Genomic DNA, 54473 nt, shown 5'->3' on the forward strand with positions numbered 1-54473 from the left:
TCGGCGTACGCCAGTTGAGCCTTGCCGGCGGCGGTGCTGTACTTGCCGCGCAGCTCTGCCTCGCGCATGGCCGTCTCGGTCTCGGCCAGCCGGTGGCCGGCGGCGCGCAGCGGTGGCGGGGCGAGCGACAGGGCCAGGTCGGCGAGGGTCGACTCGTCGCCGATCATGCCGATGAACTGGCGCATGACGCCCAGCCCGCCGGTACGCGCGATCGCGCCGGTGGTCACCGGCAGGTCACCGGCGACCATCCGCAGCAACGTCGTCTTGCCCGCGCCGTTCGGGCCGACCAGTGCCACCTTGGCGCCCTCACCAACCCGGAACGACACGTCGGCGAAGAGTTCCCGCCCGTCCGGCAGGACATGCCCGACCGCCGCCACGTCCACGTATCCCACGTCGGCATCCTGCCCGAGCCGAACCGACCAGCCAACCGATTACCCGGTCAGCCGGTGACGCGCAGCACCCGAAATCCCTTCTGACTGGCGTGCCGAGCGACCTGCCAACCCTGCTCGACCAGCCAACTCTGCAACGAGTCACCGCCCAGGTGGCGGGCCACCACGAGCCAGGCCACCCCATCCGGAGCGAGCCGGGGCAGCCAGCGCAGCAGCATCCGGTGCAGCTCCTCCTTGCCGACCCGGATCGGCGGGTTGGACCAGATCTGCGCGAAGCGGAGGTCGGCGGGCACCTCATCGGGTGCGGCCACCCGCAGCCGGCCGGACAGACCGAGCCGGGCGGCGTTCTCAGCCGTGACGTTCCGAGCCCGCTCGTTCACGTCCACCGCCCAGGTCGTCGCGGCGGGGGCGACGGTGGCCAGCACACAGGCGATCGGGCCGAACCCACAGCCGAGGTCGAGCAGGGCACCGGTGGTCGCGGGGTCCGGCGGTTCGGCCTTCCGCAACAGCACGGTGGTGCCGGGGTCGAGCCGATTGGCTGAGAAGACCCCGGACGCCGAGACCAGGGTGTAGTCGCGCCCAGCGACGGTGAACTGCACCTCGCGCGCACGAGCGGGCGCGTCCGGTTCGGCGGTGAAGTAGTGGTCCCCGGTCACGCGGGCCATTCTCGCACCCAGTCAGGATCCGGTCGAAGGTGCGGCGGCCGAAGTGGATCCGACACGTCCACCCACCGCATTTCCGCAAAATACCTGCTAAAGGGATAAACATCCCTACTCTGGACGACATGGTGTATCGGTACGACTCCGATGAGGACGCATACGGCCCGTACCGGGACGACGAGCCCGAGGGCATCTCGCCCCAGCCCGTCCCGCCGCCGGCAGGCCCGTCCCCGTCGCGCTTCCCCACCCCGTCGCTGGCCCGGCCGAACCAGATCATGCTGCCGTCGTCGACGCCGCCGCGCGGGACCTTCTCCACCACGCAGCAGGAGCCGCCACCACGGTACGACCCGGCACCGGCAACACCCGACGAACCGACGCCGGTCGGCGTGGCGGCGGAGGCTGGCACGAACACTGTCGTACCGCCGCCGCGGCGCAACAGCGGTCGCGCCTGGCAGCTGCTGATCGGCGGTGCCGCAGCGCTGGTGCTGGTCGCCCTCTGCGGTCTCACCGCCGCCACCCTGCTGGACGGTCGGACCCTGATCGGTCAGCAGGCCGCGCCCAGCGCGGCGACCGACACCACCGGCGAAACGGTGCCCGCCGAGGCGAGCGACCTCGATTCCCGGGACACCGACCAGGCACCGCTCACCGCCCGCGAGGTCTTTCCCGCCAGCACTCTCGCCGTCGGTGACGGTGAGAACGGCTATGAGGTGCTACGCACCCAGTCCAGCGCCAGTTGCGCGGTGGCCGCCACCGGGGAGGTCGGCGAGCTGTTGGTGCGACTCGGCTGCAACCAGGTCGTCCGCGCCACCCTCCGCACGCCGGACGGCGACCACCTGGTCACCACGGGCCTGTTCAACCTCACCGACCGGTCCAGCGCCGAACGAGCCCGGGACCGGATCCGCCAGCTGCTCGACGAGCGGCAGGGCCGTTTCCGCGGCCTGTCGGCGGGAGACGGCACCGAGGTCGTCGCCACCGCCCCGGCGCGGGTCGGCTGGCAGGTACGCGGCCACTACATCGCCTACGCGGTGGTCGCCCGCACTGACGGCGCGACCATCCGCTCCGGTGACACCACGGTCCGCGAGATCCTCTTCGACATGCTCGAACAACATCTCAACCAGGGCGTGCTGGAGCGGCGGGCCGAGGGCGGGACGGCGAGCCAGCCGACCGAGCCGCCCACCGACGACACCGGCAGCCAGGGCGAGTCCACCGAGGACTGACCGACCGCCGCTATCGCGGTACCCGCAGCCGCCGGGTCGCCTCGGCCCGGCGCGCGTACTCGACCGGATCGTCCGGGTAGCCGACCGCCACCAGGGTCAGCCCGTGCGCCGGCGCCACGGTCACCTCACTGGCCCGCTCTCGACGGGCCAGCAGGTCGGCCGGCCACTGCACCGGACGGCGACCATCGCCGGCGACCAGCATCGCGCCGACCAGGCTGCGGACCATCGCCTGGCAGAACGCGTCGGCCTGCACGGTGGCGACCAGTGTCCCGTCGCCGTCGCGCCGCCAGTCCAGCCTGGTCACCTCCCGCAGCGTGGTGGCGTTCTCCTTGCGCCGGCAGTACGCGGCGAAGTCGTGCTCCCCCACCAGCCCGGCCGCCGCCGTGGCCAGTCGGTCGAGGTCGAGTGGCCGGGGCCAGGCCAGGACCTCGTGCCGGCGCAGCGGGTCGCACCCCCACGGCGCATCGGTCACCCGGTACTCGTAGCGGCGGAAGGTCGCCGAGAATCGGGCGTCGAAGGTGGCCGGCACCTCACGCATCCCCCGTACCCGCACATCGGTCGGGAGTAGGCGGGCCAGCCGGCGCAGCAGCCGCCCCTCGTACGCCCGCCAGACGTCGGTGCGCAGGTCCAGGTGACAAACCTGCCCGCTGGCGTGCACCCCGGCGTCGGTGCGGCCGGCGACGGTCAGTCCCGTCGCGACGCCCTGACCGAGCACCAGGTCCAGCGTCTCGGCCAGGACTCCCGCGACAGTCCGCCGTTCCGGCTGCGCGGCCCAGCCGGAAAAGGCCGTGCCGTCGTACGCGACGTCCAGCCGCAGCCGGGTCCGCTCGTCCACGTCGTACCTCCCAGAAGAACGTCCACCCAGCCGCGACACTGCCAGCGGTCCTGGACACACCGCACCAGATGCTTCGGGCCCGGCACCCCAGGGGGTGCCGGGCCCGACGACGGCCTGGATCAGGCCTTGCCTTCCTCGGTGGCCAGGTCGCTGTCCTTGCGGGCAGCGGCGGTGTCACCAGAAGCCGACTGCGGCGGCTCGGCGTCCTGGTCGGCCTGCTCCGAAGCGGGAACCTCCTCGGCCGGCGCCAGCGCCTCGACCTTGTCCTGCTGGGCAGCCTTGCGGCCGGCGGTCTTCTTGTTCGCCTTCGGCTCGGCGACCTGAAGCTCCTCGACCAGCTCGATGATCGCCATCGGCGCGGCGTCACCCTTGCGCGGACCGGTCTTCACGATCCGGGTGTAGCCGCCGTTGCGGTTGGCGTACCGCGGCGCGATCTGGTCGAACAGGGCGTAGACCACGTCCTTGTCCTTGACCACGGTCAGCACCCGCCGACGCGACGCGAGGTCGCCCCGCTTGGCCTTGGTGATCAGCTGCTCGGCGAGCGGACGCAGCCGCCGGGCCTTGGTCTCGGTGGTCTTGATCTTGCCGTGCTGGAACAGCGAGGTGGCCAGGTTGGCCAGCATCAGCCGCTCGTGCGCGGGGCTGCCGCCGAGGCGGGGGCCCTTGGTGGGCGTGGGCATGCTTGGTGCTCCTCAGGTGTGGCGGCAGCGCGGACTAGAGCTGCTCGGTCTCGCGGTAGTCGTCGGTGTCGTAGTCGGCCTCGCCGAAGGCGTCCACGACGTGCGCCGGGTCGAAGTTCGGAGCCGAGTCCTTCAGCCCGAGACCCATCCCGGCGAGCTTCATCTTGACCTCGTCGATCGACTTCTGACCGAAGTTACGGATGTCGAGGAGGTCGGCCTCGGTACGCCCGATGAGCTCACCAACGGAGTTGATGCCCTCGCGCTTGAGGCAGTTGTAGGAGCGGACGGTCAGGTCCAGCTCCTCGATCGGCAGGGCGAGGTCCGCCGCCAGCTGGGCGTCCTGCGGCGACGGGCCGATGTCGATGCCCTCGGCGGTCTCGTCCAGCTCACGGGCCAGCCCGAACAGCTCCACCAGCGTCGAACCGGCCGAGGCCAGAGCGGTACGCGGCCCCATCGACGGCTTGGTCTCGACGTCGATGATCAACCGGTCGAAGTCCGTCCGCTGCTCGACGCGGGTCGCCTCGACGCGGTAGGTCACCTTGAGCACCGGGGAGTAGATCGAGTCGACCGGGATCCGGCCGATCTCCGCACCCGCCTGCTTGTTCTGCGCCGCCGTGACGTAACCGCGCCCCCGCTCGACGGTCAGCTCCATGTCGAGCCGGCCCTTGCCGTTGAGGGTGGCGAGCTTCAGGTCCGGGTTGTGCACCGAGACACCGGCCGGAGGCTGGATGTCGCCGGCGGTCACATCGCCCGGGCCCTGCTTACGCAGGTACATGCTGACCGGCTCGTCGTGCTCGGAGCTGACGCAGAGCTCCTTGATGTTCATGACGAGCTCGACCACGTCCTCCTTGACCCCGGGGATCGTGGTGAACTCGTGCAGCACACCGTCGATCTTGATCGAGGTGACCGCCGCACCCGGGATGGACGACAGCAGCGTACGCCGCAGCGAGTTGCCCAGGGTGTAGCCGAAGCCCGGCTCCAGCGGCTCGATGGTGAACCGGGACCGGGTCTCGTTGATCGACTCCTCGGAGAGAGTCGGTCGCTGGCTGATGAGCATGTCTTCTCTTCTCTTCCGGGACGCCCGCTATATGACGTCCACGACACAAACTGTTCCGGTGGCCCACCCCGCCGGGGGCGGGCCACCGCAACGAGCCCTTACTTGGAGTAGAGCTCGACGATCAGCTGCTCCTGGACCTGGGTGTCGATCACCTGTCGGGCCGGGAGCGAGTGCACCAGGATCTTCATCTGGCTGGGGATGGCCTCCAGCCACGCCGGAACGGACTTGGAGCCGGCCTCGGCCTGGGCCACGATGAACGGGGTCAACTCCTTGCTCTTGCCCCGGACCTCGATGATGTCGTGCTCCTTGACGCGGTACGACGGGATGTCGACCTTCCTGCCGTTCACCGTGAAGTGACCGTGCTTGACCAGCTGACGGGCCATGTCCCGGGACTTGGCGTAGCCGGCCCGGTAGACCACGTTGTCCAGCCGCGACTCGAGGATCTGCAGCAGCACCTCGCCGGTCTTGGCCGCCTTGGCCACGGCTTCCTCGTAGTAGCCACGGAACTGCTTCTCCAGCACGCCGTAGACGCGGCGGGCCTTCTGCTTCTCACGGAGCTGGAGCAGGTACTCCGTCTCCTTCGTGCGGCCGCGGCCGTGCTGCCCGGGCGGGAACGGCCGGGACTCGAACGGGCACTTCGGACCATCGCACTTGCTGCCCTTGAGGAACAGCTTCATCTTCTCCCGCCGGCAACGGCGGCAGTCGGCACCGGTGTAACGAGCCATCTCTCTCTACCTCTCAGACCCGACGACGCTTCGGCGGACGGCACCCGTTGTGCGGCTGCGGGGTGACGTCGGAGATCTGCCCGACCTCGAGGCCCACGGCCTGCAGCGAACGGATGGCGGTCTCCCGGCCGGAGCCGGGGCCCTTGACGAACACGTCGACCTTGCGCATCCCGTGCTCCATGGCCCGACGCGCGGCGGCCTCGGCGGCCAGCTGCGCGGCGAACGGAGTCGACTTGCGGGAGCCCTTGAAGCCCACCTGGCCGGACGAGGCCCAGGAGATGACGGCACCAGTCGGATCGGTGATCGAGACGATGGTGTTGTTGAAGGTGCTCTTGATGTGCGCCTGCCCGTGGGCGACGTTCTTACGTTCCTTGCGCCGGACCTTCTTGACAGCGGCTCCGGCACGAGCCTTCGGTGGCATAAGTCTGTGCGCTCCTATTTACTTCTTGCCGGGCTTCTTCTTGCCGGCGACGGTCCGCTTCGGGCCCTTGCGGGTCCGCGCGTTGGTCTTGGTCCGCTGGCCACGCACGGGCAGGCCCCGGCGGTGCCGGATGCCGGCGTAGCAGCCGATCTCGACCTTGCGGCGGATGTCAGCGGCGACCTCGCGGCGCAGGTCGCCTTCAACCTTGTAGTTGGCCTCGATGTGGTTGCGGAGCTGCACCAGCTCCTCGTCCGTGAGGTCCCGAACGCGCGTGTCCGGCGAGATGCCAGTAGCGCTGAGCGTCTCCAGGGCGCGGGTGCGCCCCACGCCGAAGATGTAGGTGAGCGCGATCTCCATCCGCTTTTCGCGGGGGAGGTCGACGCCGACTAGACGTGCCATGTGCGGGCGTACTCCTCGTGGTGTGCTGGCGAAGGTGTGGACCCGTCCCACCCCGCTACCGACCGCCCCTGTCCCTCCGACGTCGGCGACGCCGGCGACCGGGATCGATCGCTGCCCGAGCGGGCCCCGGCCTTCGACCGGGGGTCAACCACGATGGAGTACGCGCTGCGCACCGCTCGCGGCTGGGACGAGCATGTGTGATGTGTGGGCTGGTTCAGCCCTGGCGCTGCTTGTGGCGCGGGTCGACGCAGATGACGATGACCCGGCCGTGCCGGCGGATCACCTGGCACTTGTTGCAGATCCGCTTGACGCTCGGCTTGACCTTCACGGTTGCCTTACTTCCCATCTGGCCCGACGTCGCGTGCTGCGACAGCGGACATCGAAGACGGACACGGGACGTTCCCGGCCGTCGTCAGGCTTACTTGTAGCGGTAGACGATGCGTCCGCGGGTCAGGTCGTACGGCGAAAGCTCGACGACGACCCGATCCTCCGGCAGGATACGGATGTAGTGCTGCCGCATCTTGCCGCTGATGTGAGCCAGCACCTTGTGGCCGTTGGCGAGCTCCACCCGGAACATAGCGTTCGGCAGGGGCTCGATGACCCGACCCTCGATCTCGATGGCTCCGTCTTTTTTCGGCATGTCCTCCGCTGTCCTGACGTCGGTTGCTCCGGACGGCTCACAACGTCTTACACGGGGGCTTGACCAAGATCAGGCTTCCCGCGCCAGCCGCGGCTCCGCGTCCCACCGAAGCGCTGGTGGGCATGGCGGAGTGGACGCTGTGCGCCGATCAGAAAGTGTACGCCCGCCTGCACGTAGTCGCCAAACCGACCGGCCAGCCGGGCCCGAACCGGGTCAGGAAACGGGACGTTCAGCCCAGATCGCCCCGGTCGGGGCGGTGCGCCGGCTCACTCGCCGACGACCCAGCCCCCTCGCCCGTCCCGTGACCCGCCTCGTCACCGGACTGCTGCTGAGCGAGCGCCTTGCGCTCCCGCTTGAGCGCCCGCTTCTCCGCCCGTCGCTGCCGGCGGCGCTCCCGCTCCGCTGCCCACCGCTGGGGCTCGCCACTGGCCAGACCGGTGACGGTACGCACCAGCAGCACCGCACCCCACGGACCGGCAACCCAACCCGGCCAGAAGTAGAGCGCTTCACCGGACGCCAGCGAGCTGACGGCCCAGATCGCCAACACGATCCCAACCGCTCTCAGCCAGGGTTCCCAGACCTCGGCCAACCAGCGCGCGATCAGGCCACGACCGGCCTCGACCGGTACCGGGACAGCCGGCCCACGAGGCGTCGGCACCACCGCACCGGCGGGCGCCGGCAGATCACTGACGAGAGCACCCAGTTCGGCGTACGTGCGGGAGGCATAGGTCAGCTGCAACCGCTCGTCGTACTCGTGCAGGTCGAGTCGGCCCTCCTCGAGAGCCACCCGGAGACGTTCGGCAACCGCCTGTCGGTCAGAGTCCGCCGCCCGCATGGCGTCCTGCGCGTCCATGCCGGCAAGCATGCCACCGCGCTGCCAATGCCGCCGTGTCGGCCCTGTCGGGGCGCGGTATCGCAGTCCTCCCCCGGGACTGCGACCGTGGCGCGCTACACGGTCGGCGTGGCGCTCGGCTGGCGCGCGGTGACCAGGTCACCCAGGCGGGCACGACCACCGTCGTGGGCGGTCAGCACCCACACGCCGTCCGGCAGCAGGGCCATGGTGTGCTCGACGTGCGCGGCACGCGAGCCGTCGCGGGTGACGACCGTCCAGCCGTCGGCAAGTTCCGCCGTACGCGGCGACCCCATGGTGATCATCGGCTCGATGGCCAGCGCCAGCCCGGGCACCAACCGCGGCCCCTTGCCCGGCCGACCGTGATTGAGCACATGCGGGTCCTGATGCATCTCGGTGCCGATGCCGTGGCCGCCGTAGCCGTCGACGATGCCGTAACGCCCCGCCTTGCGTACCGCGCGCTCCACGGCGTGCGAGATGTCGGTCAGCCGGCCCTTGCCGTTGGCGGCGCCACGAGCGGCCGTGGCGATCCCGGCCCACATCGCGTCCTCGGCCACCTCGGCCATCCGCAGCAGCGCCGGATCGACCTCGCCCACGCCGACCGTGATCGCGGCGTCGCCGTGCCATCCGTCGAGCACCGCACCGCAGTCGATCGAGATCAGGTCACCCTCGGCGAGGACCTGCTCCGGTGACGGGATGGCGTGCACGATCTGCTCGTTGACCGAGGAACAGATCGACGCCGGAAACCCGTGGTAGCCCTTGAACGACGGGACCGCTCCCGCCTCACGGATCGTCGATTCGGCGATCGCGTCCAGATCGGCGGTGCTCACCCCGGGGACCACCGCCTCCCGCATCCGGCGAAGCGCCTCCGCGACCACGAGGCCGGCGGCACGCATCTTCTCGATCTGCTCAGGAGTCTTCAGCTGGATGTCCAGCTGGGGACGACGCATGGAGGCGCTACCTTTCGTTGCCGAAACAGCGGGGTACGACCCGCGTACCCCGCTGTTAGCACTGTATCCGGCGGTAAGCCGGGCGACTCAGCCCCCGTACGACCGCAGGGCATCGATGGCGCGGACCGTGACGTCCTCCACCGGGCCGGTGGCGTCGATGCCGACCAGCTTGCCCTGCGCGCCGTAGTAGTCGACCAACGGCGCGGTCTTCTCGGCGTACTCACGCAACCGGGCGGCGATGGTCTCCGGCTTGTCGTCGTCCCGCTGGAACAGCTCCGCGCCGCAACGGTCGCAGACACCTTCCCGGCTGGTCGCGTCGAACTCGACATGCCAAATCTTGCCGCAGCCCCGGCAGGTACGCCGGCCGGAGAGCCTCCGGATCACCTCGTCGTCGTCGACGACCAGTTCGAGCACGATGTCCAACGCGGTCCCGAGATCCGCGAGGAGCTTGTCCAGCGCGGCGGCCTGCGGGGTGGTACGCGGAAACCCGTCCAGGAGGAAACCTTCGGCGGCGTCCGGCTCAGCGAGCCGGTCCCGCACCATGTTGATGGTGACCTCGTCCGGCACGAGCTTGCCGGCATCCATGTAGCGCTTGGCTTCGACGCCGAGCGGCGTGCCCTGGGACACGTTGGCCCGGAAGATGTCGCCGGTCGAGATCTTCGGCACGGACAGATGCGCGGCGATGAACTCCGCCTGTGTGCCTTTGCCCGCCCCCGGCGGGCCAACCAGAACCAGTCTCATCTACCGCAGGAACCCTTCGTAGTTCCGCTGCATCAGTTGGCTCTCGATCTGCTTGCTCGTCTCCAGAGCCACACCAACCATGATCAGAACAGCCACCCCACCGAACGGGAAGTTGAGGTACTGCTGCCGATCCAGCCAGATGAAGAAGAAGTTCGGCAGGATTGAGATGGTCGCGAGGTAGAGAGAACCCGGCAGGGTGATCCGGCTGAGGATGAAGTCCAGGTAGTCGGCGGTCGGCTTGCCGGGGCGGATACCCGGCACGAAGCCGCCGTACTTCTTCATGTTGTCCGCGACCTCGGTCGGGTTGAACGTGATCGAGACGTAGAAGTACGTGAAGAAGACGATCAGCAGGAAGTAGACCGCGATGTAGATCGGGCTGGTCGGGTCGACCAGGTTGTTCTGGATCCACGCCTGGGTCTTGCCCGGGTCGTTCTGGTCGAAGAACTGCAGCGCCAGCTGCGGCAGGTAGAGCAGCGACGAGCCGAAGATGACCGGGATCACACCCGCCTGGTTGACCTTCAACGGGATGTAGGTCGACGTGCCGCCGTACATCCGCCGGCCGATCATGCGCTTGGCGTACTGCACCGGGATCCGGCGCTGCGCCTGCTCGATGAAGGTGACCGCGGTGATGACCACCAGGACCAACGCGATCACGAGCAGGAACTTCCACCAGCCCTGGCTCTCCTTGATCCGCCAGCCCTCGCTGGGCAGGCGGGCCGCGATGGAGGTGAAGATCAGCACCGACATGCCGTTACCGACACCCCGGTCGGTGATCAGCTCACCGAGCCACATGACCATGCCGGTACCGGCGGTCATCGTCATCACCAGGATGGACAGCGTCAGCCAGTCCGGGATGCCGGTGCCGGTCGGGATGATCTCCTCGTTGCACATGTTGTTGAACAGCTGCCCGGAGCGGGCCAGCGCCACGAACGCCGAGGCTTGCAGGACACCCAGCCCCAAGGTCAGGTAGCGGGTGTACTGAGTGATCTTCGCCTGGCCGGCCTGCCCCTCCTTACGGAGCTGCTCGAGCCGGGGAATGACCACCGTCAGCAGCTGCAGGATGATCGACGCGGTGATGTAGGGCATGATGCCCAGCGCGAAGATCGAGAGCTGGAGCAGCGCCCCACCGGAGAAGAGATCGAGCAGGTTCAGGACGCCGGTGGAGCCTTCAACGGCTTCCAGGCACTTCTGCACGTTGCCGTACGAGACGCCCGGGCTGGGCACCGTGGCGCCGAGCCGGTAGATCGCGATGATGCCGACTGTGAACAGCAGCTTCTTGCGCAGGTCAGGCGTACGGAACGCACTGAGAAAGGCGGACAGCAACTTCTTCCTCCTGCGCGAGGCGGGCCGCCGGTCGTCCCTGGCGGATCGGGGTGGGCTCCGGGCAAGTGCCCGATTCCATGGCTGGGAAGGGACTCTAACAGCCCAATCCCGGTACGGGCAGATCGCCCGGCTACATAAACCGAATCCGATGTTACCGGGCGCACAAGCCCGTTGTAGAGCACGGTGCCCGCCAGCTGGGATCAACTGGCGGGCGCCATGGCAAAACCCCTCTACAGCTCGGTTACCGAGCCGCCGGCGGCGGTGATCTTTTCCTTGGCCGACGCGCTGAACGCGTGCGCCGACACCTGAAGAGCCACCCCGCCGAGGTCCCCGGTGCCGAGGACCTTCACCGGCTGTCCCTTGCGGACCGCGCCAGCCTCGACCAGCTCGGTCGGGCCGATCTGGCCACCGTTGGGGAACAGCTCGGCCAGGCGGTCCAGGTTGACGACCTGGAAGACCACCTTGAACTTGTTCTTGAAGCCCTTCAGCTTCGGCAGGCGCATGTGGATGGGCATCTGCCCGCCCTCGAACGCCGCCGGGATGTTCTTCCGGGCCTTCGAACCCTTGGTACCCCGACCGGCGGTCTTGCCCTTGGAACCCTCACCGCGACCCACGCGGGTCTTCGCGGTCTTGGCCCCCGGCGCCGGGCGCAGGTGATGGACCTTGATCGTCATTACTCGACCTCCTCGACCTTCACGAGGTGGTTGACCGTGAAGATCATGCCGCGAATCTCGGGCCGGTCCTCCTTGACCACCACGTCATTGATCCGCTTGAGACCGAGCGAACGCAGCGACTCACGCTGGTTGCGCTTGGTCCCGATCTCGGAACGGACCTGGGTGACCTTGAGACGTGCCATCAGGACGCCACCTCCGCCCGCGAGGCCAGCATGGCCGCCGGAGCCACGTCCTCCACCGGCAGGCCCCGCCGCGCGGCCACGGCCTCCGGGGACTCCAGCCCCTTCAACGCGGCCACGGTGGCGTGCACGATGTTGATCGGGTTCGACGAGCCCAGGCTCTTGGAGAGCACGTCGTGGATGCCCGCGCACTCCAGCACGGCACGGACCGGACCACCGGCGATGACGCCCGTACCGGCGGAGGCCGGCTTGAGCAGCACCACCCCGGCGGCGTCCTCGCCCGTGACCGGGTGCGGGATCGAGGAACCGATCCGCGGCACCTTGAAGAAGTGCTTCTTGGCCTCCTCGACGCCCTTGGCGATCGCCGCAGGCACCTCCTTGGCCTTCCCGTAGCCCACGCCCACGCTGCCGTCGCCGTCGCCCACGATCACCAGGGCGGTGAAGCTGAAGCGACGACCACCCTTCACGACCTTGGCGACGCGGTTGATCGCGACGACCCGCTCGAGGTGCGGGGTCTTCTCGGCGGGCGCGTTTCCGCGGCCGCCCTCACGGCGGTTGTCGCGGCGACCACCCTCGTTGCCACCGGACCCGCCGCCACGGCGCTGTTGACCTGGCATCAGCAGCCTTCCTTCTCTCTCGTGACGGGGATTGTCAGAACTCGAGCCCGGCTTCGCGGGCGGCGTCGGCAAGCGCGGCGACCCGCCCCGCGTACCGGTTGCCACCGCGGTCGAAGACGACCTTGGCGATGCCAGCGGCCTTGGCCCGCTCGGCCAGCAGGGTGCCGACCTTGCCAGCGAGGGCGCTCTTGTCGCCCTCCGTGCCGCGCACCGAGGCGTCCAGGGTCGAGGCCGACGCCAGGGTGTGACCCTTGGTGTCGTCCACGATCTGGGCGACGATGTGCCGCAGCGAACGGGTGACCACCAGGCGCGGACGCGCAGCGGTACCACTGACGTTCTTGCGGACGCGGAAGTGCCGACGCGCACGCCCGACGGCACGCTTGGCGGCGACGCCGCGGCGGCGCTTGAGCAGCGTGGCGCTCACTTCTTACCTGCCTTTCCGGCCTTGCGGCGAATCACTTCGCCCTGGTACTTCACGCCCTTGCCCTTGTAGGGCTCTGGCGGGCGGATCTTCCGGATGTTGGCGGCGACCTCACCGACGAGTTGCTTGTCGATGCCAGCCACGTGGAACAGAGTCGGCCGCTCCACCGTGAAGGTGATGCCCTCGGGCGCCTGCACCTGCACCGGGTGCGAGAACCCGAGCGCGAACTCCAGGTCCTTGCCCTTGGCGGTGACCCGGTAACCGGTACCGGCGATCTCCAGGCTCTTGCGGTAGCCCTCGGTGACCCCGACGATCATGTTGGCGACCAGGGTACGGCTCAGGCCGTGCAGTTCCTTGGCCTTGCGCTCGTCGTTCGGGCGGTTGACGCTCAACTGCCCGTCCTCGGCCCGCTCGATCGTGATCGGCGCGGCCAGGGTGTGCGACAGCTCACCCTTGGGGCCCTTCACCTTGACGGTCTGGCCGTCGATCGTCACGTCGACGCCGGATGGCACCGGGATCGACTTACGTCCAATTCGCGACATTTCTACCTGTCTCCCGTTACCAGACGAAGGCGAGGACTTCCCCGCCAACGCTCCGCTTGCGGGCCTGCCGGTCGGTGAGCAGCCCCTGGGACGTCGAAATGATCGCCACGCCCAGCCCACCGAGCACCCGAGGGAGCCCGTCCGACTTGGCGTACACCCGCAGACCGGGCTTGGAGACGCGCTTGATACCGGCCAGGCTCCGCTCCCGGTTCTGGCCGTACTTCAGCTCGACGACCAGTCGCTTGCCGACGGCACCCTCTTCGGGCTCCTCGACCGCCCAGGTGGCGATGTAACCCTCGGACTTGAGGACCTCGGCGATGTTGGCCTTGATCTTCGAGTAGGGCATCGTCACCCGGTCGTGGTACGCCTGGTTGGCGTTACGCAGACGCGTGAGCATGTCTGCGATCGGGTCGGTCATCGTCATGAAAACTCGTCAACCTTTCTCGCCGGGGTTCCCGCGACTCGCAGGCCTACGGCGAAGAGACAGTCCAGCTGATGCGCCGAAGCGCGCCGGGCTATTACCAGGAAGCCTTGGACACGCCGGGCAGCTCACCGCGGTGGGCCATCTCCCGGATACACACCCGGCAGAGCCCGAACTTGCGGTAGACCGCCTTGGGACGCCCGCACCGCTGGCAGCGGGTGTACGCGCGAACCGAGAACTTCGGCTTCGCGGCCGCCTTGAGGATCAGCGCCTTCTTGGCCATCTCAGTTCTCCTTGAACGGGAAGCCCAGGAACTTCAGCAGCGCCCGGCCCTCGTCGTCGGTCGTGGCGGTCGTAACCACCGTGATGTCCATGCCCCGCTGGCGATCGATCTTGTCCTGGTCGATCTCGTGGAACACCGACTGCTCGGTCAGACCGAACGTGTAGTTGCCGTGCCCGTCGAGCTTGCGCCCGTCGAGGCCGCGGAAGTCACGGATACGCGGCAGCGCGATGGAGAGCAGCCGGTCCAGGAACTCCCACATCCGGTCGCCGCGCAGGGTCACCTTCGCGCCGATCGGCATGCCCTCGCGGAGCTTGAACTGCGCGATGGACTTCGTCGCCCGCCGGACCTGCGGCTTCTGACCGGTGATGGTGGCCAGGTCGCGGACCGCGCCGTCGATGAGCTTGGCGTCCCGAGCGGCCTCGCCGACGCCCATGTTCACGACGATCTTGACCAACCGCGGCACCTGCATCGGGTTGCCGTACTCGTACTGCTCACGCAGCTGGGCGATGATCTCGTTGCGGTACCGCTCCTTGAGGCGCGGCATCGTCTTGGTTTCGGTAGCCGTGGTCATCACAGGTCCTTACCGGTGCTACGCGCGATGCGAACCTTCTGGCCGTTCTCGTCGATCCGGTAACCGACGCGGGTCGGCTTGCCGTCGGAGTCCACGACCATCACGTTCGAGACGTGGATCGGAGCCTCCTGAGTGACGATGCCACCAGTCTTGGCGCCACGCTGGGTGGTGCTGATGCGAGTGTGCTTCTTGATCCGGTTCACGCCCTCGACCAGGACCTTGTCCTGCCGCGGGTAGGCCGCGATGACCTTGCCCTTGGCACCCTTGTCCTTGCCGGCGATGACGATGACCGTGTCACCCTTCTTGACCTTCACGGTCACAACACCTCCGGCGCGAGAGAGATGATCTTCATGAACCGCTTGTCCCGCAGCTCGCGACCGACCGGGCCGAAGATACGGGTACCGCGCGGGTCCCCACCGTCCTTGATGATGACGGCGGCGTTCTCGTCGAAGCGGATGTACGAACCGTCCGGCCGCCGCTTCTCCTTGGCGGTGCGGACGATGACGGCCTTGACCACGTCGCCCTTCTTCACACCGGCACCCGGGATCGCGTCCTTGACGGTGGCCACGATAACGTCGCCGATGCTCGCGTAGCGCCGACCGGAGCCACCGAGCACCCGGATGCACAGGATCTCCCGGGCACCCGTGTTGTCGGCGACGCGCAGTCGCGACTCCTGCTGAATCACGTCTATCTCCTATGTCTGCCGGTTCTCCGGCCGCCGGAGCGGCCGGAGCCTGGCGGAACCTGCGCCCGACCATCTCGGCCGAGCTCGAGCCTTCGCTACTTGGCCTTCTCGAGGATCTCCACGAGCCGCCACCGCTTGGTGGCGGAAAGCGGCCGGGTCTCCATGATCAGGACGCGGTCGCCGATGCCAGCGGAGTTCTGCTCGTCGTGGACCTTGAGCTTGCTGGTCCGGCGCATGATCTTGCCGTACAGCGCGTGCTTGACCCGGTCCTCGACCTCGACCACGACGGTCTTGTCCATCTTGTCGCTGACCACCAGGCCCTCACGGACCTTACGGCGTCCCCGCACGCGCTCCGCGCTCGCGGTCGTGTTCTCGCTCATGAAGCCACCTCAGTCGGCGCGGCCGAGAGCCCCAGCTCACGCTCACGCATGATCGTGTAGATCCGGGCGATCTCCCGACGGATGACCTGCAGCCGCCGGTTGTTGTCCAGCTGCCCGGTTGCGGCCTGCACGCGGAGGTTGAACAGCTCCGCCTTGGCCTCGCGCAGCTTCGTGACCAGCTCCTCCTCGGAGAGCTCACGCAGCTCGGAGGCCTTAACGCCCGCTGCCATCAGGATTCACCCACTTCGCGCGTAACAATGCGGCACTTCATCGGGAGCTTGTGGATCGCGCGACGCATCGCCTCTCGCGCGATCTGCTCGTTCGGGAAGGACATCTCGAAGAGAACCCGCCCGGGCTTGACGTTCGCGACCCACCACTCGGGCGAGCCCTTACCGGAACCCATCCGGGTTTCCGCCGGCTTCTTGGTGAGGGCCTGGTCCGGGAAAATGGTGATCCAGACCTTGCCGCCACGCTTGATGTGGCGGGTCATCGCGATACGCGCCGACTCGATCTGCCGGTTGGTCACGTACGCCGGCTCCAGAGCCTGGATCCCGAACTCGCCGAACATCACCCGGTTGCCGCCCTTGGACGCGCCGCTGCGGTCCGGGTGGTGCGGCTTGCGGAAGCCCTTCGGGGGCTTGCGCGGCATCAGCATCTGTCAGCCCTCCTGCTGCGTTTCTGCCGGAGCCGAAGCAGCAGCCGCGACAGCAGCGCTGTCGACCGGCTCGCCACTCGGCGTCTCGGCCTGCTGCGCGACGGTCGTCGCGGCAGCCCGGCCGGCCTCGGTGCCACCGGAGGTCGTGCCGGACGAACCCGACCGACCGCGGCGCGGCCGCTCGGGCCGGTCACCGCGCTCCCGGCGCGGGCGCGACGGCGCCTCGGTCGGAGTCTCCCGACCCGGCACCGCGTCGCCCTTGTAGATCCAGACCTTCACGCCGATCCGGCCGAAGGTGGTACGAGCCTCGAAGAAGCCGTACTCGATGTTGGCCCGCAGCGTGTGCAGCGGAACCCGACCCTCGCGGTAGAACTCCGTACGGCTCATCTCGGCGCCGCCGAGGCGACCCGAGACCTGCACCCGGATGCCCTTGCACATCGGGTTCTTCATCGCCGACTGCATCGCCTTGCGCATCGCCCGACGGAAGCTGACCCGGCTGGAGAGCTGCTCGGCCACGCCCTGGGCGACCAGCTGCGCGTCCGACTCGGGGTTCTTCACCTCGATGATGTTCAGCTGCACCTGCTTGCCGGTGAGCTTCTCCAGCTCGCCACGAATCCGGTCGGCCTCCGCACCCTTACGGCCGATGACGATGCCCGGCCGTGCGGTGTGGATGTCGACGCGGACCCGGTCGCGGGTGCGCTCGATGTCGACCTTGGAAATGCCGGCGCGCTCCAGGCCCTTGGACATCATTCGGCGGATCTTGACATCCTCGCCGATGTAGTCCTTGTAGAGCTTGTCCGCGAACCAGCGGGACTTCCAGTCGGTCGAGATGCCGAGCCGGAACCCGTGCGGGTGAACCTTCTGACCCATTACTCGGCACCCTCCGTGTTGCTCTGCGTCTCGGCCGGCGCGGTCTGCTTCGCCGGAGCCGCCTTGTTCGCCGACTTCCGTGGCGCGGCCGGCGCAACCGCCTCGACCGCCACGGTGATGTGGCAGGTGCGCTTGCGGATCCGGTACGCCCGACCCTGCGCCCGAGGCTGGAACCGCTTCATCGTCGGGCCCTCGTCCACGAACGCCTCGCTGACGAGCAGCGCGTCGGGGTCCAGCCGCTCGTTGTTCTCCGCGTTGGCGATCGCGCTGGCGAGCACCTTGTACACCTGCTCGCTCGCAGCCTGCGGCGCGAACTGCAGCACCGTGAGCGCCTCCTTCGCGGGCAGGCCGCGGACGAGGTTGACCACCCGGCGCGCCTTCATCGGCGAGATGCGCACATACCGCGCAACCGCCCGCGCGCCCGGAAGCACCGGAGCGTCGCCCTTTCCTGGCATCGCTGTAACCCCTTGATCCTCTATCCGTATGCCCGCGGCGTCAGCGCCGGCGGCTCTTCCGGTCGTCCTTTTCGTGACCCTTGAACGTGCGGGTCAGCGCGAACTCGCCGAGCTTGTGCCCGACCATCGCCTCGGTCACGAACACCGGGACGTGCTTACGTCCGTCGTGCACGGCGATCGTGTGCCCGAGCATCTCCGGGATGATCGTCGAGCGCCGCGACCAGGTCTTGATGACGTTCTTCGAGCCCTTCTCGTTCTGCGTCTCCACCTTCTTGAGCAGGTGGTCGTCGACGAACGGGCCCTTCTTCAGGCTGCGAGGCATGTCTTATCTCCCTCAGCCGCGCTTACGCGTGGCGTAGCGACGGCGGACGATCAGCCGGTCACTCGGCTGGCCCTTACGACGGGTACGGCCCTCGGGCTTACCCTGCGGGTTGACCGGGTGGCGACCACCGGAGGTCTTGCCCTCACCACCACCGTGCGGGTGGTCGACCGGGTTCATCGCGACACCACGGACGGTCGGGCGCTTGCCCTTCCAGCGCATCCGGCCGGCCTTACCCCAGTTGATGTTCGACTGGTCGGCGTTGCCGATCTCACCGATGCTGGCGCGGCAGCGCACGTCCACCCGCCGGATCTCGCCGGAGGGCATCCGCAGGGTCGCGTACGCGCCCTCACGGCCGAGCAGCTGGATACCGACGCCGGCCGAGCGGGCCAGCTTGGCACCGCCGCCCGGACGCAGCTCCACGTTGTGGATGGTGGTACCGACCGGGATGTTGCGCAGCGGCAGGTTGTTACCCGGCTTGATGTCGGCGCTCGGACCGGACTCGACCTTGTCGCCCTGCTTCAGGTCCTTCGGCGCGACGATGTAACGCTTCTCGCCGTCGGCGTAGTGCAGCAGCGCGATCCGCGCGGTGCGGTTCGGGTCGTACTCGATGTGCGCGACCTTGGCCGGCACGCCGTCCTTGTCGACCCGCTTGAAGTCGATGATCCGGTACTGACGCTTGTGACCGCCGCCCTGGTGCCGGGCGGTGATCCGGCCGTGCACGTTCCGGCCGCCCTTCTTGGGCAGCGGAGCCAGCAGCGACTTCTCGGGCGTCGACCGGGTGATCTCGGCGAAGTCGGCGACGCTCGAGCCACGCCGGCCCGGCGTCGTCGGCTTGTACTTACGGATAGCCATTGTCTACACCCCTCAGCTGACCGGGCCGCCGAAGGCCTCGATGCGGTCGCCCTCAGCCAGCTTCACCATCGCCCGCTTGGTGTCCTTGCGCTTACCGAACCCGGTACGGGTCCGCTTGCGCTTGCCCTCGCGGTTGAGCGTGTTGACCGTCAGGACACGGACGTTGAAGATCTGCTCGATAGCGATCTTGATCGCCGTCTTGTTCGCGTCCGGGTGCACCAGGAAGGTGTACCAGTTGCGGTTCAGCTCGCTGTAGCTCTTCTCCGAGACGACCGGCGCGACGATGATGTCGCGCGGATCGGCGATCGTGCTCACTTGCCACCCTCCTCGGTGGTCTCGGCCGGTACGCCCAGGAACTCGTCCAGGGCCTCCTTGGTGAAGACCACATCGTCGGCCACCAGCACGTCGTACGTGTTGAGCTGGCCGGCCTCGATCAGGTGCACCCGCGGCTCGTTGCGCAGCGACACCCAGTTCATCTCGTCGGTGCTGCTCAGCACGACCAGCACCCGCCGGGCGGTGGTCAGCTTGGCGAGCGTGGCCAGGGCGGCCTTGGTCGACGGCTTCTCGCCCGAGACGAACGCCTCGACGACGTGCACCTGCCCGGCGCGCGCCCGGTCCGACAGGGCGCCACGCAGCGCGGCGGCCTTCATCTTCTTGGGCGTCCGCTGGCTGTAGTCGCGCGGCACCGGACCGTGGACCACGCCACCGCCGGCGAACTGCGGCGCGCGAATCGAGCCCTGCCGGGCCCGACCGGTGCCCTTCTGCTTGTACGGCTTCTTGCCGCCGCCGGAGACCTCGCCGCGGGACTTGGTCTTGTGCGTACCCTGGCGGGCCGCCGCGAGCTGGGCCACCACGACCTGGTGCATCAGCGCGATGTTGGCCTGCGCGTCGAAGATGTCGGCGGGCAGCTCGACCGAGCCGGTCTTGGTGCCCTCTGAGTTGAGGACGTCAACGGTGGTCACTTGCCCACACCGCCCTTCTTCGCCTTGGTCTTGGCCGCGGTACGGACCAGGACCAGCGCGCCCTTGGGGCCAGGGATGGCACCACGGACGAGCAGGAGGTTGTTCTCGGTGTCGACCGCCTGGACGGTCAGGTTCTGCACGGTGTAGCGCACGCCACCCATGCGGCCGGCCATCCGGGTGCCCTTGAAGACACGACCCGGGGTGGCGCAGGCGCCAATCGAGCCCGGCGAGCGGTGCTTGCGCTCGACACCGTGGCTGGCGCGCAGACCGTGGAAGCCGTGCCGCTTCATCGGGCCGGCGTAACCCTTGCCCTTGGTCTTGCCGGTCACGTCGATCGAGACACCGGCCGGGAACTCCTCGACCGTGATCTCCTGGCCGAGCGAGTAGTCCGCGGCGTCGTTGGTGCGCAGCTCGACGATGTGCCGGCGCGGCGCCACGTCGGCCTTGGCGTAGTGCCCACGCAGCGGCTTCTTGGCCTTTCGCGGGTCGATCGTCCCGTACGCCAGCTGGACCGCGGAGTAACCGTCCTTGTCGGCGTCACGAACCTGGGTGATGACGCACGGGCCGGCCTGAACCACGGTCACCGGAACAACGCGGTTGTTGTCCCAGACCTGGGTCATGCCGAGCTTCGCGCCCAGGATCCCCTTAACTTGCCTGTCCATGTGTCCGGTCCCTACAGCTTGATCTCGATGTCGACGCCAGCCGGCAGGTCGAGGCGCATGAGCGAGTCGACCGTCTTCGGGGTCGGGTCGATGATGTCGATCAGTCGCTTGTGCGTACGCATCTCGAAGTGCTCGCGCGAGTCCTTGTACTTGTGCGGCGAGCGGATGACGCAGAAACGGTTGATCTCCGTGGGCAGCGGCACCGGGCCCGCGACCTGCGCCCCGGTACGCGTCACCGTCTCGACGATCTTCCGAGCCGAGGAGTCGACGACCTCGTGGTCATAGGCCTTGAGCCGGATGCGGATCTTCTGTCCCGCCATGGTGGCTTCTGTTCCTTCTCTCGATGCCGCTGTGTTGCGGGTGCCTGTACCGGCTGGCACAGACCCTCTTCGCCCACCCCCGCGGTCGGGCGTGTCGCGCCCTGGGGCCAGGCTCCGCCCCGGGATACCGGAGCGATCCTGACCGCGGTGGGTCCAGGCGCCGATCGCACTGAGGCGACCTGAACGCCGTGCGAGGGTGGTTGGCGGACTGACCGCCAACCACCCCACGCCCGACTGCTCTGCCTACCCGGAGGTTCAGCGGAAGCCGAACACGGGCGGCGAACTGTCGTTACGCAACCTGACTAGTATGCCGCACGACCGGCGGCCGGTCTAATCGGGGTTACCCAGCTCACTTGATGATCTTGGTGACGCGACCAGCGCCGACCGTACGGCCACCCTCCCGGATCGCGAACTTGAGGTTGTCCTCCATCGCGATGGGCTGGATCAGCTTCACGGACATCGTGGTGTTGTCGCCCGGCATGACCATCTCGGTGCCCTCGGGGAGGGTGACGACACCGGTGACGTCCGTGGTCCGGAAGTAGAACTGCGGACGGTAGTTCTGGAAGAACGGGGTGTGCCGGCCGCCCTCCTCCTTGGAGAGGATGTAGACCGTCGCCTCGAACTCCGTGTGCGGGGTCGTGGTGCCCGGCTTCACAACCACCATGCCGCGCTCGACGTCCTCGCGCTTGATGCCACGCAGCAGCAGACCGACGTTCTCACCCGCACGGGCCTCGTCGAGCAGCTTGCGGAACATCTCGATGCCGGTGCAGACCGTCTTCTGCGACTTCTCGCGGATACCGACGATCTCCACCTCCTCGTTCGGCTTGAGCACGCCACGCTCGGCGCGACCGGTGACGACGGTGCCACGACCGGTGATCGTGAAGACGTCCTCAATCGGCATCAGGAACGGCTTCTCGGTCTCGCGCTCCGGCTGCGGGATCGCGGTGTCGACGGCGTTCATGAGCTCCATCAGGCGACCGGTCCACTCCGGGTCACCCTCCAGGGCCCGCAGCGCGGAGACCCGCACGACCGGCAGGTCGTCGCCCGGGTACTCCTGCGACGAGAGCAGCTCGCGGACCTCGAGCTCGACGAGCTCCAGCAGCTCCTCGTCGTCGACCATGTCGCTCTTGTTGAGCGCCACGACGATGTACGGCACGCCAACCTGGCGGGCCAGCAGCACGTGCTCGCGGGTCTGCGGCATCGGGCCGTCGGTCGCCGCGACCACCAGGATCGCGCCGTCCATCTGGGCGGCACCGGTGATCATGTTCTTGATGTAGTCGGCGTGACCGGGGCAGTCGACGTGCGCGTAGTGCCGCGCCTCGGTCTGGTACTCGACGTGCGAGATCGAGATCGTGATGCCGCGGGCCTTCTCCTCCGGCGCCTTGTCGATCTCGTCGAACGGCGTGTACGGGTTGAGTTCCGGGTACTGGTCGTGCAGGACCTTGGTGATGGCCGCCGTCAGCGTCGTCTTACCGTGGTCGATGTGACCAATGGTGCCGATGTTGACGTGCGGCTTAGTCCGCTCGAACTTCGCCTTCGCCACTGGTGTCCTCCTGTGGACTTCTTGGTTCGTTCGCCCCGGCGCGCCAGGTCGGCGCTTAGGACTCTGTCGACAGCCTTTCCGACCTGACGGTCGGAGAGCTTTGTGGGTTCTGCGGCGATGAAGCCTACAGGCCCGGAATTCACACAATCCGACCGAGGTGGTCGCGGTCGGGGATGCCTCCCGCGACCACCGTCGGATCATCCGATCACGTCAGGTGAGCGTCACTCACCCGTCGCCTTGGCGATGATCTCCTTCGCGACGGAGGCCGGAACCTCCGCGTAGGAGTCGAACTGCATGCTGTAGCTAGCCCGGCCCTGGGTCTTCGACCGCAGGTCGCCGACGTAGCCGAACATCTCCGACAGCGGCACCAGGGCGCGGACGACACGGGCGCCGCTGCGCTCCTCCATCGCCTGGATGATGCCGCGTCGGGAGTTGAGGTCGCCGATGACGTCACCCATGTTCTCCTCGGGAGTGGTGACCTCAACAGCCATCATCGGCTCGAGCAGTGCGGGGTCGGCCTTGCGGGCCGCCTCCTTCATCGCCATCGAGCCGGCGATCTTGAATGCCATTTCGGACGAGTCGACCTCGTGGTACTGGCCGTCCACCAGGGTGAGCTTGACACCCACCAACGGGAAGCCGGCGAGGATGCCGTACTGCATGGCGTCCTGGGCACCCGCGTCCACCGACGGGATGAACTCCCGCGGGATGCGACCACCGGTGACGGCGTTCGCGAACTCGTAGGTCGGTGCCTCGTTCCCCAGCGGCAGCGGCTCCAGGCTGATGATCACCCGGGCGTACTGGCCGGAACCACCGGTCTGCTTCTTGTGGGTGTACTCGACCTTCTCCACCTTGCGGCGGATGGTCTCGCGGTACGCCACCTGCGGCTTACCGATGTTCGCCTCGACGTTGAACTCGCGGCGCATCCGGTCGACCAGGATGTCCAGGTGCAGCTCGCCCATGCCGGAGATGACCGTCTGACCGGTCTGGTCGTCCAGCTTGACGCGGAAGGTCGGGTCCTCCTCGGCCAGCCGCTGGATGGCGGTGCTGAGCTTCTCCTGGTCGGCCTTGGTCTTCGGCTCGATGGCCACCTCGATGACCGGCTCCGGGAAGGTCATCGACTCCAGGATGACCGGGTTCGCCGGGTCACACAGGGTGTCACCGGTGGTGGTCTGCTTCAGACCCTGCACCGCGATGATGTCGCCGGCATGGGCGGAGCTGCGCTCCTCCCGCTTGTTGGCGTGCATCTGGTAGATCTTGCCGATCCGCTCCTTGCGGTCCTTGGTGGAGTTGACCACCTGGGAGCCGGACTCGAGCGTGCCGGAGTAGATCCGCACGTAGGTGAGCTTACCGAGGTGCTTGTCGGTCTGGATCTTGAAGGCCAGACCGGAGAACGGCTCGGTCACCGACGGCTTGCGCTGCATCGGGGTCTCGCCGTCGGTGGCCGTACCCTCGATCGCCGGGATGTCCAGCGGCGACGGCAGGTACGCGACAACCGCGTCCAGCATCGGCTGGATGCCCTTGTTCTTGAACGCGGTACCGGTGAAGACCGGGTTGGCCTTGCCCGCGATGGTGGCCCGACGGATGGCGGCCTTGATCTCCTCAACGGAGATCTCCTCGCCCTCCAGGTACTTCTCCATCACCGAGTCGTCGACGTCGGCCAGGGTCTCCATCAGCTTCTCGCGCCACTCGGCGGCGGAGTCGGCCAGGTCGGCCGGGATCTCCTCGACCGCGTAGTCCTCACCCTTCTGGGTCTCACCACGCCAGGTGAGGGCGCGCATCTCGACCAGGTCGACCACGCCGATGAAGTCGCTCTCGGCGCCGATCGGGATCTGAAGCACCAGCGGGGTGGCGTTCAGCCGGTCGATCATCATCTGCACGCAGCGGAAGAAGTCCGCGCCGGTGCGGTCGAGCTTGTTGACGAAACACATCCGGGGGACGTTGTACTTGTCCGCCTGACGCCAGACGTTCTCCGTCTGCGGCTCCACGCCGGCCACACCGTCGTACACCGCGACGGCACCGTCCAGCACCCGCAGCGACCGCTCCACCTCGACCGTGAAGTCGACGTGGCCGGGCGTGTCGATGATCTGGATCGTGTGGCCCTTCCACTCGCACTTCGTGGCGGCGGAAGTGATGGTGATACCGCGCTCCTGCTCCTGCTCCATCCAGTCCATGACGGCGCCGCCCTCGTGGACCTCACCGATCTTGTACGTGATGCCGGTGTAGAACAGGATTCGCTCGGTGGTGGTGGTCTTCCCGGCATCGATGTGGGCCATGATGCCGATGTTGCGTACGTTGGCGAGCGCGTCTGCGGCGGCCACTTCAATCCCTACTTATCGTCGTATCGACACAACTGGTGGCGGTCCCGGCACCGGACGGCGCCGGGACCAGGGTGTTACCAGCGGTAGTGCGCGAAGGCCTTGTTGGACTCGGCCATCTTGTGCGTGTCCTCGCGCCGCTTGACGGCGGCGCCGAGGCCGTTGCTCGCGTCCAGCAGCTCGTTCATCAGCCGCTCGATCATGGTCTTCTCACGCCGCGCGCGGGCGTAGGTGACCAACCAGCGCAGGCCCAGCGTGGTGGCCCGGGCCGGCCGGACCTCGACCGGAACCTGGTAGGTCGCGCCACCGACACGGCGGCTGCGCACCTCAAGGGTCGGCTTGACGTTGTCCATGGCGCGCTTGAGGGTGACGACCGGGTCGGTCCCGGACTTCTCCCGGCAGCCTTCCAGCGCGGCGTACACGACGCGCTCGGCGAGCTGACGCTTGCCGCGCAGCAGGATCTTGTTCACCAGCTGCGTGACCAGCGGTGAGTTGTACACCGGGTCAGCGACCAGCGGCCGCCGCGGAGCAGGTCCCTTACGCGGCATGTCAGCTCTTCTCCTTCTTCGCGCCGTAACGGCTGCGCGCCTGCTTGCGGTTCCGGACACCCTGGGTGTCCAGCGAACCGCGAACAATCTTGTAACGCACACCGGGGAGGTCCTTCACCCGGCCACCACGCACGAGCACGATCGAGTGCTCCTGCAGGTTGTGCCCGACACCGGGGATGTAGGCGGTCACCTCGACCTGGCTGCTGAGCTTGACGCGAGCGACCTTGCGCAGCGCCGAGTTCGGCTTCTTCGGGGTGGTGGTGTACACCCGGGTGCACACGCCCCGCCGCTGCGGGGAGCCCTTGAGCGCCGGGGTCTTGGTCTTGGTCGTCTTCGCCTGACGGCCCTTTCGGACCAACTGCTGAATGGTGGGCACCGGGTTTCTCCGCTCCCTTCGGCCGCTGTCGCGGCCGCGCCGTCTGCCGTAGCCGACCTCGTGATCGGCTCTCCTACATTCCGGCCAGGGCCACCTCGCGGAGGTCCCGGCACCCGCGGTCGGGCGTGTCGCCCAACTCACGGTTTCCCGCGTCCGGCGCTTGCGCGCAGACCCGGGCTTGTCACCGGCACACGGAGGGCCGCAGGCCGGATCTTCTGGCTCGATCGTGTTGCCGTCCGGACATCGAATTATCCGGCTTCGCGCACGCACGAGTCGCCCGGGCAGGCCCGGGCACAAGGGGAAAGAGTACCTACCGCAGCCGCGCAGGTCAAAACGGAAAACCCGCCGAACGTCGCACCGCCTGCCGGCTGACCTCTGTCACACCGCCCGCCCGTGATAGGCCCCTACGGGGGCAAGTGTACCGGCTCCACCGGAAACCGGCCCGGCAGCCCACCAGTCCTGTTGCCGGTGGTCTAAGCCAGTGCCGACAGCAACGCCAGCCCCACACCCACCAGGCAGAGCAGCACCCCGGTTCCGCCACAGCTGATACCCGCGATGGCCAGGCCCCGACCGGTGAAGCGGACCGCCGGAGGAGGTGCCGGGCGGCGGATCTGCCGCATGCCGAGCAGGCCCGCGAGGACGGCGCCCAGGCCGGTGAGACCACCCAGCGCGGCGAAGGCGCCCGCCGCCCAGGCGCCGTTCGTTCCTCCCCCGATGGCACCGACGCAGATGACCAGGATCGACACCAGGATCGAGGTGATGCCGGCCACCAGCGAACCGACCGCCAGGCCCGAGGTGACCGGTGGCACGTCGAGATGCACCACTGCGAACGGGGTGCCAGGCACCGGTTCGATCCGCTTCGGCGGTCGGGGACGAGCCTCCGGTGGCCGTGGCGGCTGCTGCCGCCACCCGGAGCCGCCGGCAGGCCAACCCGGAGCCGCCGGGGTACCCGACATCGGCCCGAAGGCTGGTGGGCCGGGAGCCGACGGCCCGAAGGCCACCGGAGGCGGCGGTGACGACCCAGGCGGCGGAGGCGGCGGTGACGACCCAGGCGGCGGAGGCGGCGGTGACGACCCGGGCGGCGGCCCGAAGGCCGGCGAGCCCGGTGGCGGTCCAAAAGCCGGCGGCCTGACGGTGGGTTGAGCGGCTTCGCCGCCCTCAGGGCGCGCCGGTTCCGTCACGGGATCCTCCTTGGCGGGCAGCGTCCACGCACCACGCGACGGACACCGGTCAGGCTACCGCCGGCAGTCAGCCCCTCGGTGCCGGGCGCGAGGACCTGCGTGCGGTCGTAAAGGTCAGTCGATGTCGGGCGCGAAGTCCTGCCCGTACGGCGCCTCGGCGAGCCGGACCACCCCGATCACCAGCACCACCACCAGGCTGACCGCGACCAGCACCAGCCCCGTCCAGGCCAGCCGCTCGCCACGACGCAGCCAGGCCGCCCCGGTCAGGAAGCCCCCCGAGGCGTACGCCTCCCGGCGCGCCTGCCGCGCCAGGTGCAGTGCCACCGTTGCCGGTACCACGCCACCGATCAGCAGCCCGGTGAGTGCCGCCATCAGGCCGAGGGCGAAGACGGCCCGGGCCTTGGTCGCCCGGACCGGGTCCGGGTCGAGCGGATGACGCGGTGCCGACGCGGCGGGCGCCGATCCGGGTGCGATCGTCATGACCACATGATGCCCCCCTCGACCGATGTCCGCGCCGTACCCAGGGCACGACGTCGGCCTGCGGCGCGGTGACACCTCCCCCGCTGCGCCGAGGAATGGCTCGGAACACGAGGAGGCCCCGGCGAATGCACGCCGGGGCCTCCCACGTCACTGCGCGGTCTAGCGGTACGACCCGAAGTCGAAGTCGTCCAGCGGGACCGCCTGGCCGCTGGCCGGCCCGAAACCGTAGTCGGTCTCCGGGTAGCCGGTCATCGAGTAGACCTTGGCCTTCGCCTCCTCGGTCGGCTCGACCCGGACGTTGCGGTACTTGCTGATGCCGGTACCGGCCGGGATGAGCTTACCGATGATCACGTTCTCCTTGAGACCGATCAGCGAGTCACTGCGGGCGTGGATCGCCGCGTCGGTCAGCACCCGGGTGGTCTCCTGGAAGGAGGCCGCCGAGAGCCAGGAGTCGGTGGCCAGCGAGGCCTTGGTGATACCCATCAACACCGGACGACCGGCGGCGGGCTCGCCGCCCTCGCCGACGAGCCGGCGGTTCTCCGACTCGAACAGCGCCCGGTCGACCAGCACACCCGGCAGGAACTCGGTCGAGCCGGAGTCGATGACCGTCACCCGCTTGAGCATCTGGCGGATGATGATCTCGATGTGCTTGTCGTGGATGAGCACACCCTGCGAACGGTAGACCTCCTGGACCTCCTGGGTCAGGTGGACCTGGACCGCCCGAGGGCCGAGGATGCGCAGCAGCTCGTGCGGGTCGATGGTGCCCTCGGTGAGCTTCTCGCCGACCTCGACGTGGTCGCCGTCGTGGGCCCGCAGCCGAACCCGCTTCGAGATCTTGTCGTAGACGATCTCGTCGCTGCCGTCGTCCGGAATCACCACGATCTTGCGCGACCGCTCGCCGTCCTCGATGCGGATCCGGCCGGGGGTGTCGGCGATGGGCGCCTTACCCTTCGGGATCCGCGCCTCGAAGATCTCCTGGACACGCGGCAGACCCTGGGTGATGTCCTCACCCGCGACACCACCGGTGTGGAAGGTACGCATCGTCAGCTGCGTACCCGGCTCACCGATCGACTGGGCGGCGATGATGCCGACCGCCTCGCCGACGTCGACGATCTTGCCGGTCGGCAGCGAACGGCCGTAGCACGCACCGCAGACGCCCAGCTTCGACTCGCAGGTGAGCACGCTGCGCACCCGGACGTTCTCGACCCCGGCCGCAACGATCTTGTCGACCAGGATCGAGTTGATGTCCGAGCCACGCTCGGCGACGACGGTGCCGTCCGGCCCCTTGATGTCGTCGGCCAGGGTACGGGCGTGCACGCTCGTCTCGGCGTGCTCGTGCACCACCAGCCGGCCGTCGAGCTGCTGACCCACCTGCATCGGGATGGCCCGGTCGGTGCCGCAGTCCTCCTCGCGGATGATGACGTCCTGCGAGACGTCCACCAGACGCCGGGTCAGGTAACCCGAGTCGGCGGTACGCAGGGCGGTGTCCGCGAGACCCTTACGCGCACCGTGCGTGGAGATGAAGTACTCCAGCACGGACAGACCCTCCCGGTAGCTGGCCTTGATCGGCCGCGGGATGATCTCGCCCTTCGGGTTGGCCACCAGACCACGGATCGCCGCGATCTGCCGGAGCTGGAGCAGGTTACCGCGAGCACCCGAGTTGATCATCTTCCACAGCGGGTTCTCCTGCGGCAGCGCGGTGTCCATCTCCTTGGCGACCTCGTTGGTCGCCTTGGTCCAGATCTCGATGAGCTCGCCGCGACGCTCCTCGGCGGTCATCAGACCACGCTGGTACTGCTTGTCGATCCGGTCGGCTTCCTTCTCGTACCGCTCCAGGATCTCCCGCTTGCGCGGCGGAGCGATGACGTCCTCCATGCCGATGGTCACGCCGGACCAGGTGGCCCAGTGGAAACCTGCCTCCTTGAGCCCGTCCAGGGTGGCTGCCAGGGCCACCTTCGGGAACCGCTCGGCGAGGTCGTTGACGATCGCGGAGAGCTGACCCTTGCGGATCTCGTAGTTCACGTACCGGTATCCCTGCGGCAGGGTCTCGTTGAACAGCACCCGACCGAGGGTGGTCTCCACCGTCACCGGCTCGCCCGGAACCCAGCCCTCAGGGGCGGTCCAGGGCTGCGCGCCAGCGCCGTTGTCGACCTCGACGACGTCCCGCAGGCGGATCTTGACCGGTGCCTGCAGGTGCAGCTCACCGTTGTCGTACGCCATCCGAGCCTCGGCGTCCGAGCTGAACGCCCGGCCCTCCCCGCGCTCACCGGTGGTGAGGTGGGTCAGGTGGTAGAGCCCGATGACCATGTCCTGGGTGGGCATGGTGACCGGCTTGCCGTCGGCCGGCTTGAGGATGTTGTTCGACGACAGCATCAGGATCCGCGCCTCGGCCTGGGCCTCGGCGGACAGCGGCACGTGCACGGCCATCTGGTCACCGTCGAAGTCCGCGTTGAACGCGGTACAGACCAGCGGGTGGATCTGGATGGCCTTGCCCTCGACCAGCTGCGGCTCGAAGGCCTGGATGCCGAGTCGGTGCAGGGTGGGCGCCCGGTTGAGCAGCACCGGGTGCTCGCCGATGACCTCTTCCAGCACGTCCCACACGACCGGCCGCTGCCGCTCGACCATCCGCTTGGCGGACTTGATGTTCTGTGCGTGGTTGAGGTCGACCAGCCGCTTCATCACGAACGGCTTGAACAGTTCCAGCGCCATCTGCTTGGGCAGGCCGCACTGGTGCAGCTTCAGCTTCGGGCCGACCACGATGACCGAACGGCCGGAGTAGTCGACGCGCTTGCCCAGCAGGTTCTGGCGGAACCGACCCTGCTTGCCCTTGAGCATGTCGGACAGCGACTTGAGCGGACGGTTACCCGGACCGGTGACCGGCCGGCCCCGACGGCCGTTGTCGAACAGCGCGTCGACGGCCTCCTGGAGCATCCGCTTCTCGTTGTTGACGATGATCTCTGGCGCGCCGAGATCGATCAGCCGCTTGAGCCGGTTATTCCGGTTGATCACGCGGCGGTACAGGTCGTTCAGGTCACTGGTGGCGAACCGCCCACCGTCGAGTTGCACCATCGGGCGCAGGTCCGGCGGAATGACCGGGACGCAGTCCAGCACCATGCCGAGCGGCGAGTTGCGGGTGTTCTGGAACGCGGCGACCACCTTGAGCCGCTTGAGCGCCCGGATCTTCCGCTGCCCCTTACCGGTCCGGATGGTCTCCCGCAGGTTCTCGGCCTCGGCCTCGAGGTCCATGTTCTGCACCAGGGCCTTGATCGCCTCGGCACCCATGCCGCCGGTGAAGTACTCACCGAACCGGTCGCGCAGCTCACGGTAAAGCAGCTCGTCGGTGACCAGCTGCTTCGGATCCAGCTTGCGGAAGGTGTCCAGCACCTCGTCCAAGCGGTCGATCTCGCGCTGGGCCCGGTCGCGGATCTGGCGCATCTCGCGCTCTCCGCCCTCCTTGACCTTGCGCCGGACGTCCGCCTTCGCGCCCTCGGCCTCCAGCTCGGCCAGGTCGGCCTCGAGCTTGGCTGCCCGCTTCTCGATTTCCGAGTCGCGGCTGTTCTCCGACTGCCGCTTCTCGGCCAGGATCTCGTTCTCGATCGTCGAGAGGTCACGGTGACGCGCCTCGGCGTCAACGCTCGTCACGACGTACGAGGCGAAGTAGATGATCTTTTCGAGGTCCTTCGGAGCGAGGTCCAGCAGGTAACCCAGCCGGCTCGGCACGCCCTTGAAGTACCAGATGTGGGTCACCGGAGCAGCGAGCTCGATGTGGCCCATCCGCTCCCGGCGGACCTTGGAGCGGGTCACCTCGACGCCGCAGCGCTCACAGATGATGCCCTTGAACCGGACCCGCTTGTACTTACCGCAGTAGCACTCCCAGTCCCGCTGCGGACCGAAGATCTTCTCGCAGAAGAGCCCGTCCTTTTCCGGCTTGAGGGTGCGGTAGTTGATCGTCTCGGGCTTCTTGACCTCGCCGTGCGACCACTGACGAATATCGTCCGCGGTCGCCAGCCCAATTCGCAACTCGTCGAAAAAGTTGACGTCGAGCACGTTCAAATCCCTCACACGTCGCTTGGTGCGTCAGCAGCTCACCGGGTTTTGGTTTCGGGGCGGGGTGACCCACGAAGGGATCAAACCTGACCGCCCGGAGTGGGTCGCCCCGCCCCGAAACCCCAACGTCACACTTCCTCGACCGAGCTCGGCTCACGCCGGGAAAGGTCGATACCCAGTTCCTCCGCGGCCCGGAACACCTCGTCGTCGGTCTCGCGCATCTCCAGGGCCACACCGTCGCTGGACAGCACCTCGACGTTGAGGCACAGCGACTGCAGCTCCTTGAGCAGCACCTTGAACGACTCCGGAATGCCCGGCTCGGGAATGTTCTCGCCCTTGACGATGGCCTCGTAGACCTTCACCCGGCCGAGGACGTCGTCCGACTTGATCGTCAGCAGCTCCTGCAGGGCGTACGCGGCACCGTAGGCCTGCATCGCCCAGCACTCCATCTCACCGAAGCGCTGGCCACCGAACTGCGCCTTACCACCCAGCGGCTGCTGCGTGATCATCGAGTACGGACCGGTCGACCGAGCGTGGATCTTGTCGTCGACCAGGTGGTTGAGCTTCAGGATGTAGATGTAGCCGACGGCGATCGGGTCGGGCAGCGGCTCGCCGGAGCGGCCGTCGTACAGCTGCGCCTTGCCGGTGGCCCCGATCAGCTGCTTGCCGTCCCGGTTGGGCAGGGTCGACGCGAGCAGACCGGAGATCTCCTCTTCGCGGGCACCGTCGAAGACCGGAGTGGCCACGTTGGTGTTTGGCTCGGAGGAGTCGGCGCTGATGCTCTGGAGCTGACGCTTCCACTCGGCGTCGTCGCCCTCGACCTTCCAACCGGTCTTGGCCACCCAGCCCAGGTGGGTTTCCAGCACCTGGCCGATGTTCATCCGGCTCGGCACACCCAACGGGTTGAGCACGATGTCGACCGGGGTGCCATCCTCCAGGAACGGCATGTCCTCGACCGGCAGGATCTTGGAGATGACGCCCTTGTTGCCGTGTCGACCGGCGAGCTTGTCACCGTCCTGGATCTTCCGCTTCTGGGCGACGTAGACCCGGACCAGCTCGTTGACGCCCGGCGGCAACTCGTCGCCGTCCTCGCGGGAGAAGGTACGCACGCCGATGACCGTGCCGGTCTCACCGTGCGGCACCTTCAGCGAGGTGTCCCGGACCTCCCGCGCCTTCTCACCGAAGATCGCGCGGAGCAGTCGCTCCTCCGGGGTCAGCTCGGTCTCACCCTTGGGAGTGACCTTGCCGACCAGGATGTCGCCGGGGACGACCTCGGCGCCGATCCGGATGATGCCGCGCTCGTCGAGGTCGGCGAGCATTTCCTCGCTGACGTTCGGGATGTCGCGGGTGATCTCTTCCGGGCCGAGCTTGGTGTCCCGGGCGTCGACCTCGTGCTCCTCGATGTGGATAGAGGTGAGGACGTCCTGCTGCACGAGGCGCTGCGACAGAATGATCGCGTCCTCGTAGTTGTGGCCCTCCCAGCACATGAACGCCACCAGGAGGTTGCGCCCGAGCGCCATCTCGCCCTCGTCGGTGCACGGACCGTCGGCGATGACCTGGCCGGCCTCGACGCGGTCGCCCTCGAAGACCACCGGCTTCTGGTTCACGCAGGAGCCGGCGTTGGAGCGGCGGAACTTGTGCAGCAGGTACGTCCGGCGGTGGCCGTCGTCCTGGTGGACGGTGATGTAGTCGGCGCAGAGGTCCTCGACCACGCCACCGACCTCGGCCACGACCACGTCGCCGGCGTCGACGGCGGCACGGTACTCCATGCCGGTGCCGACGAGCGGGGACTCGGCCTTGACCAGCGGCACCGCCTGGCGCTGCATGTTCGCGCCCATCAGGGCGCGGTTGGCGTCGTCGTGCTCGAGGAACGGGATCATCGCGGTCGCGACCGAGGTCATCTGCCGCGGCGACACGTCCATGTAGTCCACGGCACCCGGCGCGACGTCCTCGGTCTCGCCACCCTTACGCCGGACCAGGACGCGGTCCTCGGCGAACGTGCCGTCGGCCCGCAGCGGGGCGTTGGCCTGTGCCTTGACGAACCGGTCCTCCTCGTCCGCGGTCAGGTAGTCGATCTGGTCGGTGACCCGACCGTCGATGACCTTCCGGTACGGCGTCTCGATGAAGCCGAACGGGTTGACCCGGGCGAAGGTGGACAGCGCGCCGATCAGGCCGATGTTCGGGCCTTCCGGCGTCTCGATCGGGCACATCCGACCGTAGTGGGACGGGTGCACGTCACGGACCTCGAAGCCGGCCCGTTCCCGGGACAGACCACCGGGGCCGAGCGCGCTCAGCCGGCGCCGGTGGGTCAGGCCCGCCAGCGGGTTGGTCTGGTCCATGAACTGGGACAGCTGCGAGGTGCCGAAGAACTCCCGGATCGCGGCGACGACCGGACGGATGTTGATCAGGGTCTGCGGCGTGATCGCCTCGACGTCCTGGGTGGTCATCCGCTCGCGGACGACCCGCTCCATCCGGGACAGGCCGACCCGAACCTGGTTCTGGATCAGCTCGCCCACGGTACGCAGCCGCCGGTTGCCGAAGTGGTCGATGTCGTCGGCCTCGTAGCCCTCCTCACCGGCGTGTAGCCGGCAGAGGTATTCCACCGTGGCGACGATGTCGTCCTCGGTCAGCGTGCCGGTGGTGATCGGCACGTCCAGCTCGAGCTTCTTGTTGAACTTGTATCGACCGACCTTGGCTACGTCGTACCGCTTCGGGTTGAAGAAGAGGTTGTCGAGCAAGGTCTGGGCGTTCTCGCGGGTCGGCGGCTCGCCAGGGCGCAGCTTGCGGTAAATGTCGAGTAGCGCCTCGTCCTGACCGGCGATGTGGTCCTTTTCGAGCGTCGTCATCATCAGCTCGGACCAGCCGAACTTCTCACGAATCTGCTCGGCCGACCATCCGATGGCCTTGAGCAGCACCGTGACGGCCTGCCGGCGCTTGCGGTCGATACGGACGCCGACGGTGTCGCGCTTGTCGATGTCGAACTCCAGCCAGGCACCCCGGCTCGGGATGACCTTGACGCTGGAGAGGTCGCGGTCGGAGGTCTTGTCCGGCTGCTTGTCGAAGTACACGCCCGGCGAGCGGACGAGCTGGCTGACGACCACACGCTCGGTGCCGTTGATGATGAAGGTGCCCTTCGGCGTCATCATCGGGAAGTCACCCATGAACACCGTCTGGCTCTTGATCTCGCCGGTGGTGTTGTTGGTGAACTCCGCGGTCACGAACAGTGGCGCGCAGTAGGTGAGGTCCTTCTCCTTGCACTCCTCGATCGAGGCCTTGACCTCGTCGAAGCGCGGCGCCGAGAAGGAGAGCGACATAGTGCCGGAAAAGTCCTCAATGGGACTGATCTCGTCGAGGATCTCCGCGAGACCCGAGCGTGCGTGCGGGTCGTCCGCCGACCGGCCCTGCCAAGCCTCGTTGCCGACGAGCCAGTCGAAGGACTCGTTCTGAATGGCGAGGAGGTTGGGGACCTCGAGGTGTTCGGTGATCCGACCGAAGGAAACTCGGCGGGGAGCGAATGCGCTCGACGTACGACTGGTCTTCGCAGGGCGGGAAGCTGCCAAGATGCGTCCTTCCGAGGACCGGTGCTGCAGAACGGCTGGTACGCGTGCACTCCAATGACCCCACCAGAAAATATCCACAAACGGACATTTCCGAGCAGGGGTCAAGTCGGAAGGCAGCGCAAACTAGCAGTGTAGCCGAGAGGCTAACCGCTGTCCAGCACACCCCGCAGGTTGTTGCGGAACGTGCCTCGGGGACCCCTCGAACGGGTCGCACCGGGCCGCTCAGAACGCAACGTCCCTGCCGGGCCGCCCAGGTCTGCATGGCGAGTGGTGCTGCCGCTGCATTACCCACGCGGTGGCCGTCGCAAGCGCGGAAGGTCTTGCTGATGCCAGCGTGCCTGGCAGTCCAGGGCCGCGTCAAGGGCTCCCGTCGGCATCGGACGCTCTTTCCCACCGGAGGGCGAGCCCGCCGACCCCGTCCGCGCACCGTGGACCGAGGCTCGAAGCCCTGCTCATGCCGGTTGCGACGGCTCCACGAACACGGTGGGCGGCGATCCACTGTCGGATCGCCGCCCACCGCGAAGTGGTCTGCCCCGGTTCCACCAACCGAGCCGGGACGGTCAGGTGAGGCTCAGGTCACTTGAGGGTGACCTTGGCGCCCTCACCCTCCAGCTTGGCCTTGGCCTTGTCCGCGGCCTCCTTGTTGACCTTCTCCAGGACCGGCTTCGGGGCGGCCTCGACCAGGTCCTTGGCCTCCTTGAGGCCCAGGCCGGTCAGCTCACGCACGACCTTGATGACCTGGATCTTCTTGCCACCGTCAGCCTCGAGGACGACGTCGAACTCGTCCTTCTCCGGCTCGGCCTCGGCGGCGGCACCACCGGCAGCCGGACCGGCCATCATCATCGCGGCCGGAGCGGCGGCGGTGACCTCGAAGGTCTCCTCGAACTGCTTCACGAACTCGGAGAGCTCGATCAGCGTCATCTCCTTGAACGCGTCGAGCAGCTCGTCGGTGCTGAGCTTCGCCATGTCTGGCGTCCTTTCTCATGGTTCAAACTAAGAACGTGGTGTGCCGGCGCGACCTCAGGCCGCCTCGGCGCCTTCCTTCTCGCGCTTGTCCTGCAGGGCGGCCGCCAGGCGGGCGGTCTTCGACAGCGGGGCCTGGAACAGGGCCGCGGCCTTGCTCAGGTTGCCCTTCATCGCGCCGGCCAGCTTGGCCAGCAGTACCTCGCGGGACTCCAGGTCGGCGAGCTTCGTGACCTCGGCCGCGGAAATGGCCTTGCCCTCGAAGACGCCGCCCTTGATGACGAGCTTCGGGTTGGCCTTCGCGAAGTCGCGAAGGCCCTTCGCCGCCTCGACGACGTCGCCCGAAACGAAAGTCAGCGCGGTAGGACCGGAGAACAGCTCGTCGAGGCCGGAGATGCCCGCGTCCGCCGCGGCACGCTTCGCCAGCGTGTTCTTGGCGACCGTGTAACTGGTCTCCTTGCCGAGCGAGCGCCGCAGCTGGGTGAGCTGGGAAACCGTCAGACCGCGGTACTCGGTCAGCACGGTGGCACCCGAGTTCCGGAAGCTCTCGGTCAGCTCTGCGACGGCCGTGGCCTTGTCGGCCCGGATCGGCTTGTCCGCCATGTCCCTCCTCTCTCGTTGCTCGAGGCTGGTCACCGTCGTAGGCGAGCGCCTGTGACGGGGCGGAGGTATCGCGGCAACAGAAAAGCCCCGGCGCAGGGCGCACGGGGCGAGGGCGGCAGGATCAGGTGGTCGGCGGACCACAGGATGCAGCCGATTTCGCTTGCCGCCCTGCGCGGGTCGCCCGTCTTCGCGGGACCTTCGACCGTGCCCGGGGCACGGTGACCAGCGGTCTCTGGGTGGAACTTCGCTCACCAGGCTACGCGACACCCCAGGGGAGCGCCAAATCGCCCCCGGCGGGTCCGCCCTCCACCGCCGCGACGCTGACCGGCTGCTCCTCGCACTAGGCACGCCCGGTGCGGGCGCGGGCATAGCCAGCCAGCACCACCGCCGCCCACGCCAACGCCCACGCCGTCAGCAGCAGCGCGGTCGACCCGGGCAACGGTCCGACGAGCGCCCTGGCGGTGGGGAGCAGCGGCGGCGCCAACCACGGCGCGACCGACTTGGAGAGACCGAGAACCAGTGCGGCGACCGCACCGGAGGTGAGCACCGCCACACCGTACCCGGCGCTGCGGGTGATCACCCGGCTGGCCAGCGCGCCCAGCGCCACGGCTCCTGGCAGGGCGAGCAGATGCGCCCAGAGACCAAGCGCCACACCTGCCGGAATTGACCGCTCACCCGGCAGGCTCGGACCGGTCACCCCACCCACCAGCCAGGGGAAGACCAGGGCGATCATCACCAGACCGAGGCCGGCCACGGCCGCCGCGACCAGGCCGGCCGCCTGCTCCCGCGCCGAGCCGACGGCGACCAGTGCCAGCCGGCGCTGCACGTCCGGCTCGACGTCCAGCAGGATCTTGGTCTGCCAGGCCAACACGGGGAAGAGCACCACGGCCGACACGCCGTACGCCTCCGCCGGCTGGGCGCGACCGCCGCCGTAGAGGACCCCGAGGGTGAGCAGGCCGGCCAGGACCGGTGCCAACGCCCTTCCGGTACGCAGAAAGCCGGCGAGCCGGAACCGGACCAGGGCGGTCACCGGGCCACCTCGGACGGCGGTCCCGCCGCCGGCCGCGTGGCCTCGGGTGGTCGGCTCTGGCCGCGTACCCGCAGGACGTTGTGGCCCTCGGCGCGCAAGCGGGCGACGGTGGCCGGCACCTGCCTGACCGGAACCTCCAACTCGACCACCGCGACTGTCTCCTCGCCCGGCGGGGTCCGCTCGACCACGGCCGCGTCGGCCACCGTCCACTCCCGTGCGCCGGGCAGCCGGACCGTCTCCCCGCGGTGGTCGCTGACCAGTACCGACCCGCCGTCGGTCAGCACCTCGTCGACCACCTGGGGGACCAGTTCGCGCGCCGCGGCGTCCAGCCCCTCCCATGGCTCGTCGAGAACGAGCAGGCCCGGCGGACGCAGCAGGGCCTGGGCCAGACCGACCTTCTGGGCGGTGCCTTTCGACAACTGGGACAGCCGGACCGTCCGGAACGGACCGAGCCCCAACCGGTCGACCCAGCGTCGCACCGCCCGGCCCGCCACACCGGACAGACGAACGCGGCCCCGCCAGGAGTGGCGGGGCCGCGCGTCGGTGCGTCGTGCTCAGCTTTCGGCCGAGCCCTCCCGCAGGTTCTTCACCACGTTCGGGTCGACCGGCACACCCGGCCCCATCGTCGTGGTGAGGGTCACCTTCTTGAGGTACTTGCCCTTCGCGGCCGACGGCTTGGCGCGCAGCACCTCGTCGAGGACGGCCGCGTAGTTGTCGACCAGCTGGGCCTCGGAGAACGAGGCCTTACCGATGATCAGGTGCAGGTTCGAGTGCTTGTCCACCCGGAAGGTGATCTTTCCACCCTTGATGTCCGAGACGGCCTTGCTGACGTCCATGGTCACCGTGCCGGTCTTCGGGTTCGGCATCAGACCGCGCGGGCCCAGGATCCGCGCGATCCGGCCGATCTTGGCCATCTGGTCGGGCGTGGCGATCGCCGCGTCGAAGTCCAGCCAGCCACCCTGGATCCGGGCGACCAGCTCGTCGGTGCCGACCTCGTCGGCACCGGCGGCGACGGCCTCCTCGGCCTTCGCGCCAGCGGCGAAGACGATCACGCGGGCGGTCTTACCGGTGCCATGCGGCAGGTTGACCGTGCCGCGGACCATCTGGTCCGCCTTACGGGGGTCGACGCCGAGGCGCATCGCGACCTCGACCGTGGCGTCGAACTTGACGGCGGTGTTCTCCTTGGCCAGCTTGACGGCCTCGGAGGGGGCGTAGAGCTTCGACCGGTCGATGGCCTCGGCGGCCTTGCGGTAGTTCTTGCTGCGCTGCATCTTCTGTCTACTCCTGTGGTCTCTGGCGGGCCGCGGTGCTCGCGCGCCCTCCCACGATCCGTACGGGTCGGTGACCGACGTCAGTCGGTGACGTCCAGGCCCATCGACCGGGCGGTGCCGGCGATGATCTTCTCAGCCTGGTCGACGTCATTGGCGTTGAGGTCGGCCATCTTCTTCTCGGCGATCTCCCGCAGCTGCGCGCGGGTCACCGAGCCGACCTTCTGGGTGTGCGGGACGCCCGAGCCCTTCTGCACACCGGCGGCCTTGATCAGCAGCCGGGCGGCGGGCGGGGTCTTCAGCACGAAGGTGAAGGAGCGGTCCTCGTACACGCTGATCTCGGCGGGGACGATGTCGCCCCGCTGCGACTCGGTCTGCGCGTTGTACGACTTGCAGAACTCCATGATGTTCACGCCGTGCTGGCCGAGCGCGGGACCGACCGGCGGTGCCGGAGTGGCCTGGCCCGCCGGCAGCTGAAGCGTGAACGTCTTGACGAGCTTCTTCTTCGGAGGCATGTCTCTTCCTGGGGCTTGGAACTGGGAAAGGTTCACACGACACCGCCGTCGAGGCGCGCACGGTCAGCGCGCATGCGACGGCGGCGACGTTCTAGGGTAGCGCAGACCTGGATCCCCGCAGCCACGGAGGTTGCCCGGGCGGGTGAACCGGACGAACGACGACCGGCGGCGGTTGCCCGCCGCCGGCAGTCGACGATCAGATCTTGGCGACCTGGTTGAAGTTCAGCTCCACCGGCGTCTCCCGACCGAAGATCGACACCAGCACCTTGAGCTTCTGCTGGTCGGCATTGATCTCGCTGATCGTGGCCGGCAGGGAAGCGAAGGCACCATCGGTGACCGTGACCGAGTCGCCAACCTCGAAGTCGAGGACCTTGACCTCCGGCTTGGCCTTCTTCTGCTCGGTCTCGACCGCCGGTGCCAGCCACTTGAGCACCTCATCGAGGCTCAGCGGCGCCGGCCGGTCGGCCCGGTCGGTCGCGCCGACGAAGCCGGTGACCCCGGGAGTGTTCCGGACGCAGGAGTACGACTCCGCGGTCAGCTCCATCCGGACGAGGATGTAGCCCGGGAAGACCTTGGCCTGCACCTGGGCACGCTTGCCGTTCTTGACCTCGACCTCTTCCCGGGTCGGCACCTCGACCTGGTAGATGTAGTCCTCCATGTCGAGGGACGTGATCCGGGTTTCGAGGTTGGTCTTGACCTTGTTCTCGTAACCGGCGTACGAGTGCACCACGTACCAGTCGCCCGGCGCGTAACGCAGCTTCTGCCGCAACTCCGCAACCGGGTCGAAGTCCTCCTCGGGAGCAGGCTCGGTCATCGCGAACTCCGGCTCGCTGGCGGCCTCGACCGACTCGTCACCAGCCGCCGTCGCCACCGTGGACTGCTCGTCCGGGGTTTCGGCGGTCTCGTCGTACTCAGGCACGCTTGCTCACTTCCGTCACTATCGGCACGTATCAGCCGGTCAGCTGGGGTTGCCGAAGACCCACAACACGCCCTTGGCGAAGGCGAAGTCGAGGACGGCCACGATCGTCAGCATCACCGAGACGAACGCGATCACCACCGCCGTGTAGGTCAGCAGCTCCTTGCGGGTCGGCCAGATGACCTTACGCAGTTCGGCCACGACCTCGCGGATGAAACGCGCGATGCGGCCGAACAGGCCCACCTTGTCGGCGTCGGCACGCGTCTTGCGACCGTCAGCGGAATCCGCCCGGGCCCGCGAACGGGTGGCGGTGCCACCCCGCGAAACCGGCTCGTCCGCGTCGGTGGCGTCGTCCTCGGCGCTGTCGTTGACGACGTCGTCGTCCAGGCGCTCGTCGTCGGCGTCCTCGCCGCGCCGCTTGTTGTCGGCCACTTCGCCCTCCGTCGCGGGATGTCGGTGTCGCACGCGGTGCGCGTGCGCGGCGCTTGGTCACGCCGGCCGGACCAACCGTCCCGGGACGGGCCGCGGCCGGCGGATCAACCGGAAGGCCCGATGCCTCGGACCTCCCCGCCGATGCCACCACCACGGGCCGGACGCCACCCGAAGGCGGCGCGACCCACGGAACGGTCAGGCCTGAGGCGCAGGGGTGACAGGACTTGAACCTGCAGCCTGCGGTTTTGGAGACCGCTGCTCTGCCAATTGAGCTACACCCCTGTGCGGCAACGCTCACCCCACCCGGTCACACGACCAGGCAGGGGTCACTTGCCCCACGGCGGACCAGTGTACGGGTACCGGCCCGACTTTCCCAACCGGTCTACCCCACGTGCCGCCCGATGCTGGTCAGCCGGCCGTCCGTACGGTGGCCCGCGCCTGCGACAACACCTTCTCGCCGAGGCACGTGGCGGTCACGTCCAGCCTGGTCAGACCCGCCTCGGTCACCTCCCGGACCACCGCGGTCACCACGATCTCGGTGCCGGCGTCGTCGTCGGGGACCACCACCGGGCGGGTGAATCGCACGCCGAAGTCGACCACCGCGTCGGGCGAGCCGGCCCAGGCGGTGACCGCCCGACCGACGAGCGCCATGGTGAACATGCCGTGGGCGATCACCCCGGGCAGGCCCACCTTGGTGGCGAACCGGTCGCTCCAGTGGATCGGGTTGAAGTCGCCCGAGGCCCCGGCGTAACGGATCAGGTCCGCCCGGGTCACCCGGAACGTCTGGGTGGGCAGTTCCATGTCAGGCCTCCCCGCGTACGACGAGCTTCATCCAGGCGGTGACCACCGGCTCGCCGACGGTCGTGTGGACCTCGGTCCGGGTGGTCACGAACTCGTGACCACCTCGGCTGGTGACGTCCTCGATGGCGTTGACACAGACCAGCTCGTCGCCGGCCACCACCGGTCGGGTGTACGCGAACCGCTGGTCGCCGTGGACCACCCGGCTGTAGTCGATGCCGAGCTCCGGATCCTCGATCATCTGCCGGTTGGCCGCCATGGTGAGCACGATCGCGAAGGTCGGCGGCGCCACCACGTCCGGGTGGCCCAGCGCGCGGGCGGCCTCCGGATCGTGATGGGCGGGATCGGTCGCGCCGATCGCCGTCGCGAACTCGCGGATCTTCTCGCGGCCCACCTGATAGGGGGCGGTCGGCGGATAGGCCCGGCCGACGAAGGACTGGTCCAGAGGCATGCCGCGAACCTACACGCAAAGCGCGAAGGCCGGTTCGAGCGGTCGGCGGCGGCTCAGGCCGCGCCGTCCATCCGAACCGGCGATCGTGACACGTGTGGAAGCCGGGCCTGTCGGCCCGGGCAGGTCAGCGCGTCTCGCGGTGCAGGGTGTGCCGCCCGTCCCGGGGGCAGAACTTCTTCAGCTCGATGCGGTCCGGGTCGTTACGGCGGTTCTTGCGCGTGATGTAGTTGCGCTCCTTGCACTCCACACACGCCAAAGTGATCTTCGGCCGGACATCGGTCGCCTTCGCCACGGCGGAGTGCCTTCCTCGCTAACGGATACAACTACGGCGCTGAAGCCTACGCGCCACCTGGTCAGACACGCAAAGTGGGCGCCTGTGGCGCCCGTCCCACCGACCACCGGAAACAATCCGGGGCGGACGAGAGTAGCGGTGGCCGGACTTGAACCGGCGACACAGCGATTATGAGCCGCTTGCTCTGCCATCTGAGCTACACCGCCGCGGTGGGCCCAGCCGGACCCTCTGAGCCCCCTTACGGAATCGAACCGTAGACCTTCTCCTTACCATGGAGACGCTCTGCCGACTGAGCTAAGGGGGCCTGCGCGATCACTCGGTGCTCGCGCAGAGGTAAGAGTACACGCCCGCGCCGGGCTGATGAAATCGGATCCCCCGGGTCGGCGTACTCCCAGCTCAGGGCACCACTCGCAGCCTCGGGAGCTCGTTGCTGGAGATCGACTCCGGGTCGATCTGGGCACCGAACCACGCCTCCAGACGCTCGAACGGCAGCGGACGGCTGAACAGGAAGCCCTGACCGACCTCACACCCGATGTCCTGGAGCAGCTCAAGGGTCAGCTCGCTCTCCACCCCCTCGGCCACCACGGTCAGACCGAACTGCTGCGAGAGAGTGACCACGGCGTTGACGATCGCCAGGTCCCCCGGGTCGGTCGCCATGCCCTGGACGAAGGAGTGGTCGACCTTCACCTCGTGCACCGGCAGCCGCCGCAGGTGCGCCAGCGAGGAGTTACCGGTGCCGAAATCGTCCACCGAGAGTCGTACGCCGAGGTCCCGCAGGCGACGCAGAGTCGGGATCGGACGCTCGGTGCCGTCCAGCACGCCGGCTTCCGGCACCTCCAGGGTCAGCAGCTGCGCCGGTACGCCGTACTCCTCGAGCAGTTCCCGGACCCGTTCGGGGAACCGCTGGTCGGTGAGCGTACGCGCGGAGAGGTTGACCGCGACGGCGAGGGACTGACCGCCGTGTGCCCAGTCCCGGCTGCGCCGCAGCCCTTCCCGGAGCACGAACTCGGTGAGCCGACCCAGCTGGCCGGTGTGCTCGGCCACCGCGACGAAGTCCCCCGGGGCGACCGCCCCGTGCGTCGGATGCTCCCAGCGGGCCAGGCACTCGACCCCGACGAGCCGACGGTCCCGCAACGTCACCTTGGGCTGGTAGTAGACCTCCAGCTCACCGTTGTCGAGCGCGCTGCGCAGATCTCCGGCGAGGCTGAGCCGGTGCAGCGACCTCGACTCCAGCGCCGGCGAGTACAGCTGCACGCTGCCCGGAACCGCCTTGGCCGCCGTCGCGGCCACGTCCACCCGTTGCAGCAGAGTCGCCGGAGCGTCGCCGTGATCCGGGTGTACGACCACCCCGACCGCGGTGTCGACGTCCAGGGTGAGCGAGTCGAAGACCATCTCGTCGCGGATCTGCTCCCGCAGCTGGCCGGCGAGTTCAACCGCCGCCTCGGCGCTCTCCAGCCGCAGGGTCACCAGGAACTCGTCACCACCGGCCCGTCCGACCAGCGCCGCCGACGGCACGCAGCCACGCAACCGGTCAGCGACCTCGATCAGGACCTTGTCCCCGGCGGCGTGGCCGAGCGCCTCGTTGACCTGGCGCAGCCGGTCGACATCGAAGAGCAGCAGCGCGACCACCTCGCCCGGGGCCCGGATCCGGACCGCCTCGGCGAGCGCGCCGAGAATCCGGCGACGGTTGGGCAGTCTGGTCAGCCCGTCGTGGTACGCGTCGTGCCGCAGCCGGTCGACCAGGCGGGAATTCTCCAGCGCCACCGCGGCGTGCGCGGCGACCGTCTCGAAGACGGTGATGTCGGACGCGCGGAAGAAGTTGGTGTCTCCGAGCCGGTTTGCGACCTCGAGCGTGCCGATGACCGCTCTACCCGACCTCAGCGGCACCACGATCACGTCCTTGGCCGTATCCCGCCCCAGCGTCTCGCGCAGCTCCAGGTCACCACCGAGCCGGCTGCCCACCGCGACTGTCTCCTGACGGGTCACCGCCGTGTCACGCAGCTTCGCCGGGGTGCGGGCGGAATCGAGCAGGCCCGGCTTACCCTCCTGCGCGGTCAACAGCACCTCAGGATGCCGGCCCTGGGCGGGAAGCCAGAGGGTGGCGTACTCCGCCTGCATGAGACTGCGGATTCGGACCAGCAGCGCGTCGATGAGGGTGCCGTCCGACCCGCTCTCGGTCATCGCCTTGGTCAGCTCGTACATCTCGGCGAGGGTCCGATGCTGGCGCATGAACTGTGTGTACGAGCCGTAGACCAACGCGAAGGCCACAGCCAGCCCGGCGAAGAGGACGACCGCCCACGGCGTGCCCGCCAGGGCAATAATGATCAATAGGCCGATGGAGAGGTTGACCGCCACCGTGAGCAGCATCGGCGGGGCGGCCAGGAGCAGTTCCCGCCCGGCCTGCCAGCCCTGCACCACCGCGATCACCGCCACCACGGCGGCCAGCGTGAGCAGCGTGTGGGCACCGACTGCCACGAGGAGAACGCCCCACGTGCCCGGCCCGACGCCCTCGGAGGCCGGCAACAGCTTGTAGACCATCGCGGCGAGCGACGTCGCGGCCGCCGCCAGCGACACGTTGAACCAGAACTTCGCCGGCGGCAGCTTGCGCCGCAGTTGCACCACCACCGTGGCCGCCGTGTACGCCACAACGACCGACAGTGGTGGTAGCACGTAGAGAGCGACGACCAGGGGAATCTCGGTGGGAATGACGGCAAGCGCCTGGCGGCGTACCACGACGTTGATCGTCGGCCAGGCAGCCGCCACCATCGCAACGGTAAGCAGCAGGGTCAGCGGCCACTCGCCCAGGGCAGGGTCCGCCGTCAGCCCAAGCACCACGCACAGAACGACAGCGCAGAAGGCGAGCGGCCCGGTGATGAGCCAGGCGTACTCCGTCCGCCGACGGTTGGCACGGGGGCGAGACGTCATGGCTCCCCTCGCGGCATGGTGTCAGCGGGTGCCGGACGATGCCAAGGCTCCGGAAGACCTGTCAGAGGATCAGCGGCCAAGCACAGGCATGTGCCATTCGAAGGAGTTCGCCCTGAAGTCAGACTCCGCAACGACACTCGACGCGACTACCAGGCTGGAGACCAACAGCAGGGAGCCGAGCAGCCGGCCCAAACGTTGAGCAGACATCAGTGCTCCTAGTGGGGTGACAAACGCGATGGAGGTCCACCGATGGTGCCACAGCCAGTCCGTCGCTGGAAAGTTCACTTACTCAAGGTTGGCCCGATCGTCGCCCCACGCCGCACTTCCGCTGGGGCAAATGGAACGACTGGCCAGGTCAGAGCCGGCGAGCCGGCGACCAGCCTAGAAGAAGACACCATCCACCCATTCCCCACTTAGGCGGTGCAGCGGGTCTAGCAGACAATAGCCCCTGGCCCGGACAAAGTAGAACGATGAGGGCGAGTCCGCCCGACCGGCGTGAGTGTCCCGCTGCGGTCGGCGCCGTGATCGCTGTTCGCTGCAGCAAGCCGCAGACCGCCTCAACGGCGCAGCCGACGCCATTCACAAGCTCTGCGCCGAACAACGGGCCGAGCATGGTCGACCCGCCCACGACGTTCCCACGGCGAGTCGCAACGGACTGGACCCGGCCGGACCGAGCCAGCTCAACAAGAACGGCCCTCGATCAGCATTTCTGCTGGTCAAGGGCCGTTGTCGCACCTGGTGGCGGGTAGAGGATTCGAACCTCTGTAGCTTTCGCGACGGATTTACAGTCCGCTCCCATTGGCCGCTCGGGCAACCCGCCAGGGCGTACCACCGCACCGTGGCGCGGCAGCGGAAGCAAGGATAGCGGCTCCACCCGCCACCACCGCAACCGGGTACCGTCAGGGAGTCGCCCCCTGGGCAACCAGGGCCAAAGGATCACAAACCAGCCGGACAGCAGGAGCATGAGCATGGCAGCGAACCCGTCGTTCGACATCGTGAGCAAGGTCGACCGCCAAGAGGTCGACAACGCCCTCCGGCAGACGGAGAAGGAGCTCGGGACGCGGTTCGACTTCCGGGGCACGGGAGCGGGGATCTCCTGGTCCGGCGAGGAGGCGATCAGCCTTGAGGCGGAGACCGAGGAGCGGGTCCGGGCCGCGTTGGACGTGTTCAAGGAGAAGCTGATCAAGCGGAACATCTCGCTGAAGTCGCTGGACGCGGGCGACCCGCGCCCCTCGGGCAAAACCTTCAAGCTCGACGCCAAGGTGATCCAGGGCATCGAGCAGGACAAGGCGAAGGCGATCAGCAAGAAGATCCGCGACGAGGGCCCCAAGGGCGTCCAGGCCCAGATCCAGGGTGACCAGCTGCGAGTGACCGGCAAGAAGAGGGACGACCTTCAGGCGGTCATCGCGCTGCTCAAGGCCGAGGACTTCGGAGTGGCACTACAGTTCACCAACTACCGGTGAGCCTCGACCGGCCTGCGGCCTGACCGCGCGGTCATGGGCGGAGTACGCCCAGGGTGATGGCGAGCTGGGTGATCGTCGCCGGGGCGCCCGGAGCACGGGCGACCTGTGCGACCATCTCCCGGCCCGCCGGGCGGTGACGTATCTCGGCCGGGGCGATGTGGTCAGCCTGCATCAGGGCGTGACCAGCCTTGGCGACCTCGTCGACGTGCAGGTAGGCACACGCCGCGTCGATCAGGTGCGTGGCCCGCTGCTCGACGGAGAGCCAGTGCCACCCGCTCCGCGTCAGCACCTTCTCGTGGCGGGCGACCGCCTCCCCCGCATCACCCGCCGCCGCAGCGGCGGCGACCCGTGCCACCTCGACAGCCGCTGGCCCGAAGCCGGTCCGATGATGGTCGTGTCCGTCGCCCACCCGGGCGGCCAGCTCGGCGGCCTCGTCCAGCAGCTCAGCCGCCCCGCGCTCGTCGCCCGACCTGGCCGCCACCAGCGCCGCCTGCACCAGCAAGGATCCGCACAGCGACAGCTTTTCGGGCGTACCGCTGTCGAAGTCTCGCGGAGCGATCCGATAGGCGGCGGCCAGCAGTACCGACCTCGCCCTCGGCATGGTTCGCAACGCCTGGCCGAGCTGTACCGCCGCGCACGCCACCAACAACCGGTCACCGGTCGCCGCGGACATCGCCCGGTCGGCGGCCAGCCAGGCCAGACCTGCCTCGTCCAGTTTGACCAGCAGTGCCGCCGTCAACCGGTACGCCTCAACCACCGTGTTTCGGGCCGCCTCCGGATCGTGCGCGTGGGCGCGTTGCACGTCGGCGAGCAGGGACGGCAACTGCTCGACCAGGTACGGGTACCTGGCATGCTGGAAGGTGGTCCAGGCATGGGCAACGGTCCCGGCCAGCTCATCGGAAGCGGGTTCGCGGCGTGCCCGGCGACCGAGTGCCGCGTCGTACGTCGACAGCGCCGCCCGGATCCGCGCCACGCCCTCGCTCCGCGCGGTCAGTTCGGGCGGCTGGACATCGCGGCCGAGGAGTGTCGACACATCGACCCGCAGAACAGCGGCGATGTCACGGATGGTCGACACCCGCTCCAACGAGCGCACCCCACGCTCGACCTTGTCGACCCAGCTCTTCGACTTGCCCAACCGGTCAGCGAACGACTGCTGCGACAGCCGCCGCCGTACCCGCAGGTAGGCGACGCGCCGGCCGATCGGCACTGGATCACGGCTCACGACCGCACCGCCGATCCGGCACCGGCCAGTGCCCACGATTGATCGGCACGCGGTGACGGACCCGGCAGGGCAGGTCCGCACCACAGCGGCACACGCGCCGCCACCGCCGCCACGACCACACCGGGCGATGTCGGTACGCGAGAGTCAGCGCCACCGCCGCGACGTACTCACCATAGGACACTCGCCTCACCGGCGAATCACTTCCGTCTGGCTCATGGTTTCGCCTTCACTCTCGGCCTCCGACGCGCTGCTGCGCCTGTGTGGCTGACGAGACGTGGATGCCCGGTCACGGGGGATGCGGCGGGCATCCACGTCGGCGAGGACGGCCCGACAGCGCCAACCGAGGGATCGACCTCCCGGTCAACCTCCCATAGGTACCGTTGGGTAGTCAAGGGCTGAGGTAGGTGGTCTACTCGTGTTGCCAACCGAGGAGAATGCGTGCCACCGCGTTACCGCTACGAGCAGATTGCCGACGACCTCGCCGAGCGCATCGCGTCCGGCGAATTCCCGCCTGGTGCCAAGCTGCCCAGCCGACGAGAGCTGATCGAGCACTACGGCGTCACCGAGCCGGTGATCGACCGTGCCATGCAGGTGCTACGGATCAAGGGTATGACCGAGACGCTGCCGGGCGTCGGTGTCTTCGTAGCCGAGTAGACCCGTTTGGCTCAGGGGTTGGGGTGGTGCCGGAGCCAGGCGTACTGGACGGGTTGCCCCTGGTTCCACTCTGCCGCCAGCTGCGCCGGTACCCGCTCGAAGCCGGCCGCGAGGTAGCACCGCAGGGCCGCGGTGTTGTCCGGGCGTACCCGGATATGGATCGCCGGGTGATGGGACCGGGCTCGGGCGGTGAGCAGGGTGACCAGTTGCCGGCCCACGCCCTGCCCCCGGTGGGTCGGGGCGACGATGATGCGGGCCAGCTCGACCTCGGCCTCGTCGTCGTCGAGCCACAGCTCGCCGTAGCCGACGGGCCTGCCGTCGACGACGGCGAGGTACGGCACCACGTCCGGCTCGCTCCCCCAGCGGCTGACGTCCTCCGCGGTCACCTGGTCACGTGAACACCAGCGGCGAGTCTCCTCCGGCGAGGTCGCCCAGCTCGCGACGACGGCCGGGTGGGCGGGGCCGGGGGCGGTCAACTCCATGGTGCGCCTCCTCGCGGCAGAGGCTACCGGGCGGGGGCGAGTATGCCGCGACGCGTCGTTCAGGCCACGGCCGGGCTGTCGACGCGTACGGTGGCGGCTTCCGCGCGGGCGATGGGGCCGGCGGGTAGCGCGGCGACTGCGGCTCCGACGGCGACCGCAGCTCCGGCGAAGAGGAACGCCCAGGGCACTCCGCCGGCATGGTCGACGATCAGGCCGGAGACCGCGCCGCCGATCGCGCTCGCACCGACCGACATGGTCACCACCCAGGTGTACGCCTCGTTCAGCATGCCGGTCGGTGAGATCCGCCCGACCAGGGTGTTCTCCAGGGTCAGCGCGGGAGCGATCATGGCCCCGCCGATCAGCAGGGCGGCACCCAACAGGCCCGGCGTGGGCATCACGGCGAAGACGGCGAAGCTGCCGGCGACCCCGGCGAGCAACCAGGCGAACAGGCGGGTCATGTTGCGTGCCGGCCGGCGGACGCCGAACCAGAACCCGCCGATCGCGCTGCCGATCCCCCAGACGGCCAGCAGCACACCGGCGAGGCTGTCCGGGTCGTCCGGGCTGTATCGGGTGGCGAACGCGGGGACGGTCACGCCGGCCGCCCCGAAGGCGATGCCGAGGCTGGCCACGCAGAGCAGCAGCGCCGGGAAGCCGGCGACCCGCAGCGGGCCGAGGCCACGTGCGTGGTGTTCCCGGGCGTGCGGACGCCATTGGCGCATGACCTGGCCGAGCGCCACCACCACGGTGCCGACCAGGGTCACCACGGCCGCGCCGACCAGCGCCGCCCCGGCGTCGGCGACGAGGACGAACCCGGCCACCAGCAGTGGTCCGAGCACGAAGACGATCTCGAACAGGGTGGTCTCGGCGGCCAGCGCGGTGTTGCGCAGGTGGTACCGGCCGGATTCGACGTTGGTCAAATCGTTCCAGGCACCCCGGATCGCGGCGGTCATCGGTGGGTACGTCCCACCCGCCACCGCCGAGGCGAGCAGGACCAGGGCGAAGGGGGCAGTCTCGGCACGGGCTGCCCAGAGCAGCCCGATCAGGGCCAGCGGGTGGGTGATCGCGGTGCCGAGCAGCACCGGGGTCGGGCCGATCCGGTCGGCGATGCGGCCGGCCACCGGGCTCAGGGCGGCACCGGAGAGGGCGTAGCAGCCGCCGGCGACGGCCGCCAGCGAGTACCGTCCGGTGACCTGTTCGACGACGAGCAGCAGCGCCAACGGCGTCATGCCGATGCCGAGCCGCCCGATGATGCCGGTGATCAGCAGGGTCGGTGCGCCTGGGATCTGCCAGACAGCCAGATACCGGCGCAGCCCAGCCACAGCGGACCTCCACGAGATGTAATGAGCAAGACTCGGTTCGACCCTAACGCCCGACTGCCGGCCAGCGACCCGGTCCGGGCCTGTGGCGGCGCTCACCACCCCGCGACGAGGCGCTGCCGCGAGGACGACGCCGCCCGCGCCGGACGGACCGGGCGCGGGCGGCGAAGGGGTTGGTCGGGTCAGCGCCGGTAGCGCACCGGCCCCTGCTGCGCAGCCATCTGCTCCAGCCGGGCGACCCGCTGCTCCATCGGCGGGTGGGTGGCGAAGAGCGCGGCCACCCCGCCGCCCCGGAACGGGTTGGCGATCATGAGGTGGGCGGTGCTGGTGAGCTGTCCCTCGGCCGGCAACGGTCGCCGCTGGGCACCCATGTGGATCTTCCGTAGGGCGCTGGCCAGCGCCAGCGGGTCCCGGGTGAGTTCGGCACCCGAGGCGTCCGCCTGGAACTCGCGGCTCCGGCTGATCGCCAACTGGATGACGGTGGCGGCGATCGGCCCCAGGATGATGGTGAGCAGCAGCACCAGCGGGTTCGGGCCGTCCTCGTCGTTGCCGCCCAGCGGGATGAACAGGGCGAGGTTCGCCAGCATGGTGATGATGCCGGCCAGGCCGGCGGCCACGCTGGAGATGAGGATGTCCCGGTTGTAGACGTGCGACAACTCGTGGCCGATGACGCCCCGCAACTCACGGTAGTCGAGCAGCTCGACGATCCCATGGGTGACGCAGACGGCCGCGTTCTGCGGGTTGCGGCCGGTGGCGAAGGCGTTGGGCTGGGCGGTCGGGCTCACGTAGAGCCGGGGCATGGGCTGCCGGGCTTCGGCGGCCAACTCCCGGACCATGTGGTACAGCTCGGGGAACTGGGCCTCGCTGACCGGTTGCGCCCGCATCGAGCGAAGTGCCAACTTGTCGGAGTAGAAGTAGGTGACGCCGTTCATCACCAGCGACACGAGTACGGCGATGACCAGGCCGCCACTGCCACCGAACCAGTAGCCCACCGCCAGGATCAGCGAGGTGAGCAGGCCGAGCAGCGCGGCGGTCTTCAGACGGTTCTGGTGCACGATCACTCCTTCGGTGCACGGATGCATGGATCCGCTGACCGGTACAACACCTCCCTACCCGAGAAACATCCGTTTCATGACTGAGAGTTACCTGAGACGGTGACGGGCGGGAATGCGGCGTCGGTCCGCCCGGTTCAGCTTGCGGCGAGATCGAGCACGATCTGCGGCGCGAAGCCGACGACCAGGGCCACCACGGTCGCCACCGCCAGCGCCACGGCCACCGCACGGGCCGGCCGGACAACCGGGGGCGTGACGTCACCGGTCGAGGAGTAGAGCAGCGCGGCGAATCGCAGGTAGTAGGCCAGGCCGATGACCGCGTTCACCGCCACCACCAGGGCCAGCCAACCGGCTCCGCCGCCGAGCAGGGAGCGGACCACCGTCACCTTGGCGAAGAGTCCGGCCAGGCCGGGTGGCAGACCGGCGAGGCCGATCAGCGCGAACGCCAGCCCGGCGCCGACCCACGGGTGCCGGCGGGCCGCGCCGCGCAGCTCGTCGAGGCGGCCACCGTCCGCGCCGGCCGGGCGCAGCGCCACCACACCGGCGAAGGCGGCCAGTTCCAGCAGCACGAAGAAGACGGCGTACGCCAGGGCGGCGGCGAACGCGGCGGTGCGGGCGTCCGCGTCGGCGGCCAGGGCCAGCGCGCCGAGCGGGGCGAGGATGTAGCCCGCCTGAGCCACCGAGGACCAGGCGAGCAGCCGCACCGTACGCCGCTGACGCAGCGCCACCAGGTTGCCGACGGTCATGGTCAGCGCGGCGACCAGGGCCAGCACCGGGCCGGTCACCTCCGGTGGCAGCGCGTGCTGCACCACCGCCAGCAGAGCGATCACCCCACCGAGCTTCGACGCGGTCGACAGGTACGCGGCGACCGGCAACGGTGCCCCGTCGTAGGTGGCCGGTGCCCAGGCGTGGAAGGGCACCGCCGCCACCTTGAAGGCCAGCCCCGCCACCACCAGCGTCACCGCGACCGTGGTCAACGGCAGATCGAGCAGCGCCTCGTCGGCGAGGAGGGTGCCCAGCCGCTCCAGGTGCAGCCCGCCGGTGACCGCGTAGAGCAACGCGGCACCGAGCAGGGTCAGCGCGGTGGCGACCACGCTGACCACGAAGAAGGTCACCGCCGCCTCGGCGCTGGCCAGGCTGCCCCGGCGGAGCCCGACCAGGACGTACAGCGGCAAGGTGAGCACCTCCACCGCCACGATCAGGGTGATCAGGTCACCGGCCGCCCCGAGCACCACGCCGCCGGTCATCGAGCAGGTAAGCAGGAAGCAGAACTCCCCCACCGGGGTGTTCCCGGCCCGCAGCAGCGGCCCGGACAACGCCAGTACCCCGAGAACGAGCAGCGCCACCAGCGCGGCGACCAGGGCGGCTCGGCCACCGAAGACGTACGAGCAGTCGGAGCCGACGCAGAACGTACGCCGTTGGGCCCCCGAACCGACCGCCGCCGCACCGACCGCGGTGGCGACCGCCCCGGAGGTCGCCGTGACCACGGTGGCCACCGGTCGGGCCAGCACCAGGTCCACCAGCAACACCAGCACCGCCGTCCCGGCGGCCAGGTAGGCCGGCAGCAGCGCCAGGTGGTCGACGGCCTGCACCAGACTCTGCTCGCTCATCGCGCCACCTCGCTACGCTCGGCGCCGCGACGAGGCACCACCGCACTGAGCCGAATGACTCGCTCGCTGCGCTCACTCATCGCGCCACCTCGCTACGCTCGGCGCCGCGACGAGGCACCACCGCACTGAGCCAGATCATTCGCTCGCTGCGCTCACTCATCGCAGCACTCCCACCAGGGCCTCGACCGGAGCTTCGGCGACGCCCAGCACGAGTGTCGGGGCCAACCCGACGGCCAGCGCGAGCAGCACCAGTGGCGTCCAGGCGACCAGTTCAGCCCCGGCCAATCCGGGACTGAGCGCGGCGACCGCCGGAGTGGGCTGACCGTGGGTCACCCGCCGCAGCAGCCGCAGCAGGTACGCCGCAGTCAGCGCCCCGCCGATCGCGGCCAGCACCGCCAGCGTGGTCCAGAGCGCGCCACCGGCCTCGACGGCGGCGACCACGGCGAACGCCTCACCCCAGAAGCCGGCCAGCCCGGGCAGCCCCAGCGAGGCGACCGCCGCGAACGCGAGCAACCCGGACAGGCGCGGGGCGGTCTCCCGCAGCCCGGACAACTCGCTCAACGCGCCGGTGTGGGTACGGTCCTTGATCGCTCCGGCCAGGAAGAAGAGCAGACCGGTGATGACGCCGTGGGCGACGTTGCCGATCAGCGCCGCCTGGATGCCGGTGGCGGTCAGGGTGGCGACCCCGAGCAGGACGAACCCCATGTGTCCGACGCTGGAGTACGCGATCAGCCGCTTCAGTTCGGTCTGGGCCAGGCAGACCAACGAGCCGACCAGGATGGCGGCGACAGCGAGCACACCGAGCACGGGCGCCGCCCATCGGGCACCCTCGGGGGCCACCCCGACGGCGACCCGGATCAGGCCGTACGTGCCCATCTTGAGCAGCACGCCGGCGAGCAGCACGCTGCCGACGGTGGGTGCCTGGGTGTGCGCGTCGGGCAGCCACGAGTGCAGCGGCCACAGTGGGCTCTTCACCGCGAAGGCGAACGCGAGCAGGGTGAAGGCGGCGAGCTGGGTGGTGCGGGACAGTTCGCTGCCGCCGGTCAGCACCATGATGTCGGCGGTGCCGGCGGCGGCCACCACGACGTACACCCCGACCAGCAGCAGCACCGAACCGAACAGGGTGTAGAGGGCGAACTTCCGCCCCGCCCGCCGCCGCGCGTCCAGCGACGCCGGATCGGTGCCGTCACCTCCCCAGCCGACGATGATGGCGTACATCGGCAGCAGAACGACCTCGAAGAAGAGGAAGAACAACACCAGGTCGAGGGCGAGGAAGGTGCCGAGGATGCCGACCTCGACGACCAGCAGCAGCGCCACCAGGGCCCGACCGTCGCCTCCGCCGGGGACCCGCCAGAGGCTGTAGCCGCAGCAGAGCAGCGTGAGCAGGGCGGTGAGCACCACCAGCGGCCAGGAGATGCCGTCCACACCCAGGTGGAAGCGCAGATCCAGGCCCGGCACCCAGGGCAGGTCGATCGAGTGCCAGGGGCGCACCGCGGACGCCGTCGCCGCGTACGTCGTCCAGCCCTGGTCCCGGCCGGCGACCAACGCCACCGCCGCCACCAGGGTCAGGGCGGCGGCGAGCGTGCCCACCAGCCGGGCCGCCCGGTCGCGTGGGATGGCCGCCACGGCCAGCGCGCCCAGCGCCGGCACGGCGAGCACCGCAACCAGCAGGAA

General features: G+C 68.8%; 65 protein-coding genes and 4 tRNA genes (2 of these 69 cut by a window edge). 4 read left to right on the forward strand and 65 right to left on the reverse strand.

Annotation, left to right across the window (positions count from 1 at the left end; all coding sequences use genetic code 11):
• Together Vlu01_RS10620 and Vlu01_RS10625 are read right to left on the reverse strand one after the other, a co-directional pair.
• A protein-coding gene (locus tag Vlu01_RS10620; protein WP_203997199.1) for an ABC-F family ATP-binding cassette domain-containing protein crosses the window boundary here: on the reverse strand, window positions 1-392 show its 5' portion. 1288 nt of this gene lie to the left of the window's left edge; only the first 392 of its 1680 coding nucleotides appear in the window; its start codon is at window positions 390-392; the stop codon falls past the left edge of the window.
• Window positions 393-439: 47 nt separating this feature from the next.
• Entirely contained in the window at window positions 440-1045 is a 606-nt protein-coding gene (locus Vlu01_RS10625) for a class I SAM-dependent methyltransferase (RefSeq protein ID WP_203997200.1), read from the reverse strand.
• Window positions 1046-1173: 128 nt separating this feature from the next.
• Here Vlu01_RS10625 and Vlu01_RS10630 point away from each other — a divergent pair, with 128 nt between their 5' ends.
• Window positions 1174-2265, forward strand: coding sequence for a hypothetical protein (locus Vlu01_RS10630; RefSeq protein ID WP_203997201.1), 1092 nt, complete (start codon window positions 1174-1176; stop codon window positions 2263-2265).
• A gap of 10 nt (window positions 2266-2275) precedes the next feature.
• Here Vlu01_RS10630 and truA read toward each other — a convergent pair whose 3' ends face one another.
• The 38 genes from truA to Vlu01_RS10820 all read right to left on the reverse strand — a co-directional run bounded on the left by truA (window position 2276) and on the right by Vlu01_RS10820 (window position 26384).
• A complete protein-coding gene (gene truA, locus Vlu01_RS10635) occupies window positions 2276-3100 on the reverse strand; it encodes a tRNA pseudouridine(38-40) synthase TruA (RefSeq protein ID WP_203997202.1) in 825 nt (274 codons plus the stop codon).
• A gap of 119 nt (window positions 3101-3219) precedes the next feature.
• The gene (gene rplQ / locus Vlu01_RS10640; protein WP_203997203.1) at window positions 3220-3780 is read right to left on the reverse strand and encodes a 50S ribosomal protein L17; all 561 of its coding nucleotides are present in this window, start codon (window positions 3778-3780) and stop codon (window positions 3220-3222) included.
• Between the two features lie 34 nt (window positions 3781-3814).
• A complete protein-coding gene (locus Vlu01_RS10645) occupies window positions 3815-4837 on the reverse strand; it encodes a DNA-directed RNA polymerase subunit alpha (RefSeq protein ID WP_013735931.1) in 1023 nt (340 codons plus the stop codon).
• A gap of 98 nt (window positions 4838-4935) precedes the next feature.
• Window positions 4936-5562 (reverse strand): 30S ribosomal protein S4, encoded by a 627-nt coding sequence (rpsD, locus tag Vlu01_RS10650; protein WP_203997206.1) that lies wholly within the window; start codon window positions 5560-5562, stop codon window positions 4936-4938.
• 13 nt (window positions 5563-5575) lie between these two features.
• Window positions 5576-5983 (reverse strand): 30S ribosomal protein S11, encoded by a 408-nt coding sequence (gene rpsK, locus Vlu01_RS10655; protein WP_013288613.1) that lies wholly within the window; start codon window positions 5981-5983, stop codon window positions 5576-5578.
• Between the two features lie 18 nt (window positions 5984-6001).
• Window positions 6002-6382, reverse strand: a complete 381-nt coding sequence (gene rpsM, locus Vlu01_RS10660; protein ID WP_203997213.1) for a 30S ribosomal protein S13 — start codon at window positions 6380-6382, stop codon at window positions 6002-6004.
• 214 nt (window positions 6383-6596) lie between these two features.
• Window positions 6597-6710 (reverse strand): 50S ribosomal protein L36, encoded by a 114-nt coding sequence (rpmJ, locus tag Vlu01_RS10665; protein WP_203997444.1) that lies wholly within the window; start codon window positions 6708-6710, stop codon window positions 6597-6599.
• 90 nt (window positions 6711-6800) lie between these two features.
• The gene (gene infA / locus Vlu01_RS10670; protein WP_007073013.1) at window positions 6801-7022 is read right to left on the reverse strand and encodes a translation initiation factor IF-1; all 222 of its coding nucleotides are present in this window, start codon (window positions 7020-7022) and stop codon (window positions 6801-6803) included.
• A gap of 229 nt (window positions 7023-7251) precedes the next feature.
• Window positions 7252-7857, reverse strand: a complete 606-nt coding sequence (locus Vlu01_RS10675; RefSeq protein ID WP_203997447.1) for a DUF1707 SHOCT-like domain-containing protein — start codon at window positions 7855-7857, stop codon at window positions 7252-7254.
• Between the two features lie 113 nt (window positions 7858-7970).
• Window positions 7971-8822 carry a type I methionyl aminopeptidase gene (map, locus tag Vlu01_RS10680; protein ID WP_203997215.1) on the reverse strand — a complete coding sequence of 284 codons (852 nt, stop codon included), beginning with the start codon at window positions 8820-8822 and terminating at the stop codon, window positions 7971-7973.
• 87 nt (window positions 8823-8909) lie between these two features.
• Entirely contained in the window at window positions 8910-9563 is a 654-nt protein-coding gene (locus tag Vlu01_RS10685; protein ID WP_203997216.1) for an adenylate kinase, read from the reverse strand.
• Window positions 9564-10886, reverse strand: coding sequence for a preprotein translocase subunit SecY (gene secY, locus Vlu01_RS10690; RefSeq protein WP_203997218.1), 1323 nt, complete (start codon window positions 10884-10886; stop codon window positions 9564-9566).
• A gap of 230 nt (window positions 10887-11116) precedes the next feature.
• Window positions 11117-11560 (reverse strand): 50S ribosomal protein L15, encoded by a 444-nt coding sequence (rplO, locus tag Vlu01_RS10695; RefSeq protein ID WP_203997220.1) that lies wholly within the window; start codon window positions 11558-11560, stop codon window positions 11117-11119.
• Complete coding sequence (gene rpmD / locus Vlu01_RS10700) at window positions 11560-11742, reverse strand: 50S ribosomal protein L30 (RefSeq protein ID WP_018784560.1); 183 nt, start codon at window positions 11740-11742, stop codon at window positions 11560-11562. Before rpmD ends, rplO begins: the two co-directional genes overlap by 1 nt.
• Window positions 11742-12356, reverse strand: a complete 615-nt coding sequence (rpsE, locus tag Vlu01_RS10705) for a 30S ribosomal protein S5 (RefSeq protein ID WP_203997223.1) — start codon at window positions 12354-12356, stop codon at window positions 11742-11744. The genes rpmD and rpsE overlap by 1 nt, the downstream gene beginning before the upstream one ends.
• A 34-nt stretch (window positions 12357-12390) precedes the next feature.
• Entirely contained in the window at window positions 12391-12780 is a 390-nt protein-coding gene (gene rplR, locus Vlu01_RS10710) for a 50S ribosomal protein L18 (RefSeq protein ID WP_203997224.1), read from the reverse strand.
• Window positions 12777-13319, reverse strand: a complete 543-nt coding sequence (rplF, locus tag Vlu01_RS10715) for a 50S ribosomal protein L6 (RefSeq protein ID WP_203997226.1) — start codon at window positions 13317-13319, stop codon at window positions 12777-12779. The genes rplR and rplF overlap by 4 nt, the downstream gene beginning before the upstream one ends.
• A gap of 16 nt (window positions 13320-13335) precedes the next feature.
• The gene (rpsH, locus tag Vlu01_RS10720) at window positions 13336-13743 is read right to left on the reverse strand and encodes a 30S ribosomal protein S8 (RefSeq protein ID WP_093403619.1); all 408 of its coding nucleotides are present in this window, start codon (window positions 13741-13743) and stop codon (window positions 13336-13338) included.
• A 94-nt stretch (window positions 13744-13837) separates the two neighbouring features.
• The gene (locus Vlu01_RS10725) at window positions 13838-14023 is read right to left on the reverse strand and encodes a type Z 30S ribosomal protein S14 (RefSeq protein ID WP_007073023.1); all 186 of its coding nucleotides are present in this window, start codon (window positions 14021-14023) and stop codon (window positions 13838-13840) included.
• A gap of 1 nt (window position 14024) precedes the next feature.
• Complete coding sequence (rplE, locus tag Vlu01_RS10730) at window positions 14025-14594, reverse strand: 50S ribosomal protein L5 (protein WP_203997229.1); 570 nt, start codon at window positions 14592-14594, stop codon at window positions 14025-14027.
• Entirely contained in the window at window positions 14594-14914 is a 321-nt protein-coding gene (gene rplX, locus Vlu01_RS10735; RefSeq protein WP_203997231.1) for a 50S ribosomal protein L24, read from the reverse strand. The genes rplE and rplX overlap by 1 nt, the downstream gene beginning before the upstream one ends.
• A complete protein-coding gene (gene rplN, locus Vlu01_RS10740) occupies window positions 14911-15279 on the reverse strand; it encodes a 50S ribosomal protein L14 (RefSeq protein WP_015619002.1) in 369 nt (122 codons plus the stop codon). Before rplN ends, rplX begins: the two co-directional genes overlap by 4 nt.
• Window positions 15280-15374: 95 nt before the next feature.
• Window positions 15375-15659 carry a 30S ribosomal protein S17 gene (gene rpsQ / locus Vlu01_RS10745; RefSeq protein WP_117226250.1) on the reverse strand — a complete coding sequence of 95 codons (285 nt, stop codon included), beginning with the start codon at window positions 15657-15659 and terminating at the stop codon, window positions 15375-15377.
• Window positions 15656-15889 carry a 50S ribosomal protein L29 gene (gene rpmC, locus Vlu01_RS10750; RefSeq protein WP_117226251.1) on the reverse strand — a complete coding sequence of 78 codons (234 nt, stop codon included), beginning with the start codon at window positions 15887-15889 and terminating at the stop codon, window positions 15656-15658. Before rpmC ends, rpsQ begins: the two co-directional genes overlap by 4 nt.
• Entirely contained in the window at window positions 15889-16314 is a 426-nt protein-coding gene (gene rplP / locus Vlu01_RS10755; RefSeq protein WP_203997235.1) for a 50S ribosomal protein L16, read from the reverse strand. The genes rpmC and rplP overlap by 1 nt, the downstream gene beginning before the upstream one ends.
• A 3-nt stretch (window positions 16315-16317) precedes the next feature.
• A complete protein-coding gene (gene rpsC, locus Vlu01_RS10760; RefSeq protein WP_203997238.1) occupies window positions 16318-17184 on the reverse strand; it encodes a 30S ribosomal protein S3 in 867 nt (288 codons plus the stop codon).
• The gene (gene rplV / locus Vlu01_RS10765; RefSeq protein ID WP_164447883.1) at window positions 17184-17639 is read right to left on the reverse strand and encodes a 50S ribosomal protein L22; all 456 of its coding nucleotides are present in this window, start codon (window positions 17637-17639) and stop codon (window positions 17184-17186) included. Before rplV ends, rpsC begins: the two co-directional genes overlap by 1 nt.
• A gap of 40 nt (window positions 17640-17679) precedes the next feature.
• Complete coding sequence (rpsS, locus tag Vlu01_RS10770; RefSeq protein WP_091290357.1) at window positions 17680-17961, reverse strand: 30S ribosomal protein S19; 282 nt, start codon at window positions 17959-17961, stop codon at window positions 17680-17682.
• Between the two features lie 12 nt (window positions 17962-17973).
• Entirely contained in the window at window positions 17974-18813 is an 840-nt protein-coding gene (rplB, locus tag Vlu01_RS10775) for a 50S ribosomal protein L2 (protein ID WP_203997240.1), read from the reverse strand.
• A 12-nt stretch (window positions 18814-18825) separates the two neighbouring features.
• Window positions 18826-19128, reverse strand: a complete 303-nt coding sequence (gene rplW / locus Vlu01_RS10780; RefSeq protein ID WP_093403611.1) for a 50S ribosomal protein L23 — start codon at window positions 19126-19128, stop codon at window positions 18826-18828.
• Entirely contained in the window at window positions 19125-19775 is a 651-nt protein-coding gene (gene rplD / locus Vlu01_RS10785) for a 50S ribosomal protein L4 (RefSeq protein ID WP_203997242.1), read from the reverse strand. The genes rplW and rplD overlap by 4 nt, the downstream gene beginning before the upstream one ends.
• Window positions 19772-20437, reverse strand: a complete 666-nt coding sequence (gene rplC / locus Vlu01_RS10790; protein WP_203997244.1) for a 50S ribosomal protein L3 — start codon at window positions 20435-20437, stop codon at window positions 19772-19774. The genes rplD and rplC overlap by 4 nt, the downstream gene beginning before the upstream one ends.
• A gap of 11 nt (window positions 20438-20448) precedes the next feature.
• On the reverse strand, window positions 20449-20757 hold the full coding sequence (gene rpsJ / locus Vlu01_RS10795) for a 30S ribosomal protein S10 (protein WP_007073037.1): 309 nt from the start codon (window positions 20755-20757) through the stop codon (window positions 20449-20451).
• A 349-nt stretch (window positions 20758-21106) separates the two neighbouring features.
• Window positions 21107-22300, reverse strand: a complete 1194-nt coding sequence (tuf, locus tag Vlu01_RS10800) for an elongation factor Tu (protein WP_203997245.1) — start codon at window positions 22298-22300, stop codon at window positions 21107-21109.
• Between the two features lie 221 nt (window positions 22301-22521).
• On the reverse strand, window positions 22522-24618 hold the full coding sequence (fusA, locus tag Vlu01_RS10805; RefSeq protein ID WP_203997246.1) for an elongation factor G: 2097 nt from the start codon (window positions 24616-24618) through the stop codon (window positions 22522-22524).
• A gap of 74 nt (window positions 24619-24692) precedes the next feature.
• Window positions 24693-25163 carry a 30S ribosomal protein S7 gene (gene rpsG / locus Vlu01_RS10810; RefSeq protein WP_093403604.1) on the reverse strand — a complete coding sequence of 157 codons (471 nt, stop codon included), beginning with the start codon at window positions 25161-25163 and terminating at the stop codon, window positions 24693-24695.
• A 1-nt stretch (window position 25164) separates the two neighbouring features.
• Window positions 25165-25539 (reverse strand): 30S ribosomal protein S12, encoded by a 375-nt coding sequence (rpsL, locus tag Vlu01_RS10815; RefSeq protein WP_013735958.1) that lies wholly within the window; start codon window positions 25537-25539, stop codon window positions 25165-25167.
• Window positions 25540-26012: 473 nt separating this feature from the next.
• Window positions 26013-26384 carry a hypothetical protein gene (locus tag Vlu01_RS10820; RefSeq protein ID WP_203997247.1) on the reverse strand — a complete coding sequence of 124 codons (372 nt, stop codon included), beginning with the start codon at window positions 26382-26384 and terminating at the stop codon, window positions 26013-26015.
• 38 nt (window positions 26385-26422) lie between these two features.
• Between Vlu01_RS10820 and Vlu01_RS10825 the strand changes: the two genes are divergently transcribed.
• On the forward strand, window positions 26423-26671 hold the full coding sequence (locus Vlu01_RS10825) for a hypothetical protein (protein ID WP_203997248.1): 249 nt from the start codon (window positions 26423-26425) through the stop codon (window positions 26669-26671).
• Between the two features lie 163 nt (window positions 26672-26834).
• On the opposite strand, the gene Vlu01_RS10830 is transcribed toward Vlu01_RS10825, so the two are convergent.
• The 19 genes from Vlu01_RS10830 to Vlu01_RS10920 form a co-directional block, all read right to left on the reverse strand.
• Entirely contained in the window at window positions 26835-27200 is a 366-nt protein-coding gene (locus tag Vlu01_RS10830) for a hypothetical protein (protein ID WP_203997249.1), read from the reverse strand.
• Window positions 27201-27359: 159 nt separating this feature from the next.
• Window positions 27360-31247, reverse strand: coding sequence for a DNA-directed RNA polymerase subunit beta' (locus tag Vlu01_RS10835; protein WP_203997450.1), 3888 nt, complete (start codon window positions 31245-31247; stop codon window positions 27360-27362).
• Between the two features lie 128 nt (window positions 31248-31375).
• Window positions 31376-34807: a DNA-directed RNA polymerase subunit beta gene (gene rpoB / locus Vlu01_RS10840; RefSeq protein ID WP_203997251.1), complete on the reverse strand. Its 3432-nt coding sequence runs from the start codon at window positions 34805-34807 to the stop codon at window positions 31376-31378.
• A gap of 576 nt (window positions 34808-35383) precedes the next feature.
• The gene (rplL, locus tag Vlu01_RS10845; protein WP_203997252.1) at window positions 35384-35773 is read right to left on the reverse strand and encodes a 50S ribosomal protein L7/L12; all 390 of its coding nucleotides are present in this window, start codon (window positions 35771-35773) and stop codon (window positions 35384-35386) included.
• Between the two features lie 54 nt (window positions 35774-35827).
• The gene (gene rplJ / locus Vlu01_RS10850; protein ID WP_203997253.1) at window positions 35828-36373 is read right to left on the reverse strand and encodes a 50S ribosomal protein L10; all 546 of its coding nucleotides are present in this window, start codon (window positions 36371-36373) and stop codon (window positions 35828-35830) included.
• 340 nt (window positions 36374-36713) lie between these two features.
• Window positions 36714-37403, reverse strand: coding sequence for a hypothetical protein (locus Vlu01_RS10855; protein ID WP_203997254.1), 690 nt, complete (start codon window positions 37401-37403; stop codon window positions 36714-36716).
• Complete coding sequence (locus Vlu01_RS10860) at window positions 37400-37897, reverse strand: ABC transporter ATP-binding protein (protein WP_275409306.1); 498 nt, start codon at window positions 37895-37897, stop codon at window positions 37400-37402. Before Vlu01_RS10860 ends, Vlu01_RS10855 begins: the two co-directional genes overlap by 4 nt.
• A 60-nt stretch (window positions 37898-37957) precedes the next feature.
• Complete coding sequence (gene rplA / locus Vlu01_RS10865; protein WP_203997256.1) at window positions 37958-38674, reverse strand: 50S ribosomal protein L1; 717 nt, start codon at window positions 38672-38674, stop codon at window positions 37958-37960.
• Window positions 38675-38754: 80 nt separating this feature from the next.
• Window positions 38755-39186, reverse strand: a complete 432-nt coding sequence (rplK, locus tag Vlu01_RS10870; protein ID WP_203997258.1) for a 50S ribosomal protein L11 — start codon at window positions 39184-39186, stop codon at window positions 38755-38757.
• Between the two features lie 196 nt (window positions 39187-39382).
• Entirely contained in the window at window positions 39383-40105 is a 723-nt protein-coding gene (gene nusG / locus Vlu01_RS10875) for a transcription termination/antitermination protein NusG (protein ID WP_203997261.1), read from the reverse strand.
• Between the two features lie 39 nt (window positions 40106-40144).
• On the reverse strand, window positions 40145-40534 hold the full coding sequence (gene secE, locus Vlu01_RS10880) for a preprotein translocase subunit SecE (protein ID WP_203997263.1): 390 nt from the start codon (window positions 40532-40534) through the stop codon (window positions 40145-40147).
• A 209-nt stretch (window positions 40535-40743) separates the two neighbouring features.
• A tRNA-Trp gene (locus Vlu01_RS10885) sits at window positions 40744-40816 on the reverse strand.
• 126 nt (window positions 40817-40942) lie between these two features.
• The gene (locus Vlu01_RS10890) at window positions 40943-41335 is read right to left on the reverse strand and encodes a MaoC family dehydratase (RefSeq protein WP_203997265.1); all 393 of its coding nucleotides are present in this window, start codon (window positions 41333-41335) and stop codon (window positions 40943-40945) included.
• Window position 41336: 1 nt separating this feature from the next.
• Window positions 41337-41783 carry a MaoC family dehydratase N-terminal domain-containing protein gene (locus tag Vlu01_RS10895; RefSeq protein WP_203997267.1) on the reverse strand — a complete coding sequence of 149 codons (447 nt, stop codon included), beginning with the start codon at window positions 41781-41783 and terminating at the stop codon, window positions 41337-41339.
• A 124-nt stretch (window positions 41784-41907) separates the two neighbouring features.
• A complete protein-coding gene (gene rpmG, locus Vlu01_RS10900) occupies window positions 41908-42075 on the reverse strand; it encodes a 50S ribosomal protein L33 (RefSeq protein WP_093403583.1) in 168 nt (55 codons plus the stop codon).
• A gap of 133 nt (window positions 42076-42208) precedes the next feature.
• A tRNA-Met gene (locus Vlu01_RS10905) sits at window positions 42209-42281 on the reverse strand.
• A 25-nt stretch (window positions 42282-42306) separates the two neighbouring features.
• Window positions 42307-42379: transfer RNA gene (locus Vlu01_RS10910), tRNA-Thr, on the reverse strand.
• A 92-nt stretch (window positions 42380-42471) separates the two neighbouring features.
• Window positions 42472-45000 carry a bifunctional diguanylate cyclase/phosphodiesterase gene (locus Vlu01_RS10915; RefSeq protein WP_203997269.1) on the reverse strand — a complete coding sequence of 843 codons (2529 nt, stop codon included), beginning with the start codon at window positions 44998-45000 and terminating at the stop codon, window positions 42472-42474.
• A 736-nt stretch (window positions 45001-45736) separates the two neighbouring features.
• A tRNA-Tyr gene (locus Vlu01_RS10920) sits at window positions 45737-45820 on the reverse strand.
• Between the two features lie 148 nt (window positions 45821-45968).
• On the opposite strand from Vlu01_RS10920, the gene Vlu01_RS10925 reads away from it, so the two are divergent.
• Window positions 45969-46463, forward strand: a complete 495-nt coding sequence (locus tag Vlu01_RS10925) for a YajQ family cyclic di-GMP-binding protein (protein ID WP_203997271.1) — start codon at window positions 45969-45971, stop codon at window positions 46461-46463.
• A 31-nt stretch (window positions 46464-46494) separates the two neighbouring features.
• Here Vlu01_RS10925 and Vlu01_RS10930 read toward each other — a convergent pair whose 3' ends face one another.
• Window positions 46495-47685 carry a helix-turn-helix domain-containing protein gene (locus Vlu01_RS10930; protein WP_239095827.1) on the reverse strand — a complete coding sequence of 397 codons (1191 nt, stop codon included), beginning with the start codon at window positions 47683-47685 and terminating at the stop codon, window positions 46495-46497.
• 438 nt (window positions 47686-48123) lie between these two features.
• Between Vlu01_RS10930 and Vlu01_RS10935 the strand changes: the two genes are divergently transcribed.
• Window positions 48124-48339, forward strand: coding sequence for a winged helix-turn-helix domain-containing protein (locus tag Vlu01_RS10935; RefSeq protein ID WP_203997273.1), 216 nt, complete (start codon window positions 48124-48126; stop codon window positions 48337-48339).
• An 11-nt stretch (window positions 48340-48350) separates the two neighbouring features.
• On the opposite strand, the gene Vlu01_RS10940 is transcribed toward Vlu01_RS10935, so the two are convergent.
• From Vlu01_RS10940 to Vlu01_RS10960, 5 genes are all read right to left on the reverse strand, one after another.
• The gene (locus tag Vlu01_RS10940) at window positions 48351-48821 is read right to left on the reverse strand and encodes a GNAT family N-acetyltransferase (protein ID WP_203997274.1); all 471 of its coding nucleotides are present in this window, start codon (window positions 48819-48821) and stop codon (window positions 48351-48353) included.
• Between the two features lie 59 nt (window positions 48822-48880).
• A complete protein-coding gene (locus Vlu01_RS10945; RefSeq protein WP_203997275.1) occupies window positions 48881-50140 on the reverse strand; it encodes an MFS transporter in 1260 nt (419 codons plus the stop codon).
• 179 nt (window positions 50141-50319) lie between these two features.
• Entirely contained in the window at window positions 50320-51192 is an 873-nt protein-coding gene (gene htpX / locus Vlu01_RS10950; RefSeq protein ID WP_203997276.1) for a zinc metalloprotease HtpX, read from the reverse strand.
• Between the two features lie 134 nt (window positions 51193-51326).
• On the reverse strand, window positions 51327-52799 hold the full coding sequence (locus Vlu01_RS10955; protein WP_203997277.1) for an NADH-quinone oxidoreductase subunit N: 1473 nt from the start codon (window positions 52797-52799) through the stop codon (window positions 51327-51329).
• A gap of 156 nt (window positions 52800-52955) precedes the next feature.
• On the reverse strand, window positions 52956-54473 hold the 3' portion of the coding sequence (locus Vlu01_RS10960; protein WP_203997278.1) for a complex I subunit 4 family protein. 15 nt of this gene lie beyond the right edge of the window; the window shows 1518 of its 1533 coding nt (coding positions 16-1533); the start codon falls outside the window, past its right edge; its stop codon occupies window positions 52956-52958.

The sequence above is a fragment of the Micromonospora lutea genome (genome assembly GCF_016863535.1).
Classification (GTDB): domain Bacteria; phylum Actinomycetota; class Actinomycetes; order Mycobacteriales; family Micromonosporaceae; genus Micromonospora; species Micromonospora lutea.

What these genes read in the sequence shown, in the direction of transcription:
- infA (WP_007073013.1), bottom strand. Translation starts at nt 7,022, where the DNA reads ATGCCGAAAAAAGACGGAGCCATCGAGATCGAGGGTCGGGTCATCGAG.
- rpsS (WP_091290357.1), bottom strand. Translation starts at nt 17,961, where the DNA reads ATGCCTCGCAGCCTGAAGAAGGGCCCGTTCGTCGACGACCACCTGCTC.
- rplQ (WP_203997203.1), bottom strand. Translation starts at nt 3,780, where the DNA reads ATGCCCACGCCCACCAAGGGCCCCCGCCTCGGCGGCAGCCCCGCGCAC.
- Vlu01_RS10630 (WP_203997201.1), top strand. Translation starts at nt 1,174, where the DNA reads ATGGTGTATCGGTACGACTCCGATGAGGACGCATACGGCCCGTACCGG.
- rpsC (WP_203997238.1), bottom strand. Translation starts at nt 17,184, where the DNA reads ATGGGTCAGAAGGTTCACCCGCACGGGTTCCGGCTCGGCATCTCGACC.
- rpsE (WP_203997223.1), bottom strand. Translation starts at nt 12,356, where the DNA reads ATGCCAGGTCAACAGCGCCGTGGCGGCGGGTCCGGTGGCAACGAGGGT.
- Vlu01_RS10955 (WP_203997277.1), bottom strand. Translation starts at nt 52,799, where the DNA reads ATGAGCGAGCAGAGTCTGGTGCAGGCCGTCGACCACCTGGCGCTGCTG.
- Vlu01_RS10895 (WP_203997267.1), bottom strand. Translation starts at nt 41,783, where the DNA reads ATGCCTCTGGACCAGTCCTTCGTCGGCCGGGCCTATCCGCCGACCGCC.
- Vlu01_RS10940 (WP_203997274.1), bottom strand. Translation starts at nt 48,821, where the DNA reads ATGGAGTTGACCGCCCCCGGCCCCGCCCACCCGGCCGTCGTCGCGAGC.
- map (WP_203997215.1), bottom strand. Translation starts at nt 8,822, where the DNA reads ATGCGTCGTCCCCAGCTGGACATCCAGCTGAAGACTCCTGAGCAGATC.
- rpmC (WP_117226251.1), bottom strand. Translation starts at nt 15,889, where the DNA reads ATGGCAGCGGGCGTTAAGGCCTCCGAGCTGCGTGAGCTCTCCGAGGAG.
- rplA (WP_203997256.1), bottom strand. Translation starts at nt 38,674, where the DNA reads ATGCAGCGCAGCAAGAACTACCGCAAGGCCGCCGAGGCCATCGACCGG.
- Vlu01_RS10685 (WP_203997216.1), bottom strand. Translation starts at nt 9,563, where the DNA reads ATGAGACTGGTTCTGGTTGGCCCGCCGGGGGCGGGCAAAGGCACACAG.
- rplC (WP_203997244.1), bottom strand. Translation starts at nt 20,437, where the DNA reads ATGGACAGGCAAGTTAAGGGGATCCTGGGCGCGAAGCTCGGCATGACC.
- Vlu01_RS10925 (WP_203997271.1), top strand. Translation starts at nt 45,969, where the DNA reads ATGGCAGCGAACCCGTCGTTCGACATCGTGAGCAAGGTCGACCGCCAA.
- rpsD (WP_203997206.1), bottom strand. Translation starts at nt 5,562, where the DNA reads ATGGCTCGTTACACCGGTGCCGACTGCCGCCGTTGCCGGCGGGAGAAG.
- rpsK (WP_013288613.1), bottom strand. Translation starts at nt 5,983, where the DNA reads ATGCCACCGAAGGCTCGTGCCGGAGCCGCTGTCAAGAAGGTCCGGCGC.
- rpsQ (WP_117226250.1), bottom strand. Translation starts at nt 15,659, where the DNA reads ATGAGCGAGAACACGACCGCGAGCGCGGAGCGCGTGCGGGGACGCCGT.
- rpsM (WP_203997213.1), bottom strand. Translation starts at nt 6,382, where the DNA reads ATGGCACGTCTAGTCGGCGTCGACCTCCCCCGCGAAAAGCGGATGGAG.
- Vlu01_RS10675 (WP_203997447.1), bottom strand. Translation starts at nt 7,857, where the DNA reads ATGCGGGCGGCGGACTCTGACCGACAGGCGGTTGCCGAACGTCTCCGG.
- rplK (WP_203997258.1), bottom strand. Translation starts at nt 39,186, where the DNA reads ATGCCTCCGAAGAAGAAGCTCGTCAAGACGTTCACGCTTCAGCTGCCG.
- rpsG (WP_093403604.1), bottom strand. Translation starts at nt 25,163, where the DNA reads ATGCCGCGTAAGGGACCTGCTCCGCGGCGGCCGCTGGTCGCTGACCCG.
- rplF (WP_203997226.1), bottom strand. Translation starts at nt 13,319, where the DNA reads ATGTCGCGAATTGGACGTAAGTCGATCCCGGTGCCATCCGGCGTCGAC.
- rpmD (WP_018784560.1), bottom strand. Translation starts at nt 11,742, where the DNA reads ATGGCACGTCTCAAGGTCACCCAGGTCCGTTCCGAGATCGGGACCAAG.
- Vlu01_RS10915 (WP_203997269.1), bottom strand. Translation starts at nt 45,000, where the DNA reads ATGACGTCTCGCCCCCGTGCCAACCGTCGGCGGACGGAGTACGCCTGG.
- rpsJ (WP_007073037.1), bottom strand. Translation starts at nt 20,757, where the DNA reads ATGGCGGGACAGAAGATCCGCATCCGGCTCAAGGCCTATGACCACGAG.
- Vlu01_RS10645 (WP_013735931.1), bottom strand. Translation starts at nt 4,837, where the DNA reads ATGCTCATCAGCCAGCGACCGACTCTCTCCGAGGAGTCGATCAACGAG.
- Vlu01_RS10725 (WP_007073023.1), bottom strand. Translation starts at nt 14,023, where the DNA reads ATGGCCAAGAAGGCGCTGATCCTCAAGGCGGCCGCGAAGCCGAAGTTC.
- Vlu01_RS10890 (WP_203997265.1), bottom strand. Translation starts at nt 41,335, where the DNA reads ATGGAACTGCCCACCCAGACGTTCCGGGTGACCCGGGCGGACCTGATC.
- Vlu01_RS10830 (WP_203997249.1), bottom strand. Translation starts at nt 27,200, where the DNA reads ATGACGATCGCACCCGGATCGGCGCCCGCCGCGTCGGCACCGCGTCAT.
- rplO (WP_203997220.1), bottom strand. Translation starts at nt 11,560, where the DNA reads ATGACGATCAAGGTCCATCACCTGCGCCCGGCGCCGGGGGCCAAGACC.
- rpsH (WP_093403619.1), bottom strand. Translation starts at nt 13,743, where the DNA reads ATGACGATGACCGACCCGATCGCAGACATGCTCACGCGTCTGCGTAAC.
- rplB (WP_203997240.1), bottom strand. Translation starts at nt 18,813, where the DNA reads ATGGCTATCCGTAAGTACAAGCCGACGACGCCGGGCCGGCGTGGCTCG.
- rplJ (WP_203997253.1), bottom strand. Translation starts at nt 36,373, where the DNA reads ATGGCGGACAAGCCGATCCGGGCCGACAAGGCCACGGCCGTCGCAGAG.
- rplL (WP_203997252.1), bottom strand. Translation starts at nt 35,773, where the DNA reads ATGGCGAAGCTCAGCACCGACGAGCTGCTCGACGCGTTCAAGGAGATG.
- rplP (WP_203997235.1), bottom strand. Translation starts at nt 16,314, where the DNA reads ATGCTGATGCCGCGCAAGCCCCCGAAGGGCTTCCGCAAGCCGCACCAC.
- rplE (WP_203997229.1), bottom strand. Translation starts at nt 14,594, where the DNA reads ATGACCACGGCTACCGAAACCAAGACGATGCCGCGCCTCAAGGAGCGG.
- rplV (WP_164447883.1), bottom strand. Translation starts at nt 17,639, where the DNA reads ATGCCAGGAAAGGGCGACGCTCCGGTGCTTCCGGGCGCGCGGGCGGTT.